This window comes from Acinetobacter sp. CY79, from assembly GCF_059515845.1.
Genome location: NZ_JCAKMY010000010.1, coordinates 57,672 through 108,876 on the forward strand (window position 1 = coordinate 57,672; position 51,205 = coordinate 108,876).

General features: G+C 40.0%; 50 protein-coding genes and 1 pseudogene (1 of these 51 running past the window's edge). 20 read left to right on the forward strand and 31 right to left on the reverse strand.

The annotated features are described in order from the left end of the window. The 3 genes from AC5YCE_RS05465 to AC5YCE_RS05475 form a co-directional block, all read right to left on the reverse strand. A protein-coding gene (locus AC5YCE_RS05465; RefSeq protein ID WP_496171339.1) for a 2-oxo acid dehydrogenase subunit E2 crosses the window boundary here: on the reverse strand, window positions 1-75 show its 5' portion. 1,896 nt of this gene lie to the left of the window's left edge; only the first 75 of its 1,971 coding nucleotides appear in the window; the start codon lies at window positions 73-75; its stop codon lies off the left edge, out of view. A 2-nt stretch (window positions 76-77) separates the two neighbouring features. After that, the gene (gene aceE, locus AC5YCE_RS05470; protein ID WP_496125441.1) at window positions 78-2,780 is read right to left on the reverse strand and encodes a pyruvate dehydrogenase (acetyl-transferring), homodimeric type; all 2,703 of its coding nucleotides are present in this window, start codon (window positions 2,778-2,780) and stop codon (window positions 78-80) included. A 287-nt stretch (window positions 2,781-3,067) separates the two neighbouring features. Next, the gene (locus AC5YCE_RS05475) at window positions 3,068-3,760 is read right to left on the reverse strand and encodes a M23 family metallopeptidase (RefSeq protein ID WP_496171340.1); all 693 of its coding nucleotides are present in this window, start codon (window positions 3,758-3,760) and stop codon (window positions 3,068-3,070) included. Window positions 3,761-3,867: 107 nt separating this feature from the next. Between AC5YCE_RS05475 and AC5YCE_RS05480 the strand changes: the two genes are divergently transcribed. Further along, window positions 3,868-4,308, forward strand: a complete 441-nt coding sequence (locus AC5YCE_RS05480; RefSeq protein WP_496171341.1) for a DUF721 domain-containing protein — start codon at window positions 3,868-3,870, stop codon at window positions 4,306-4,308. Window positions 4,309-4,406: 98 nt separating this feature from the next. Here the strand turns inward: AC5YCE_RS05480 and lpxC are convergent, their stop codons facing one another. The 7 genes from lpxC to murG form a co-directional block, all read right to left on the reverse strand. Continuing rightward, on the reverse strand, window positions 4,407-5,309 hold the full coding sequence (gene lpxC / locus AC5YCE_RS05485; RefSeq protein ID WP_496125488.1) for a UDP-3-O-acyl-N-acetylglucosamine deacetylase: 903 nt from the start codon (window positions 5,307-5,309) through the stop codon (window positions 4,407-4,409). Between the two features lie 123 nt (window positions 5,310-5,432). Then, window positions 5,433-6,623: a cell division protein FtsZ gene (ftsZ, locus tag AC5YCE_RS05490; RefSeq protein WP_496125444.1), complete on the reverse strand. Its 1,191-nt coding sequence runs from the start codon at window positions 6,621-6,623 to the stop codon at window positions 5,433-5,435. 163 nt (window positions 6,624-6,786) lie between these two features. Further along, on the reverse strand, window positions 6,787-8,052 hold the full coding sequence (gene ftsA, locus AC5YCE_RS05495; RefSeq protein ID WP_496171342.1) for a cell division protein FtsA: 1,266 nt from the start codon (window positions 8,050-8,052) through the stop codon (window positions 6,787-6,789). Window positions 8,053-8,111: 59 nt separating this feature from the next. Beyond that, window positions 8,112-8,966, reverse strand: a complete 855-nt coding sequence (locus AC5YCE_RS05500; protein ID WP_496125446.1) for a cell division protein FtsQ/DivIB — start codon at window positions 8,964-8,966, stop codon at window positions 8,112-8,114. A 2-nt stretch (window positions 8,967-8,968) separates the two neighbouring features. Next, window positions 8,969-9,898 (reverse strand): D-alanine--D-alanine ligase, encoded by a 930-nt coding sequence (locus AC5YCE_RS05505; protein WP_496171343.1) that lies wholly within the window; start codon window positions 9,896-9,898, stop codon window positions 8,969-8,971. 84 nt (window positions 9,899-9,982) lie between these two features. After that, the gene (gene murC / locus AC5YCE_RS05510) at window positions 9,983-11,431 is read right to left on the reverse strand and encodes a UDP-N-acetylmuramate--L-alanine ligase (RefSeq protein ID WP_496125448.1); all 1,449 of its coding nucleotides are present in this window, start codon (window positions 11,429-11,431) and stop codon (window positions 9,983-9,985) included. 15 nt (window positions 11,432-11,446) lie between these two features. After that, on the reverse strand, window positions 11,447-12,544 hold the full coding sequence (gene murG / locus AC5YCE_RS05515; RefSeq protein WP_496171344.1) for an undecaprenyldiphospho-muramoylpentapeptide beta-N-acetylglucosaminyltransferase: 1,098 nt from the start codon (window positions 12,542-12,544) through the stop codon (window positions 11,447-11,449). 423 nt (window positions 12,545-12,967) lie between these two features. Here murG and AC5YCE_RS05520 point away from each other — a divergent pair, with 423 nt between their 5' ends. Further along, window positions 12,968-14,164: an MFS transporter gene (locus AC5YCE_RS05520; RefSeq protein WP_496171345.1), complete on the forward strand. Its 1,197-nt coding sequence runs from the start codon at window positions 12,968-12,970 to the stop codon at window positions 14,162-14,164. A gap of 68 nt (window positions 14,165-14,232) precedes the next feature. Here AC5YCE_RS05520 and gshB read toward each other — a convergent pair whose 3' ends face one another. After that, window positions 14,233-15,174, reverse strand: coding sequence for a glutathione synthase (gene gshB / locus AC5YCE_RS05525; protein ID WP_496171346.1), 942 nt, complete (start codon window positions 15,172-15,174; stop codon window positions 14,233-14,235). Window positions 15,175-15,693: 519 nt separating this feature from the next. On the opposite strand from gshB, the gene AC5YCE_RS05530 reads away from it, so the two are divergent. Further along, window positions 15,694-16,305, forward strand: a complete 612-nt coding sequence (locus tag AC5YCE_RS05530; RefSeq protein ID WP_496171347.1) for an NAD(P)-dependent oxidoreductase — start codon at window positions 15,694-15,696, stop codon at window positions 16,303-16,305. A gap of 410 nt (window positions 16,306-16,715) precedes the next feature. Then, window positions 16,716-17,234: an SMI1/KNR4 family protein gene (locus AC5YCE_RS05535; protein WP_496125453.1), complete on the forward strand. Its 519-nt coding sequence runs from the start codon at window positions 16,716-16,718 to the stop codon at window positions 17,232-17,234. A 160-nt stretch (window positions 17,235-17,394) separates the two neighbouring features. Here AC5YCE_RS05535 and AC5YCE_RS05540 read toward each other — a convergent pair whose 3' ends face one another. Together AC5YCE_RS05540 and pyrE are read right to left on the reverse strand one after the other, a co-directional pair. After that, window positions 17,395-17,910 (reverse strand): hypothetical protein, encoded by a 516-nt coding sequence (locus AC5YCE_RS05540; RefSeq protein ID WP_496125454.1) that lies wholly within the window; start codon window positions 17,908-17,910, stop codon window positions 17,395-17,397. Window positions 17,911-18,203: 293 nt separating this feature from the next. After that, window positions 18,204-18,854, reverse strand: coding sequence for an orotate phosphoribosyltransferase (pyrE, locus tag AC5YCE_RS05545; protein WP_496125455.1), 651 nt, complete (start codon window positions 18,852-18,854; stop codon window positions 18,204-18,206). A gap of 40 nt (window positions 18,855-18,894) precedes the next feature. On the opposite strand from pyrE, the gene AC5YCE_RS05550 reads away from it, so the two are divergent. After that, window positions 18,895-19,713: an exodeoxyribonuclease III gene (locus AC5YCE_RS05550; protein ID WP_496125456.1), complete on the forward strand. Its 819-nt coding sequence runs from the start codon at window positions 18,895-18,897 to the stop codon at window positions 19,711-19,713. Between the two features lie 541 nt (window positions 19,714-20,254). Then, window positions 20,255-20,605 (forward strand): Spx/MgsR family RNA polymerase-binding regulatory protein, encoded by a 351-nt coding sequence (locus AC5YCE_RS05555; protein WP_496125457.1) that lies wholly within the window; start codon window positions 20,255-20,257, stop codon window positions 20,603-20,605. A gap of 104 nt (window positions 20,606-20,709) precedes the next feature. On the opposite strand, the gene AC5YCE_RS05560 is transcribed toward AC5YCE_RS05555, so the two are convergent. Then, window positions 20,710-21,147: a DUF2147 domain-containing protein gene (locus tag AC5YCE_RS05560; protein ID WP_496171348.1), complete on the reverse strand. Its 438-nt coding sequence runs from the start codon at window positions 21,145-21,147 to the stop codon at window positions 20,710-20,712. 143 nt (window positions 21,148-21,290) lie between these two features. On the opposite strand from AC5YCE_RS05560, the gene AC5YCE_RS05565 reads away from it, so the two are divergent. Continuing rightward, a complete protein-coding gene (locus AC5YCE_RS05565) occupies window positions 21,291-22,205 on the forward strand; it encodes an alpha/beta hydrolase (RefSeq protein WP_496171349.1) in 915 nt (304 codons plus the stop codon). A gap of 451 nt (window positions 22,206-22,656) precedes the next feature. Then, the gene (locus AC5YCE_RS05570) at window positions 22,657-23,190 is read left to right on the forward strand and encodes a GGDEF domain-containing protein (protein WP_496125489.1); all 534 of its coding nucleotides are present in this window, start codon (window positions 22,657-22,659) and stop codon (window positions 23,188-23,190) included. A gap of 127 nt (window positions 23,191-23,317) precedes the next feature. Here AC5YCE_RS05570 and AC5YCE_RS05575 read toward each other — a convergent pair whose 3' ends face one another. The 4 genes from AC5YCE_RS05575 to AC5YCE_RS05590 all read right to left on the reverse strand — a co-directional run bounded on the left by AC5YCE_RS05575 (window position 23,318) and on the right by AC5YCE_RS05590 (window position 25,947). After that, window positions 23,318-23,992, reverse strand: a complete 675-nt coding sequence (locus AC5YCE_RS05575; RefSeq protein ID WP_496171350.1) for a glutathione S-transferase family protein — start codon at window positions 23,990-23,992, stop codon at window positions 23,318-23,320. Window positions 23,993-24,085: 93 nt separating this feature from the next. Further along, the gene (locus tag AC5YCE_RS05580; protein ID WP_496125461.1) at window positions 24,086-24,853 is read right to left on the reverse strand and encodes a transporter; all 768 of its coding nucleotides are present in this window, start codon (window positions 24,851-24,853) and stop codon (window positions 24,086-24,088) included. Between the two features lie 12 nt (window positions 24,854-24,865). Continuing rightward, window positions 24,866-25,408, reverse strand: a complete 543-nt coding sequence (locus tag AC5YCE_RS05585; protein WP_496171351.1) for an ankyrin repeat domain-containing protein — start codon at window positions 25,406-25,408, stop codon at window positions 24,866-24,868. A gap of 167 nt (window positions 25,409-25,575) precedes the next feature. Continuing rightward, complete coding sequence (locus tag AC5YCE_RS05590) at window positions 25,576-25,947, reverse strand: HPF/RaiA family ribosome-associated protein (protein ID WP_496125463.1); 372 nt, start codon at window positions 25,945-25,947, stop codon at window positions 25,576-25,578. Window positions 25,948-26,188: 241 nt separating this feature from the next. On the opposite strand from AC5YCE_RS05590, the gene puuE reads away from it, so the two are divergent. The 6 genes from puuE (at window position 26,189) to AC5YCE_RS05620 (ending at window position 30,992) form a co-directional block, all read left to right on the forward strand. Beyond that, entirely contained in the window at window positions 26,189-27,151 is a 963-nt protein-coding gene (puuE, locus tag AC5YCE_RS05595; protein ID WP_496171352.1) for an allantoinase PuuE, read from the forward strand. 135 nt (window positions 27,152-27,286) lie between these two features. Then, on the forward strand, window positions 27,287-27,790 hold the full coding sequence (uraD, locus tag AC5YCE_RS05600; protein ID WP_496171353.1) for a 2-oxo-4-hydroxy-4-carboxy-5-ureidoimidazoline decarboxylase: 504 nt from the start codon (window positions 27,287-27,289) through the stop codon (window positions 27,788-27,790). Next, entirely contained in the window at window positions 27,787-28,107 is a 321-nt protein-coding gene (gene uraH, locus AC5YCE_RS05605) for a hydroxyisourate hydrolase (protein WP_496171354.1), read from the forward strand. The genes uraD and uraH overlap by 4 nt, the downstream gene beginning before the upstream one ends. Window positions 28,108-28,153: 46 nt before the next feature. Further along, window positions 28,154-29,524, forward strand: coding sequence for a nucleobase:cation symporter-2 family protein (locus AC5YCE_RS05610; protein WP_496171355.1), 1,371 nt, complete (start codon window positions 28,154-28,156; stop codon window positions 29,522-29,524). A gap of 119 nt (window positions 29,525-29,643) precedes the next feature. Next, window positions 29,644-30,378 (forward strand): outer membrane protein OmpK, encoded by a 735-nt coding sequence (locus tag AC5YCE_RS05615; protein ID WP_496171356.1) that lies wholly within the window; start codon window positions 29,644-29,646, stop codon window positions 30,376-30,378. Between the two features lie 98 nt (window positions 30,379-30,476). Beyond that, complete coding sequence (locus AC5YCE_RS05620) at window positions 30,477-30,992, forward strand: GNAT family N-acetyltransferase (RefSeq protein ID WP_496171357.1); 516 nt, start codon at window positions 30,477-30,479, stop codon at window positions 30,990-30,992. Between the two features lie 101 nt (window positions 30,993-31,093). Here AC5YCE_RS05620 and hpxO read toward each other — a convergent pair whose 3' ends face one another. Beyond that, a complete protein-coding gene (gene hpxO, locus AC5YCE_RS05625; RefSeq protein WP_496125470.1) occupies window positions 31,094-32,251 on the reverse strand; it encodes an FAD-dependent urate hydroxylase HpxO in 1,158 nt (385 codons plus the stop codon). A gap of 211 nt (window positions 32,252-32,462) precedes the next feature. Here hpxO and alc point away from each other — a divergent pair, with 211 nt between their 5' ends. Both alc and AC5YCE_RS05635 read left to right on the forward strand, forming a co-directional pair. Continuing rightward, window positions 32,463-33,467: an allantoicase gene (gene alc, locus AC5YCE_RS05630; protein WP_496171358.1), complete on the forward strand. Its 1,005-nt coding sequence runs from the start codon at window positions 32,463-32,465 to the stop codon at window positions 33,465-33,467. A 242-nt stretch (window positions 33,468-33,709) separates the two neighbouring features. Next, window positions 33,710-34,198 carry an ureidoglycolate lyase gene (locus AC5YCE_RS05635; protein WP_496171359.1) on the forward strand — a complete coding sequence of 163 codons (489 nt, stop codon included), beginning with the start codon at window positions 33,710-33,712 and terminating at the stop codon, window positions 34,196-34,198. Between the two features lie 202 nt (window positions 34,199-34,400). Here the strand turns inward: AC5YCE_RS05635 and AC5YCE_RS05640 are convergent, their stop codons facing one another. From AC5YCE_RS05640 to AC5YCE_RS05680, 9 genes are all read right to left on the reverse strand, one after another. After that, window positions 34,401-34,913, reverse strand: a complete 513-nt coding sequence (locus tag AC5YCE_RS05640; protein WP_496171360.1) for a hypothetical protein — start codon at window positions 34,911-34,913, stop codon at window positions 34,401-34,403. A 114-nt stretch (window positions 34,914-35,027) separates the two neighbouring features. Beyond that, window positions 35,028-35,726, reverse strand: coding sequence for an urea ABC transporter ATP-binding subunit UrtE (gene urtE / locus AC5YCE_RS05645; protein WP_496171361.1), 699 nt, complete (start codon window positions 35,724-35,726; stop codon window positions 35,028-35,030). 9 nt (window positions 35,727-35,735) lie between these two features. Next, entirely contained in the window at window positions 35,736-36,563 is an 828-nt protein-coding gene (gene urtD, locus AC5YCE_RS05650; RefSeq protein WP_496171362.1) for an urea ABC transporter ATP-binding protein UrtD, read from the reverse strand. After that, window positions 36,564-37,634, reverse strand: a complete 1,071-nt coding sequence (gene urtC, locus AC5YCE_RS05655; RefSeq protein WP_496125476.1) for an urea ABC transporter permease subunit UrtC — start codon at window positions 37,632-37,634, stop codon at window positions 36,564-36,566. It lies immediately after the preceding gene. Between the two features lie 4 nt (window positions 37,635-37,638). Beyond that, window positions 37,639-39,300 (reverse strand): urea ABC transporter permease subunit UrtB, encoded by a 1,662-nt coding sequence (gene urtB, locus AC5YCE_RS05660; protein WP_496171363.1) that lies wholly within the window; start codon window positions 39,298-39,300, stop codon window positions 37,639-37,641. A gap of 85 nt (window positions 39,301-39,385) precedes the next feature. Next, complete coding sequence (gene urtA / locus AC5YCE_RS05665) at window positions 39,386-40,669, reverse strand: urea ABC transporter substrate-binding protein (protein ID WP_496171364.1); 1,284 nt, start codon at window positions 40,667-40,669, stop codon at window positions 39,386-39,388. A 337-nt stretch (window positions 40,670-41,006) separates the two neighbouring features. Then, window positions 41,007-41,561: a DUF6714 family protein gene (locus AC5YCE_RS05670; protein WP_496171365.1), complete on the reverse strand. Its 555-nt coding sequence runs from the start codon at window positions 41,559-41,561 to the stop codon at window positions 41,007-41,009. Continuing rightward, window positions 41,561-43,441 carry a DNA topoisomerase IV subunit B gene (gene parE, locus AC5YCE_RS05675; protein ID WP_496171366.1) on the reverse strand — a complete coding sequence of 627 codons (1,881 nt, stop codon included), beginning with the start codon at window positions 43,439-43,441 and terminating at the stop codon, window positions 41,561-41,563. The genes AC5YCE_RS05670 and parE overlap by 1 nt, the downstream gene beginning before the upstream one ends. Window positions 43,442-43,455: 14 nt before the next feature. Beyond that, window positions 43,456-44,040, reverse strand: a complete 585-nt coding sequence (locus AC5YCE_RS05680; RefSeq protein ID WP_496171367.1) for a YqiA/YcfP family alpha/beta fold hydrolase — start codon at window positions 44,038-44,040, stop codon at window positions 43,456-43,458. Between the two features lie 246 nt (window positions 44,041-44,286). On the opposite strand from AC5YCE_RS05680, the gene AC5YCE_RS05685 reads away from it, so the two are divergent. Next, complete coding sequence (locus AC5YCE_RS05685) at window positions 44,287-45,618, forward strand: PGAP1-like alpha/beta domain-containing protein (RefSeq protein WP_496171368.1); 1,332 nt, start codon at window positions 44,287-44,289, stop codon at window positions 45,616-45,618. A gap of 58 nt (window positions 45,619-45,676) precedes the next feature. Here AC5YCE_RS05685 and AC5YCE_RS05690 read toward each other — a convergent pair whose 3' ends face one another. Both AC5YCE_RS05690 and gshA read right to left on the reverse strand, forming a co-directional pair. After that, complete coding sequence (locus AC5YCE_RS05690) at window positions 45,677-46,174, reverse strand: disulfide bond formation protein B (protein WP_496171369.1); 498 nt, start codon at window positions 46,172-46,174, stop codon at window positions 45,677-45,679. Between the two features lie 18 nt (window positions 46,175-46,192). Beyond that, window positions 46,193-47,770, reverse strand: coding sequence for a glutamate--cysteine ligase (gene gshA / locus AC5YCE_RS05695; RefSeq protein WP_496171370.1), 1,578 nt, complete (start codon window positions 47,768-47,770; stop codon window positions 46,193-46,195). Between the two features lie 211 nt (window positions 47,771-47,981). Between gshA and AC5YCE_RS05700 the strand changes: the two genes are divergently transcribed. The 3 genes from AC5YCE_RS05700 (at window position 47,982) to AC5YCE_RS05710 (ending at window position 50,593) form a co-directional block, all read left to right on the forward strand. Beyond that, complete coding sequence (locus AC5YCE_RS05700) at window positions 47,982-48,521, forward strand: DUF924 family protein (RefSeq protein WP_496125484.1); 540 nt, start codon at window positions 47,982-47,984, stop codon at window positions 48,519-48,521. 149 nt (window positions 48,522-48,670) lie between these two features. Further along, window positions 48,671-49,231 (forward strand): CC0125/CC1285 family lipoprotein, encoded by a 561-nt coding sequence (locus tag AC5YCE_RS05705; RefSeq protein WP_496125491.1) that lies wholly within the window; start codon window positions 48,671-48,673, stop codon window positions 49,229-49,231. A 54-nt stretch (window positions 49,232-49,285) separates the two neighbouring features. Continuing rightward, on the forward strand, window positions 49,286-50,593 hold the full coding sequence (locus AC5YCE_RS05710; RefSeq protein WP_496171371.1) for a DUF445 domain-containing protein: 1,308 nt from the start codon (window positions 49,286-49,288) through the stop codon (window positions 50,591-50,593). A gap of 205 nt (window positions 50,594-50,798) precedes the next feature. Here AC5YCE_RS05710 and AC5YCE_RS05715 read toward each other — a convergent pair. Then, window positions 50,799-51,205 (reverse strand): annotated as a pseudogene (locus AC5YCE_RS05715) (ISNCY family transposase); the annotation flags it as partial.

The window sequence follows — 51,205 nt, forward strand, 5'->3', positions numbered from 1 at the left end:
GGTGTCACCCACATTCACCAAAATTTCAGCAACAGTGGCTTGATCTACACCAATATCAGGAGTCGTAATTTGCATGCTTATTTCTCCTCTTTGTAGTCAGCTACAGCGTGTACAGACGGCGTGGCTTGAGGCGCCCAAGCGACAGGACGATCTGTATCTAATTCAAATGTAGAGATTGCATCTTTAACTAAGCGCGCATCTACTTCACCTTCATCTGCTAATTTCTTCAATGTCGCAACAACAATATGCGCTGCATCGACGCCGAAGTAGCTACGTAACTTCGCACGTGAATCTGAACGACCATAACCATCGGTACCGAGTGCTACAAATGGACGGTTGTCTGGAAGATATGCACGAATTTGTTCGCTATATGCACGCATATGATCGGTTGCAGAAACCACAATACCCTTCGTCGCACGAAGCTGTTCAGACACCCATGATTCTTGAGCAATTTCAGCCATCGGATGTAAGCGGTTATATTCTTCACATGCCATACCGTCACGTGCAAGTTCGTTAAAACTCGTTACGCTAAATACATTTGAATGGATTTGGTATTCATCACGTAAGATTTGAGCCGCTTTAATCACTTCGCGAAGAATCACACCTGAACCCATCAACTGAACCGTCGCTTTTTCATCTTCTTGTAGCAAATACATACCACGTTTAATGCCTTCTTCAACACCCTCAGGCATTTCAGGATGCTCGTAGTTTTCGTTCATGACCGTTAAGTAATAGAAAATACGCTCTTGATTCACATACATGCGTTGTAAACCGTCATGCACAATGACTGCTAACTCATAACCAAAACATGGATCATAAGACACACAGTTTGGAATGGTATTGGCAAGAATGTGTGAATGACCGTCTTGATGCTGTAAGCCTTCACCATTGAGCGTTGTACGGCCTGCTGTTGCACCCAATAAGAAACCTTGTGCTTGTGCATCGCCCGCAGCCCATGCAATATCGCCAATACGTTGGAAACCAAACATAGAGTAGTACATGTACATCGGAATCATGGGTAAGTTATTGGTTGAATAACTGGTTGCCAATGCTGCCCAAGCACTCATTGCACCTGCTTCATTGATCCCTTCTTGAAGCATGTGACCGTCTTTTGCTTCACGGTAATGCATTAATTGTTCTTGGTCTTCAGGGGTGTAATGCTGACCATTTGCCGCATAAATACCCAGCTGACGGAACATACCCTCTAAACCGAAAGTACGTGCCTCATCTGGAACAATTGGAACAACACGATCTTTAATTGCTTTTTCTTTTAACAATGCAGCGATTAAACGCACCATCACCATCGTGGTCGATTGTTCTTTACCTTGAGAACCTTTTAATACTGCGTCAAATACAGAAAGATCAGGAATCGCAAGCTGTTCACTTTCTTTACGACGTGCAGGTAAATAACCACCCAAAGCTTCACGACGTGCTTTCATATATTTCAATTCAGGCGAGTTTTCGCTTGGACGATAGAAAGGCACATCTACTAGAGCATCATCACTGATCGGCAAGTTAAAACGGTCACGAACATATTTCAACGATTCAATTTGCATCTTTTTGATTTGATGGGTTTTATTGACCGCTTCAATTTCATCCGATAAGCCATAACCTTTGACTGTTTTCGCTAAGATAACAGTCGGCTGACCTTTTGCTGTACATGCTTCTGCATATGCTGCAAATACTTTATATGGGTCATGACCACCACGATTGAGATTATCAATATCTTCATCGCTTAAATCTTTTACAAGCTCTGCTGCTTCCGGGTATTTACCGAAGAACTTTTCGCGAGCATATGCACCGCCTTTCACTTGTAGGCGTTGGTATTCACCATCAAGCGTTTCCTCCATTACCGCTTTGAGTGCACCAGATTCATCTTTTGCAAGTAATGGATCCCAATGACGACCCCAAACCACTTTAATGACACGCCAACCCGCACCACGGAAGAGTGATTCAAGTTCTTGAATAATTTTACCGTTACCACGTACAGGACCATCTAGACGCTGCAAGTTACAGTTGACCACCCAAATCAGGTTGTCTAATTTTTCACGACCTGCAAGTGAAATAGCCCCCGTACTTTCTGGCTCATCCATTTCACCATCACCCAGGAACGCCCATACCTTACGGTTTTCTTCCTTAATCAAACCACGGTTCATGAGGTATTTTTGGATGTGTGCTTGGTAAATCGACATGATTGGACCAAGACCCATGGATACTGTTGGGAACTGCCAGTAATCAGGCATCAAATATGGATGTGGGTAAGATGGCAAGCCAATACCATCTACTTCGCGACGGAAGTTATTTAAGTGCTCTTCAGTCAAACGACCTTCAAGGAAAGAGCGCGCATAAATACCAGGAGCACAGTGCCCTTGGTAATAAATCATATCACCGCCAAAGTTTTCATTATTTGCGCGGAAGAAATGGTTAAAACCGACATCATATAAAGTTGCTGATGATGCAAAGCTGGCCAAATGCCCGCCCAAATCATCACCTGTTTTGTTCGCACGAAGAACCATTGCCAGCGCATTCCAACGGATCAATGCGCGAATACGGCGTTCCATATCTTGGTCGCCGGGCATTGCAGGCTGCTCATCTACCGACACTGTATTTAAGTAAGGCGTATTTAGTCGCTGAATTGGAACATGCTTGGCAATCGCTTGTTGATACAATTTCTCCAACAAAAATGCTGCGCGATCCGTTCCCATATGTTTTAAAACAGAGTCAAACGCTTCCTGCCATTCTTGCGTTTCCTGTGCATCTGTATCGCCATAATACGCCATGTCTCGTCCTTTTCAATCTGCTAACGTTTAGATCTTATATGTATCATGTTTTAAAGGTATTCAGTTATGGTTACAACTGAATACGGATTTGGCTACTATTTAGTTTCGAAATAGTTATTGACCTAAATTAACATACATAACAAAAAAACCGCCAATTATGGCGGTTTTTTATACACAATCTACTTTAAATAGATGTTAGCTTATTTTTAATACTTAAGACACTATTGTCTAATTAAGACGATGATCATCTTAATTGTAATAATCATCTTAATTCTCATATTAGCCAATTATGGCAACATTGCTAAATAAGTAGATGGGTTTTTACGTTGACCATCTTTTACAACTTCATAATGCAAATGCGGACCAGTACAACGACCAGTGCAACCTACATTAGCAATATGTTCACCTGCCTTCACACGGTCACCTACGCGGGCAACCAAACGTGATGCATGTGCATAACGCGTTAAGTAACCATTACCATGGTTAATTTCAACATATTGACCATAACCCGTACCCCAACCAGACTTAGTTACAATACCAGGACCAGTCGCATAAATTGGTGTACCGCTAGGCGCTGACATATCTAGACCAGAGTGATTTTCAGCACGGCCACCCATTACACGACCACCATAATTCGAACTTACACGTTTCAAATCAGGCAGTGGGTGCGTCACCAACCAAGAGTATGGAGAGTTTGAAGAATAGTTTTTTGAGTTATTTGATGCATATTTTCCAGCAAGGGATGCATTATTGAGTTCAATTGGTTTTTGTTTACGGATTTGAACGTCTAAAGAAGTATTTGCAGGAATATCAAGATCATCAGGATGACTATAAGAACCTTGAGATAAAGTTTTTGTTAACTCTCCTAAACGATCTGGAGATGAAGCATTATTTACATCAAGTTGAACCAAATCTGCGAAAGCAACTGAAGCTGCCGAAGCTGCTAAAGAAAAAGCCAATAAAATACGTCGCGTATGCATAAAAACCTCATTAAACTGTTCTTACTTAAGTCTCTTACGTGATCACGTCCTTGATATTCACTGAAAAGAGCGCCTAAGATTAGAACAAAACAATGTAGGAACAATGTATGTCAGAACCCAAAAACGTCTTTCAACAAACAAGACAACACATAAAAACAGGAAACTTATCGTTTCTTACAAAGCAAGTTTCTGAATTCCAAAAACTTACAAAATTAATTCAACCTTTATTACCACCCAATGATGTTTGGCAGGTTGTATGTTATCAATACGGAATTTTAACGATTACCGGTGAAAATCAAGCCCTGATTAGTCAAGTCAGTTATCTTCAAAAACAGTATATTTCTCAATTATCACAAATTTCTGAATTTAAAGATTTACAGAAAATTCAGGTTCGTTTAAGACCTAAAGCCAAAACAGAACCTAAAAACACGAAAATCCCCAAACAAATTCCACCAGCAACTCTAGAGATGTTACATCACGCTGCCAGCTTTGTGAGCGACCCTAAGCTTAGCCAAGCTTTACTACGTTTGGCAAGCAATAAAAAGTAACCGACACGTCATACTCAAGCAAACATTTAATTATTTCATGTGAGTTTAATAACGCTATTTATAGTTACAGTATAACATTGAACCACTAAGACAATGACTTATGTCACACTTACATATTGAATAGGGCAAGATTTTGCGTCATCAAATGTTACAATTTCATAGCTACTTGGGTCGCTTTTAACATTGCGCAATAATTGGTTATTAAGTGCATGCCCGGATTTATAACCATCAAATTTGGCAATAATTTGATGTCCAAGCAGATACAAATCACCCACCGCATCTAAAATTTTATGACGAACAAACTCGTCTGCATAGCGTAGTCCTTCTTCATTGACCACACCTGTTTCATCAACACCAATCGCGTTATCTAAGCTTGCACCCAACGCTAAGTTATTGGATTTTAGATAATCTAGATCTTTCATAAAACCAAATGTTCGTGCACCACTCACTTCATAAACGAAAGTTTCGGTTGAAAAATCAATGGTTGCTGACTGATATTCTTTGGCAAATGCTGGATGATCAAAATCAATGGTAAAGTTTAGCTGGAAGCCCTCATGTGGGCTAAAAATGGCACGCTTATCATCGATCAATGCTTCAATCGGTTTAATTATTCTTACAAATTTCTTTGGTGAATCTTGCTCAACCAATTCACCTTGCATGAGCAGGTAAATAAATGGCCCTGCGCTTCCATCCATAATAGGCACTTCAGAAGCTGATACTTCGATAATCAAATTATCAATGCCTAGTCCCGCGATCGCGCTCATCACATGCTCAATCGTGCCAACTTTTGCATTTTCCTGCACTAAATTGGAACACATGAATGCTTCTTGAATCAGCATTGCGTCAGCAGCAATATCTATAGGGGGATTTAAATCGATACGACGAAAAACAATTCCCCCATCAGCAACATGTGGAACAAAGTTAATTAAAACTTTTTGACCACTATGTAGTCCGATACCACTCGCTTTCACGACTCGCTTAAGGGTACGCTGTTTCAACATAGAGCTTCGATCTTCATCCAAATTTCCGCTATAAGTTAGCACATTTAACCATTGATAAAAAACAAAAAGGTAGCGCTTTTGCACTACCTTTTTTCGATTCAGTTGATTCGTTTTAGGAATAAACTATTTACGCTGTTGATTCTTCAAGTAATCTTGGATGCTCATTGGCGCAGAACGTGGTGCAGCTGCTGGCGTAGCAACAGGCTCTTCAGCATGTTGACGCTTGCTAATCGCTGGAACATCATCTTCATCAACGACTGTATTTTGTGCAGACTGTTGTTGAAAATGGCTTGTGGTTGAACTCACGCTTGGACGGCGTTTTGGTTCTGCTTCATTTGCATTTCGCGTTAAACCTGTAGCGATCACAGTGACACGAATTTCATCACGCGCATCTTGATCGAATACAGTACCAAAGAATACTTCACCTTCATCTAAATCAACGATTTGATTCACAACGTCTGTGATAATTTCAGTTTCACGTAATGTAATATCTGCACCGCCAGTGATATTAATCAATACACCTTTGGCATTCATGATATTCACGTTATCCAATAATGGACTACGGATCGCAAGACGAGCAGCTTCTTCAGCACGATCTGTACCACTACTCTTCCCTTCACCCATCATGGCATAACCACGAGTACTCATCGCAGTTTTCAAATCGGCGAAGTCAAGGTTAATATGACCCGGACGAACAACCAAATCAAAGATACTACGTACAGCACTGAGTAACACATCATCGGCTTTGCGGTAAGCATCCTGCATTGAAATATCACCATAAACACTGAGTAAGCGTTGGTTTGGAATGATAATCAATGAATCAACATGCGCCTCAAGCGCCTCGATGCCTTTTTCAGCTGAGCGTTGACGACGACGACCTTCAAAGTTAAATGGTGTAGTGACCACACCAACGGTCAAAATACCCATTTCCTGAGCAATTTCAGCCACTACAGGTGCTGCACCCGTACCTGTACCACCACCCATACCCGCGGTGACGAATACCATGTCCGCACCTTCGAGGTGTTGACGAATCAATTCACGACTTTCTTCAGCAGCAATTTGACCCACATCTGGGTTTGCACCAGCGCCTAATCCACGTGTGCTTTGTTGACCCAATTGGATTTTAAATGGTGCATTCATACGGTCTAGCGCTTGCTTGTCCGTATTTGCACATACAAATTTCACACCTTGGATGTCTGATTGCACCATGTGTTGTACAGCATTACCACCGCCGCCACCAACACCAAACACAGTAAAACGGGCTTGACCGTTGTTATCGGTTTGTTCATCTTCTAAAAATTCAAATGAAGCCATGACCTTAAATATTCCTAAATTAATATGGCAGCCACTTAAGCCCGTATACTGCCTTGATCTTCAATAATAAAAATTGTTTTTAGGATGCTTTGCATCGCGAGTATTGTCAAGCAGATGACGCAACACTTACAACTTGCGAACAAGACACCTTAAAAAAATAAACTTAAAAAATGCCTTTTAATTTGTTATTGAGGGCATTCCAACCATTCATGACTCGATCTAAAAAAGGGCGCTTGCCCACTTCTTCAGGTTCTTCCACTGATTCTTGCAATTCACTTTGACTAAACAATAACAAGCCAGTCGCCGTTGCATACATAGATCTACGTAATGCTGGTAAATGCTGATCTTCAGCATAGACTTGTAAAGGCGGATTACCTAGATGTGCAGACACACCAAGTATACGTCTAGACAAAGTCACCATACCTTCAATTTGACAGACATCACCACTTAATACCACACCATGATACAAACTTTGTAATGCACCGCGGCTTTCAAGTTCGGCACGCACCATACCTAGAATTTCTTCGTAACGTGCAATAATGATTTCTGACAACTCAATACGGCTAATTGACTGTGGACCATCAATTGCCTGAAACTCAATCATATGATCAGGTTTAACTTGATGAATATCTACACAACCATAAAGCAGCTTTAAACGTTCAGCTTCTTCTGTCGTTGTTTGCAACACTGCAGCAATATCACGTGTAACATTTTCGCCACCGCGTTGAATGGTGTGTGCAAGAACTAAATGCCCTTCTATATAAACCGCAATATTGGTCGTTCCTGCACCAATATCAAGTAAGCATACACCATATTCTTTTTCATCTTTTAATAATGAACCTTCCGCGGTTGCAAGACAAGAGACGACCATTTTTTCAACAAAAATATTCGCTCCTTTCATCGCACGATCAAGGTTTTGCATCGTACTAATGGGCAACATCATCAATTGATAATGCGCAGTCATACTGTTTGCAGATAAGTTAATGGGATTATGTACCCATTCAGTCGCATCATCCAATTCAAAACCTAGAGGCACAGCACTCGCCAAATAATGGTCTGAGGTCATATGACTAGCTTTTGCAAGCTCTAAGGCGCGTACAACTTCTGTAGTGGTAATGGTACGTTCTGGATTCGCAATAGGAGTCCTTCCCGACGCATAGAAACTTTGTAATTCTGTACTCGGAATGGAGACCCACGCTGAATGCACACGACATTCCGCCATATCTTCCGCTTCTTGTACGGCATTTTTAATTGCAGTGATGACTTTTTCTAGGCTGACAATTTTACCTTTATTCATGCCTTTATTGCGCGCACTAGCCATACCAATCACCTGAATATTATCAGGCGCATGTACTTTGGCTATAAGAACTGAAACTTTATGTGTCCCAATGTCTATCGCAACAACTGAGGGAACAGCTTCACTCATCATTCACTACCATCTTCTTCGTTGTTTAGGTACGGCTTAATGCCACTTTATAAAGCCACGTATTATGGCTGTCCAACACTTGTATTCGCAATGTTTATGTCATTAATGGTTACAACAAACTGACCATTTACTATTTTAGGTGGTATTGAATTTTTCCATTGAATGGCAAGACCATTTCTATAGCGTAAATCAATCGCCGAAACACGTGACCAAACAGGTTTTAAATCTGTCTGTACCAATTGGCTGAGTCGCTGCAACTTACTCATGGTTTGATCCTGATCCACGATAATACGTAAACCTGAATCAAACTGCATAAACCATGTTCTACGATCTGTTAAATATAATTCTTTTAATCTCAAATTTGCTGGATGAAACAACTGATTAATCTCATTGTAACGACGCATCATTTCTTGAGATTGATCTAACGGTCCATGTAGTAGTGGCAAAGTTGAATGATTACGAGCGAAAGCTTCAGTAAATACTTCCCCCTCATCACTGAGTAACCGCCCCGTTCCCCAGCGTGCAATCGGATGCCGAGGCATCACACGCACACGAATCCCATTCGGCCAAGCCCGTGAAACAACGACGCGATCCACCCATGAAATCTCAAGACTACGATCACGGATCTGTTCTAAATCCGATGTAAAGTAATTATCTTTAATCACAGGTGCAAGGTGCTGCGTCATTTGCTGTTTTTCAACATCTGAACTTGTACCGACCACCTCTAAAGTCGCTACTTTTGCATCGGTAATGACTTTATAAGCTGCATATATCCCAGCAAAAAGCGCACAAAATGCCACAATCAAAAGTAACCACCCCCCCGCATGAATCAACTTTTCTTTGCGAGTTGGCGGTTTCTCATGTATCGATGTAATTGCAGCACGTTTACGGCGCATTGATGCTGGAAGTTGAGCCATGTCTAGTGTGTTTCTTTCGATAAAGTTTGCTCTAAAATCGCAACACAAAGTGCATCGAAATCATATCCTACAGCATTGGCTGCTTTTGGCACCAATGAATGGCTGGTCATCCCCGGTACTGTATTCACTTCCAATAACCAGAAATTCCCTTGCTCATCTTGCATGGCATCAATACGCCCCCAACCACTTGCACCTACAGACTGAAAAGCACGTAAGCAAAGCTCTTGAAGTTGTTTTTCTTCCTCAGCAGATAAACCACATGGAATGCCATATTCAACATCATTACGCATATATTTAGCATCGTAATCATAAAAGGCAACATCAGCAGGTGGTTGCAAGCGAATCACAGGTAAAGGCTGACCATTTAAAAATGAAATCGTATATTCACGGCCTGTGATCCATTTTTCTGCCATAACAACAGCATCATGTTGTATGGCTTTAGCAATAGCATTCGCTAAATCTTCAGCTTTTTCAACTTTGCTCATCCCTACGCTTGAACCTTCATGAACAGGCTTAATAATCAAAGGTAGACCCAAAGTTGCAACCACTTCAGCCAAATCAGTTTCCTGACTGACAATACGATAAGGTGCCGTTGGAAGCTCTGAACCTTGCCAAATTTGCTTGGTTTTGACTTTGTCCATGCCAATTGCAGAACCTTGAACGCCCGTTCCCGTGTAAGGAATATTTAACCACTCCAGAACACCTTGAATTTGGCCATCCTCACCACCACGACCATGCAATACAATAAATGCACGATCATAATTGACCAACTCAGTGACACTACGTTCTTTCGGATCAAATCCTTCAGCGTTTACACCACTACGCACTAATGCTTCTAGTACAGCTTTACCACTATCTAATGAAACCTCACGCTCTGCAGACTTACCACCGAGCAACACAGCAACTTTGCCGAATTTAGAAGCATTTGACACGTTTATATCCTTAAACTTTTAACATTGGTCAATTAAATTTGGTCTATCAAAAATAATCACACGCTATGATTCTTTAAACATAGATTACTTTAAATAAAGCTGATTTTGAGCCAGTTCAATTGAAATTGCTCCCACGTTACCCGCACCTTGTGTTAATAACAAGTCATTCGCTTGTAACACTTTTTGTATCACAGGCTCGAGATTCCCTTCTACAGGATCAATTAAGATTGGCTCGACTTCACCGCGTAGACGGATACTCCGTGCAAGTGCACGACTGTCTGCACCTACAATTGGCTTTTCACCCGCAGAATAAACTTCAAGCAAAAGCAACTGATCTACTTGCGACAGTACATCGACGAAATCATCGAAACAATCACGGGTACGGCTATAACGGTGCGGTTGGAACAGCATCACTAAACGACGATCAGGATGGCTCGCACGCGCGGCCTTAATCGTTGCTTCAACTTCTTTCGGGTGATGACCATAATCATCAACCAACTTGACCGTGCCTTCACCGAGTTCAAATTCACCTTGAACTTGGAAACGACGACCTACACCACTAAAGCTTTCTAAAGCACGTGCAATCGCAGCATCTGACACACCTTCATCGGTTGCAATCCCAATCGCAGCCAAAGCATTCAAGATATTATGCAAACCTGGCATGTTAATGGTTAGACGCAGTGGCTCTTTGTTCTTACGTAATACGGTGAAGTGAGATTGCATGCCTTCTTGAACGACATCAATTGCACGGATGTCATTATCTTCGTCAAAACCATAAGTTAAAACTGGACGACCAATGCGTGGCATGATTTCACGAATATTGGCATCATCACCACATACAACAGCCAAACCATAAAATGGAAGCTTTTGTAGGAACTGAATAAAGGTATCTTTTAGGGTGTCGAAGCTACCACCATAGGTATCCATATGATCTGCATCGATATTGGTGACAATCGCAGCCATCGGCTCTAAATATAAAAACGATGCATCTGACTCATCTGCTTCCGCTACGATATAACGACTTGCACCCAGCGCAGCATTCACACCCGAACGATTCAAAAGACCACCGATCACATAAGTTGGATCCATGTTTTCTTCAGCTAACATACAAGTCACTAAACTTGTTGTCGTGGTTTTACCATGTGTCCCTGCAACGGCGATCCCGTGACGATAACGCATCAACTCACCCAGCATTTCTGCACGGCGAACCACAGGAATACGATTTTCAATCGCTTCTTTAATTTCTAGGTTTTCAGTATCAATCGCTGTCGACACCACTAAAACATTGGCATTTTTAATATTTTCAGCAGCGTGGCCGATGTAAACTTTAATTCCATTTTCTTCAAGTTGCGCTGTCGTTTTAGAAGCCTTAATGTCAGAACCTGAAACTTTGTAGCCTTGGTTTTTCAACACTTCGGCAATACCACACATACCAGCCCCGCCAATCCCCACAAAGTGGATATGCTTAATACGGCGCATTTCTGGAATTTTAATCAAGTTTTTTGCTTTATCAGCAGGTGTTGATGGAGACATAATTTACTCTAAAACTTACAAATCTTGAATTAAACCAACCACACGCTGTGTTGCGTCAGGTTGGGCATGTTGACGTGCTTTTACTGCCATTTCCATGAGTAATTGACGGTTCATTAGTGGCGTCAAAACGTCTTTCAATGTATCGGTCGTCATGGTGGACTGCGGACAAATTTTTGCAGCCCCAATTTTTTCTAAAAACTTTGCATTTGCAGTTTGGTGATCATCGACTGCACTTGGTAAAGGCACAAATACAGCAGCAACACCTGCGGTTGCAACCTCAGTCACCGTTAAAGCCCCTGCTCTACAGATAATCAGGTCGGCATCGCTATACGCTTTAGCCATATCCTCAATAAAAGGCTGAACTTCAACAGCTAAAGATGCAGGTGCATTCTCATAACGACTACGTGTCGTTTCAGCATGGTTTTGACCACTTTGATGAAACACTTGCATCGGAATGTTCAGTTGCTTTAACGCTTCTGGAATACGCTCATTGAGCGCTTGCGCACCAAGTGAACCACCCACAATCAAAATACGAATTGGCTCACCCGCCTTTTCTCGCTCCAGATAACGCCAAGACGGATTGAGTATTTCCGCAATTTCTTGACGAACGGGGTTACCTGTCGTCACAATTTTCTCACCAGCTGGGAACGTATCAGGAAATGCCTGACAAACAACCTTAGAAACACGTGCCAATTGAGTATTGGTAAAACCCGCCACAGCATTTTGCTCATGGATAATTACTGGAATACCCAAAATCTTAGCTGCCAACCCTCCTGGCCCTGCAACATATCCCCCAAAGCCCGCAACAGCATCGACTTTGAGCTGTTTCATATAACGCATGGCACTTAAAGTTGCCTTCATAATTTTAAAAGGGGCTTCTAATTTACGAACTAAGCCATTACCCCGAACACCCTGAATATCGATTTGATAGATCGGAATATCATGTTGTTTAAGTAAACGATTTTCCATTCCAGTTGGCGTCGCGAGCCAAGACACCTGACAACCCTCTTGTTGTAATTTCTTTGCAACAGCAAGGGCTGGGAATACATGTCCGCCAGTGCCTGCAGCCATCATCATGACATGCTTTGGTGCGCTTCGTTGAGGTTTGGTCACAGTTCTTTCTTCAATTCTTAAATAAGGATAATAAAATTCGATTTTGTGCAATCGATTGTAATCACAATTGCATAGCCATGAAAGATTATTTACTTTTTTTCAACAGGCATTCGATTGGTTTTTTCTACTATTTTTAAAGTTTAAACTAGATTTATTATTAAGGTTGTTATTTTTCTTAGACTTAAGTGAAATATTAAGCTTATTTTAAATCTAAACAAAACTCCAAAATGCTTAACCCAAGTTTATCCATACTTATATTTTAAGATCTTTTATCCACTAGAAATACATTATGGTTCATATATTTTTTAAATGAGTTCATGCTTAAAGACTATATATCGACCTTAGAAACTATGGTATTTTTTTATTTTTTACTTATTAGAATTCAGTCAATTAATTCAAATTTTGATCGCGCAACGGATGCTCATGCCAAAATTATCATTACGGGATTTATGGATTATTTTAGCAGGCTATTTAGCCGCTATTCACATCGGAAAACTTTCTGTTGTTCTACCTATTCTACAAAAAGATCTTCATTTAACGCTAACTCAAGCAGGGTTTTCAATCTCGATTATACAAGGTGCAGGTATGCTATTTGCCCTTGCGATTGGTGCCTTTTCTGAAAAACTGGGTTTGAAGCGCTGTTTGATCGGTGGTTTAATTATTTTAGGGACAAGTAGTATTGCTGGGCTTTGGATCGACAATATTGCACTGCTTTATTTGTTTCGCTTCACCGAGGGCATTGGATTTTTAACCATTTCGCTTTGCGCACCTGCAATTTTAAAACGGATGAGTCAACCCGAAACCATCAATTTTAAAATGGGGCTGTGGAGCTCATATATGGGGCTTGGCGTCAGTATAGCGGTATTTACCATCCCGTTCATTTTAGAGTATCTGAGCTGGCAATATATCTGGGTCATTTTAGGTTTACTTTGTTTTGTCATTGCGCTCGCGATTCACCTCTTTTTAAATATCGAGACGAGCTCTTCAACTTCAAAAACAGCCGTTGCAGATACTCAGAATAGTCTGGGTCAAATTATTCGTGCAACGCTGACACACCCACCTATGATTTGCTTAGCTTTAGTCTTTGCATGTTATGCCAGCCAATGGACATCCGTGACCAGTTTTTTACCCAGCCTTTATGTTGAACATGGTCTGAACTTAAAAACCACAGGTTTACTGGTATCACTGGTGGTGCTTGCCAATTTAGTTGGAACATTTGGTGCTGGCATGCTGTTGCAAAAAGGTTGGTCAACGCAAAAATTACTGACGATTGGATTTGTTGGTATGTTTTTCACCAGTATTTTGACTTTTACCACCAATAGCTGGCTAACCTTCGAAATTCAATTCTTAAACGCTGTGTTGTTTTCCATGATTGGGGGTGTTATTCCAACCACCATCTTTTCTATGACCCTTCATTATGCACCTTTTGCCAGTGCTGCAGCAGCCAGTATGGGCTTGGTCATTCAATGTTCGGCTCTGGTGCAGTTCTTTGTCCCGCCTTTAAGTGCTGCTTTTGTTTCAGCAACGCATACATGGGCAAGCATGAGTATCGTGACTTCCATTTTATGCTGTATTGCACTCTCGATTATGTTTATATTTTTTAAACGCTATGCCAAATAGTAAAGAGCCTCAAATGAGGCTCTTTTTTTACTTATATTAAGCCATTAAGCCATTAAGCCATTAAGCCATTAAGCCAATCCTGCTTCCAATACCTTAAATAAGTCATCTGCAATTGAGGTGCCAAATTGGTCATCAATTTCACGGATACAGGTTGGACTGGTCACATTAATTTCAGTCACATAATCACCAATGACATCCAGCCCAACAAAGATCAGACCTTTTTCACGTAAGAATGGTCCGACTTTTGCGGCAATCGCTTTGTCATTTTCAGTCAGTGGTCGTGCTTCACCTAAACCACCTGCGGCTAAGTTGCCACGGACTTCACCATTTTGAGGGATACGCGCTAGACAATAGGGAACTGGTTCGCCATTCACCATCAAAATCCGTTTATCACCATCCACAATTTCAGGAATATAACGCTGCGCCATAATCGGTTGTTGACCTAATTCGGTGAGCATCTCTAAGGTTGAACCAATATTCGCACCATCCGCTGTAAGACGGAAAATCCCTGTTCCGCCCATCCCATCCAGTGGTTTGACAATCACATCACCATGTTGCTTAAGAAATTCACGAATCAAGCTTTGCTGAGAAGTGACCAAGGTGGGGACTTGAAGCTTGGGAAACTGTGTCGCAAATAATTTTTCATTACAATCACGTAGGCTTTGTGGCTTATTAATAATCCAAGCACCTTCGCGTTCTGCTTGCTCTAAAATATAGGTGGTATAGACAAAGTTCATATCAAATGGGGGGTCTTTACGCATCAACACCACATCATAATCCGCAATCGATTCTTTTTGTTTTTCACCCAATTCATAGTAGTGATTGTAGTCTTCAAACACTTGAAGAGGTGCAATCAAGCCAAAAGCTTTGCCTTGATCAATATATAAATCTTGTTGTAATGCATAACCAAGTTCATGACCACGTCGAGCGGCAGCCCAAAGCATGGCCATGGTTGAGTCTTTTTTGAGGTTTACATTTTCGATGGGATCCATCACAACAAGTACGCGCATGTCTCTGTGCTCTTTTAGAAACTAAATTTGTGAATGAGTATAGCCGAGATTAATGCTTTGTTTATTCTGTTTTGTTTATTCCATTTTTGCATGTGTATGTATGAATTGGTGCACTAGCCCAAGATTTGATTTGTGGGATTTGAGCGATATCTTCACTGCTAAACTTAAAGATGGAGCAATAACATGTTGTAAACGCCTATGAAGAAAACTGATTGAGTTAATGCAGTCGCTTTGCCAATCGCTATACCCATATTGGCAATCATTAATCTACTTATATTCAAAGGGTTAATTTCAAGTCTTGACTTACAAAACCCTTACGCGAGTAAAAAATCAACTACATGCACAAATATATAAGCACCAATACAGCTATAAATATCAAACATTCATTGAGATTGATTTGCCCTATATTATGAATTACAAAAGATTTGTTTTGCATAGACGAGATGAAGAATTATGTAAATTACCATAATTTATTTATTACTATCAATATCTTAACTTACAAATAATAAAGAGGCTTTTATGAAAATTGCTTTAATTGGTGCAACTGGTATGGCAGGTTCACGCATTTTAGAAGAATTGGTGTCTCGTGGACATTATGTCAAAGCCATCGCACGTCATACACATAAAGTTGCTGACACAGAACGTGTATTAAGTATTGATCTTGATCTAAATGACCATGAAGCATTGGTAAATGAGCTTAAAGGTCAAGATGCTGTCGTGAGTGCAGTCCGTTTCCAAGGCTTAAATGGTGATGGTCTCATTAATGCAATTCGCGATTCAAAAGTCAAACGCTTTATCATAGTGGGTGGCGCGGGTAGCTTAAATGTACCCAACAAAAATATCCGTGTGATCGATAGTGAAGATTTTCCAGAAGAATATAAGGTTGAAGCTGAAGCTGCTGCAACCTTCCTCGATAACTTAAAGCAAGTCGATGATTTAGACTGGACTTATATTTCGCCTTCTGCTGAGTTTGGTCCAGGCAAGCGCACAGGTGAATTCCGTACAGGTAAAGATGAGCTATTGGTCGGTGAGGAAGGCAGTAAAATTTCGACCGAAGACTTTGCCATTGCACTGAGTGATGAGCTCGAGCAAAAAAATCATATTCGTGAACGATTCACTGTGGGTTACTAATACAGTTAATTATCAGCACTAAAAAAGGAAGCATTGGCTTCCTTTTTTATCCATGTATGAAAAGTTTGCTTTAAAAATTAATCCGCTTGATTTGGATCACAACATAATAGATGCAATCAAACCTGACATTTTGACCTGTGCTTGATTCTTTTAGCGTAATTTCAGCCATTATTCGAATTTTGGTCTACCTACATACAAATCGGTATGTTCCAAAGCCTTTCTAAATAATTTTGCATAAACTTATTCTCAAGTATCCAATCTATATATCTTCTTCTAAATTTTTGTAATGCTGACTGATATAAAAATATAGACACAGTTCACAAAATATCTCAATATACTAAACGGTAAAAATTAAAAGAAACTTCAAATTTTTATTAGTTAAAAAACTAAATCAAAACGGATAACAAATAATGCAACAACTTTGGAATCGCTTAGAAACCTTTTTACAAGAAAATCATCCTGAAATATTTAAAGACCTTGCACCACCTGCAACAGATGCAGAAATAACTGATCTAGAAGATAAAATTGGGGTAAAACTCCCTGATGATTTTGTCGCATGTTTAAAAATTCATAATGGTCAATTTGGTCGTGCAGATGGCTTATTTGATCAATCAGAATTTTTATCGACTTCACGTATTTTTCAAGAATGGTCAGTTTTAAAAGGTATTCTAGATACTGAAGATTTTTTCGATTCTGATGAAGAAGCTGGGTCTAGTGATGGAGTAAAAATCATCTGGTGGAGCGCTAGATGGATTCCATTTATCAGCTATGGTAATGGTGACAATTGGAGCATCGATTTAGACCCTGCGGAAGATGGTACTGTAGGGCAAGTCATTACTTTTTGGCATGAAACCTTTGAACGTGAAAAAGAAGCGAATAGCTTTAAAGAATGGTTTTCTAATTTTATCGATCAACAGATTGATGGCTAAGATTAATATCCATTTCAGAGCGTACAAATAGTTTTATATCTGCTCCAAAATACCTCCTTCCGTAAAGTGATCGTTTGTATAGAAATGAACTTGCGGAAGGATTTTAATTTATTTAGAAATATAGCCAATTAGAAATATTTTTAAATAGGTATGTTTTAATTCAATTATTTTCATTTTCAAAAATATAGTTCGATGCGAGTACTGGATCACGACATAGATCCAATCGAACCTGACAATTTTTATCTGTGCTTAATTCATTTAGCGTAATTTTAGCCATGATTCGAATTGGTCTACCCACATAAAAATCAGTATCTTTCAAAGCCTTTGTAAATAGCCTTGCATAATTGATTTCAAGATAACCAATCTGTATATCTGCAATACTTACTTGCACTTGATGAGGCTGGTTATGGTGGTTTTCCATGCGTTGAATCAAGGCATCTCGATACAGAATGGGTTCTACTGATTTCAACATCAGCGTATTGATCAATTTTAATTGGTTAAATGCACTTATCGGAATTTGAATGGGATACTGTTGATCAGAACGAAAGTCATAAGGATGTGTTTGGAAAAACTTAGCTCGATCAAACTGATATCGATCCCAACGATGCTGGTCGATATGTCTAACGACAATAAAGCCGATAATCATTGTGACAAGCATGATGGTGAATATAAGCATGTTGTTCCAAATCAACAAAAGTTTTTGTTATTGAACCTTTACACATACATTCCATTTATTAAAATGATGCATAAAGTTTAAACATGTATATACCACAGATTATCTTATTGAATTTTAAATATTTATTAAATATTGGTTTAAATATAGCTTCAAAAACCATTAAATCACAGAGAGTCTATTCATTAAAAAACAAGAGAAAACAATACGCTCTACCGTCACAATTGAATTAAGCAAAAATAAAGCCCTATCTTAAATGATAGAGCTTCATTAAAAATCAATACTTTGTATTAATTTCAGATACCATATTTCACACGGTAAGCTTCCATTTTCGCTAAGGCTTCTTTCTCGCCTTTCACATCTAAGAAGTCCATTAAATCTTTCATCGTAATTAATGCATGAACAGGAATTTCGAGTTCTTTTTGCACTTCTTGAATAGCAGATAAACTCCCCTGACCTTTTTCTTGACGATCAAGTGCAACCAATACACCCGCAATTTGTGCACCTGCATTTTTAAGAATCGTCACGACTTCACGAATCGCTGTACCTGCGGTGATCACATCATCAATAATCCAGACTTTTTTACCCTCAACAGATGCACCAACCAACACACCGCCTTCACCGTGATCCTTCGCTTCTTTACGGTTAAAACCCCAAGGTACACTCACACCATGGTTTTGTGACATTGCGACAGCAGTTGCAGCAACAAAAGGAATACCTTTGTACGCTGGGCCAAAGATCACATCTACATTTTCACATTCAGTTAATTTAGCCGCATAGCCAGAAGCCAATAATGTTAAGGCTTCGCCATCATTGAGTAAGCCTGCATTAAAAAAATAAGGACTCACACGACCTGATTTTAAAGTAAACTCACCAAATTTAAGCACACCACGTGATAATGCAAGTTCGATAAAAGCTTGAGGGTTAAACTGAGCTGGCGACGTCATGAGGTGCTCCAAAATTCATAAAGAGAGGTTATGACTGCGCATGATACCAAAGAGTAGCTATCCAAGTGATCAAAAAATTCTAAGAGTGGTCTCAATTAACGTCAATGGTCTACGTTCTTCAGTCACCAAAGGCTTATTAGAGTGGATGGAACAATCAGACGCTGACGTGATTTGTATGCAAGAAAGTCGAATCACCCATGCGCAGTGGACTGATAAATTCCGTCCTGAAGGTTGGTATACCCATCTTTTCCCAGCAGAACGTCCAGGTTATGCAGGTACTGCCATTTATAGTCGAATGCCTTTCTTGTCGATCAAAGATGGTTTAGGTTTTGAATTGGCAGATTCTCAAGGTCGTTTTATTTCTGCAGAGTTCGATCTCGGCTTAGGTAAATCTGCACATATTTGCTCGCTTTACTTGCCTTCTGGTTCTTCAGGTGAAGATGCTCAAGCGCGTAAAGATCATTTCCTCGAAGAATATTCAAAAATCTTAAAGCAATGGCGTGATGAAGATAAATCCGTCATTGTCTGCGGCGATTACAATATCGTACACAAACGTATCGATATTAAAAACTGGTCAGGCAACCAAAAAGCATCGGGTTGTTTACCACATGAACGTGCTTGGCTTGATCACATTTACGATGAACTCGGCTATGTCGATACTTTCCGTGAAGTTCGTAAGGAAGCCGAAGTGTATTCTTGGTGGTCAAACCGCGGTCAAGCCCGTGCAAAAAATGTCGGTTGGCGTATTGACTATCAAGCATGCTCACCAGACTGGAAAGACCGTACTGTCAATGCTTGGGTTTATAAAGACAATTGGTATAGCGATCATGCACCCGTCATTATCGATTATAAACTTTAAAGTAATTTACACGAATATTAAAGCGAATTAGTGAACAATCGTTCACTCAATATAAGCTTTTGACGCACATTGCTTGCAGCATTAGCTTATTTTTATTTATCTGTTACCACGGCATTATAGTCGCACGGCACAGGGACATGTCAGGATGACAAATAAGGATTGGAAGCCGTAGGATGAAAAGAAAATAAAGCGATTTATTTTCCAAGGATGATCGACATTGGACGTTGAATTGAGACCCGCATAATCAGGATGATATGATGCGGGTTTTCTCTTATCTAGCCATCCATTTTTTTAAATAGCTTTGTTTAATTCAGTATCCTTCTATAACGCTTCTTTCTGTTCGCCACTCAAGAGTTGATATCTCTATCCAATATTTATTCTTTTCAATATCGAGTTTTTTTATTATTGTTTTTTGTCTAATGCTTTTAAGTTTAAGCCTTTATCTTTTCAATTTAATGACAGTCAAATATTAATTCTATTCATCTTGCCAGTTTTTTTGCTAACCTTGATCTATCTATTAAGCCTTCAATTTGGATCTAAAATGTTAAAAGTTTATGGCATTAAAAATTGTAATTCGATGAAAAAAGCCTTTGATCTACTCGATGAGCTGGGTTTAGCGTATGAATTTCATGATTATAAAAAACAAGGGATTGATGCAGATACCGTTAAAGTTTGGCTGAATGAGCTTGGGGCGGACATCGTCCTCAATAAAAAAGGCACGACTTGGCGTAAACTGAGTGCAGAAGAGCAACAAAAGGCTTTAGATAGTCAAGAAGGCTTAATTGAAGCCCTCACTACACATAATAGCTTAATCAAACGACCTGTTATTTCAGCAGAATCAGACTATGTGGTTGGGTTTAATGAAGATGCGATTCGTGCTTTGAAAAAGTAATTCGCTATTCGTACAGTATGAACATGATTTGAAAATCATAAATAAAAACCGAGCATCAGCTCGGTTTTTTATCATTCATTTTGAATATTGAAGCTAAGGTTAAATTAGTTCACACGTACCCAAGTCTGATTACGACCCAATGCAGCAACGCCAATAAAGCCACGAAGTTCTAACTTTTTACCGCCATCGGCAATTTTACCTTTCAGCTTATAAGTCTTATCCGATTTTGGATCTAGAATGGTACCGCCGTCGTAGCTTGTACCACCGACATTTTTAAGGTTACGGACAATGGTTACACCTTTTAGTGACTTGTTTTTAAATTTACCCGTGCACTTGGTACATGTATTCTCTTCACCAGCAGCCAATATGCTTTGAATACTTGCGCTTAACTTACCATCTGACTGTTCAGTGAATTTGACCACGGCACGAGGTTGTTTCGTTTCATCGTCAATGGTTTTCCATGTTGTTCCATGCAAAGGGTCTGCGGCATTCGCAAATACAGCAGTTGTGATTAATCCTAAAGCAAGTGCAATTTTTTTCATTGTTTTCATTTCCCTTGTCTTATTGACATGAATATTATTAAAAACTGATAACAAATAAGCAATTTGTGTGTGTGACTATTTGGTGTAACCTTGTATATCACCTGTATTAAAAACAAGCAATAACTATACAATATGGAAAAAAAATGAAGATTAATCCTCTTTTGAAACAATATATTACAGAGTCAATCTTAAAGACCAGCTTCCGTTTTCCAAGTCGATTTAATTTACCACCCACGGCCCTTCGTATTGCACTTGAACAGCTTACTCGCGTGATTCCACAGCCCAAAAATGTTGAGTTCCGTCAGCTTCGTATTGCAGGTATTCGTGCTGAAGAAATTTTACCTCAACCAGAAACCACCCAAATGATTTTTCATATTCATGGGGGGGCGTTTATGGTCGGTTCAATTAAAACTCATCGGGCCTTTTTAAGTGAAGTTGCGCTTCGCACACAAATGCAAGTGCTTCACATTGATTATCCTCTCTCTCCTGAACAGCGTTACCCAGATGTAGGTGATGCGATTTATGATATCTATCAAACATTGCTTGACCAAGGTATTCAACCCAAAGACATTATCTTGTCTGGTGATTCGTGTGGTGCAAATTTAGCATTGGCTTTAGTACTCCGCTTAAAACAAGAAAATCCTAAAACCGTACCGAGTGGTTTGATTCTGATGTCACCTTTCCTCGATTTGACACTCACCAGTGAATCTTTACGTTATAATCAAAAGCACGATGCTTTACTGTCTATCGAAGCGCTAAAAAGCGGTATTAAATACTATGTGCCTTCTCGATTTGATCCATCTATCCCAGAAATTTCACCTATTTTTGGTGATTTTAAGGGCTTACCTCCAACCTTAGTACAAATCGGTTCAAAAGAAATTTTGCTAGATGACGCAGCTCGTTTTGAAGACAAAGCCAAAGAAGCCAAAGTGGATGTCCATTACAAGCTTTACACCGGTATGTGGCATAACTTCCAAATGTTTAGCCCGTGGTTTAATGAAGCCAAACAATCACTGGCTGATATTGCTGAATTCGCACACAAATTAGATCAAACTTAACTTCAAAAAGTTAAAGCCTTACATCACATAAAATCAGTAAATATTTTAATGAATTAAACTCATTATCTTAAAAACTAGAAAATAAATGTAAGGTTTTCATATTCAATAATTAAGCTGATGATATATAACAACGAATATGTATTTACGATCAAATGTATTTGATAGGATTCAGCTGAATACTTCAAATAATCTTTTTTTCTTACGATTAGACCGCTTATCATCATTCAAAAAATTATAGTGAATTAAGACACATTTAATTATTTTTCATAAACTTAAGTCAATATTTTAACTTGGGTTTAAATTGATCTACTTGAATTTAATTGTTATATTTTTTCTAGAGTAATTCAAATCATTTTATTTGCAGAATAGGCCAGTTCTTATGAGAAAAGTCATATATTCGGAAAGACGCCGTCGCATTAATGCATTTTTCAAAAATTTATATAAAAAATCGATGTTTTACCAATGGACTACAAAAAGTCAAGTTATTAATGCGAGCAATGTTGATCCTCTTACAGGTCTTTATAACGCGTTTGGAATGAATACTTTTTTAAAAGAACTCCATCCACAGGCTGGATTAAACTATGCCATTATTTTATTAAATCTCGATAACTTTGAACACATTCAACATAAGTTTGGAACGAAAATAGCTGAACGTTCTTTAATTAAGACTGCACGACTTCTCAGCAATAATGTACGTGATACTGACTTAATTGGTCGCTATGGTGATCATGAATTCATTTTAATTTTAAGTGACATCAATTTGGATAAAGCCAATTCGGTTGCACAGCGTTGTTTGCAATTAATTCAAAACAATCCTATCCAGTCTAATGGCTTATCTATCACCTTACAGGCGAGTTGTGGTGTATCTGCATCTAAAGCAGATGTAGTCAGTGACACAGTTCTGCAATATGCTGATCGTGCTTTATTCTTGGCAAAGAGCAGTGGATTTAATCAATTGAGAGATGAAAGAGCAATTTTTTCTTAATGATTTTTCAATGAGTTTAAGCTTCAGTATTTGATACAGCATATTTCATCTAAATTGCATATTATCTGTATAGCGCATCATGAGCTGATTGTTACCCGTTGCTTTATCTTCTAATAATTCAGTAATCTTATCTTGCTCGATAAGGTTCTTGATTTTGTACAAATAAGTGCTCTTGTTTTGCAAGTGCAATCCATTTCTGTACCGCGGGTACATTTAAAATCGTCTGTATATACGTTTGAGCCGGTGCTGAAATAGGAAGCTGATAACTGATAAAACGCATGACAACAGGTGCATAGAAAGCATCAGCAATTGTAAAAGAATCACCACAAAGAAAGCTATGTTCCGAAGCCCGACTTGCCCAAATGGCTTCGATACGTTCGACTTCGGATCTCAGCTTTTCATGTTCCGCCCAATGCTTTGCCCCCACATCGGCTAAATTCGCCTCAATATTCATCCCACATAATGTTCTTAGATTTGGAAAACCACTGTGCATCTCAGCACAAACAGAACGAGCCTTTGTACGCAAACCGAGATTTTTTGGCCATAGTCCTTTCTCTGGATATAGCTCGGCTAAATACTCACAAATCGCCAGTGAATCCCAAATACTCAGATTCTCATTTATCAAAGTCGGTACTTTAGCCGTTGGACTCACTTTAGAAATGATTTCCTTAAACGCTTGATCCGCATGGAAATCATCAAAAGGAACTAAAACCTCTTGAAAAGGTATTTTAAAATATTCCAAAACCAACCATGGACGCATTGACCATGACGAATAGTTTCGGTTACCAATATAAAGCTCCATAAGCGATCTCCTTTATAAATAAATCACCCATAAAAAAAGGTAGCCGATCGCTACCTTTTTGCATCAGTGACTTAACTCAATCTGTAGGGCATTTTAGAAAAGATAAGACACACCAAATCCTGCATTGTAGCTACGATCTTGACCCTCTAAATCGACACTTACACCCATATCAAATTGAGCGCGATCATTTAAGCCATAAATTAAACCCGTACCTAAAGCGTATTCGTTATCCACACTTTCTTTTTTACGGTAAACCAGTTCTGAATATCCTGACCAATTTCCTGCGATTTTATATTTCAATGTCGGTACAGCTGTGATCGACCAATCACTGTCTTGTACTTCATAAAACATACTGATACTGGTTTTGACTAAATCGTTATATTTGTAGTCAACCGCTGAAGCCAGCGTATAAATGTCTTCTTCTTCAGAAAAACCTTTATTTCCTGTCGCAATTAACGCCTGAGCCAAAACAGCCAAAGATAATTTTTCATCTTGCAAATCGATATGATGCTTAATCCCGACAGTCACATCTCCCAAACCATCATCTTCAACTGAATGACCTTGGTATTTGGTTTTGCTCCAAGCGGGTCCAGACCAGCCCAATTGCAATTCAGTGTTTTGCCCAAGCCCAGTGCGTAACTCCATATCCGCATTCAAAGTGACATCACGTCGTTTTGAACCATCAATTGTCGTTTCAGTATACGTTGCAGAAGGTAAAGCTTGTTCCCATGCTAATTTCCCAACTGGGGTAATACCCGTACCAAAGCCTGTACCTGGACGTTCAAAGGAGAAGTCTGCTGCCATTGCGCTAACACTTAAAGTCGTAAGTGCAAGTACACTCAGTTGTTTGAATCTTGTCATGGGAACACTCAATTAATTTAATTCTTTGGTCATTTTAGCACCACGGTTACGTAGTAGCTCTAAAGTTTCTTTTTCTTCAGGTAAAGCCTGAGTCCAATCAATGGTATCAAAATCACAGTCAAAAAATAAATCACTAATCGATGTAAGAATGGTTTTACCTTCATCATCTTTGGTATTTGGGTCAACATTTTGATCCAATAACTTTGCTACGGCTGGAACACAAGCCGCACTTGCTGCATCCCAAAGTGGACCATAACACTCTTCAGCATCCCACAAATGGAAGTTCGCTTTTGCTTGAATGAGCACCTCTAAAATATCTAAGTGAATCTGTAAGTCTTTTTGCTTCTGTTCAGCAGATAAAGCTGCACCAGCCTCATATGCTTCGCTCACATTTTCCCACCATTTAAATAGACCATCTGACCACACTGAAACAGCTGGGCCTTTTTCAGCATCAATAAAATTTGGATCAAGACCATCAGCCAACAGGCGTTGAATCTGTGCCAAATCAAGTTCTTCTAAGGCCTGTAAAAACACTTGTTGTTGTGCTGTGAGCATGTCTTCTCTCGTATAAATTTAAATAAATATGTTGAATGAACATTATGCCGAATTATTGTGAACTTTTTTGATTTAAATGACCGTTGAAATTTTTTTATATTTTTTAATCAAGACGCGTAATTTTACTAAACCATTAAAAAAGCCCCATTCAGGGGCTTTTTTTGCAATTATGCTGGATCGACATCTAGATCGGTATCCGCATCTGCTAACTCCAACGCGGCAGCGCGTGGGTTTTCTTTCTTCTCGAACACATGTTCAAGGCTTCGTTTAAGTCGGTCAATTGCACCATGAATTGCGGTATCAATATTGTGACCTTTATGATGAACCACCACAGGTTTAAGACCTGCTGGTCGAGCTTCAATCATACATTTGATATCATCGTCGCCACCTTTTAAGCCATTTTCGTCACTAAAGTGCACTGAGAAATGGGTTATTTTTTCTGAATGGCGTTGGAATTCTGCATTTAGTTCTGCACGAACATACTCAATTAATCTTTCACTGTTTTGAATATTTTTATCTGTACGGATTTCTATGTTCATAAAATATCATCCTCTTCTTTATCTAAAACTTTATGGTGCAAAACTTATTATCTTGGCACGTTTGTAGCATTTAATTTAAAGCATAAAAACATCATCACTGTCGTTTGGAATAAAGCCTCCTGAACCTAAGATGAACACTTTTAAAAGTCTGCAGAACAGTGTCCTTATACTTCGAATATCGGGCCTAACACAGAATTATGCAAGCAGTATTTCAAAAATTTTAGCAAAAGGATAACCCATTGTGACAAGCACTTACTTACGTGGACAAGAATTGGTTGATGCTATTCAAAGTTCGTCCTATTCGCGTGATTTAATTGGCTATCACGGACAAGTTCCCCCTGCTCAATGGCCGAAGCAAGCCAAGATAGCTGTGCAATTTGTATTGAATTATGAAGAAGGTGGTGAGAATCATATCGAACATGGTGATACGGGCTCTGAACAATTTCTTTCTGAAATCGTCGGAGCGACCAGTTTTAAGGCAAAACATATGTCGATGGATTCCATGTATGAATATGGCTCTCGTGCAGGATTTTGGCGCATTCATGGGGAATTTAAAAAGCGGGATTTGCCTATGACGATTTTTGGTGTCGGTATGGCACTCGCTCGTAATCCCTATGTGGTTCAAGCCATTAAGGAAGCTCAGTATGACGTAGTCTCACATGGACAGCGTTGGCTGCATTATCAACATGTCGATATCAATACTGAACGCCAACATATGGATCAAGCCATCAGTGTCTTAGAAGCACTTTTTGGTAGTACACCTATCGGTTGGTATACAGGTCGTGACAGTCCCAATACCCGCCAGTTATTGGCTGAGTTTCCACAAATTCAATATGACTGTGACTACTATGGCGACGATCTACCTTTTTGGACTGAACTTAAAAACGCTCAAGGTCAAACTCGTCCACACCTGATTATTCCCTACACCCTAGATACCAATGATATGAAATTCAGTTCCGCTGGTGGTTTTAATCATGCAGATCAGTTTTATCAATACCTCAAAGATAGTTTTGACACGTTATATGCTGAAGGTGATGTCGCTCCTAAAATGATGTCTGTTGGTATGCATTGCCGTTTATTGGGTCGACCAGGTCGCTTTAAAGCACTACAAAAGTTTTTGGACTATGCGCAATCACATGAGAAAGTTTGGATTTGCCGTCGTGGCGATATTGCACAGCATTGGCACCAGCATTTTGCACCATGAATTAACATTCACGCGAATAGGATTTTGTTTGAGAGCACGTTGATGCGCTACATTTGGACGATTATTCCATAAAAAATTATTTGGCATTGATATTGCAAATTAAGTTCTAAGTTTCTTTTATATTTAGGCTTTATTGTGTTGATTTCAGATTTTAATCAAGGCAGTTCAAGTGAAATTTCAACACTGCTCAATCATTGCGTTCCTATCCCTCGTTGGTCAATAGACATCCTGCAACATCGTCCATTTTCAACAGCAGATAAGCTCTTTGAAATGGCTAGAAAATCTGCTCAAACATGGACTTGGGATGAGATTTTAGCGGCACTCCATACGCACCCTAGGATTGGTGAAAAAAATGCTCAAACTGCGCTAAGTGAACAAGAGCAATTCTTTTCTGACCGTGAACAATCAGCACTCAGTTCAGATCAGGAAACGTTAAATGCGATCCATCAAGGCAACCTTGTCTATGAAAAAAAATATGGTTTCATTTTTTTAATTAAAGCATTTGGTCTCAATAGCCAACAAATTCTAACTGCTCTAAATAATCGCCTGAACAACGATTTAGATACCGAAAAAAGTATCGTCCATCAACAACTTTTAGAAATCGCTTTATTGAGATTAACACAGGAGGTTGAAGCATGATCAGTACCCATATTCTTGATACTGGCTTAGGAAAACCTGCCTCAAATGTGTTGGTCAAACTGTTCGATGAGCAAGGGCGATTGATTGCTGAAACCACCACAAACCAAGATGGCAGGATCTCTGATTTTGGGATAGCGATATTGAATACAGGTCAATACAGCCTCGAATTTTCTACTGCCGATTATTTTGAAAAATTAAGTACCGATACTTTTTTCCCTAAAGCGGTCATTCATTTTTCAATTACAAATACAGAGCAGCACCATCACATTCCCCTTCTGATTAGCCCATTTGCTTACTCGACATACCGAGGGAGCTAGTCAACGAATCGATGGAAATAAAAATTTAAAGAATGAGGGATATAAAATGTCAAAGAATCAGACCAATAACGAAAATGTAGTTGCACCCGAAGATGAATATTTGGGTGCCAGTAAAAGTGCAGCCTATGGTTTACAGCATGTACTGACCATGTATGGTGGGATTATTGCGCCGCCGTTAATTGTCGGTACTGCTGCAGGTTTAAGTGGAATTGAAATCGGTTTACTCATCGCAGCTGCACTCTTCGTTGGTGGGTTAGCCACCATATTACAAACCATGGGTGTTAAACACATAGGCGCAAAACTCCCTCTTGTACAAGGGGTTTCCTTTGCTGGTGTAGCAACGATGATTGCGATCATTACAACAGGTGGTGGATTACAAGCAGTTTACGGCGCTGTCATTGTTGCATCACTCATTGGTTTCTTGCTGGCACCCCATTTTTCTAAAATCATTCGATTTTTCCCACCCTTGGTGACTGGCTGTGTCATTACCATTATTGGTCTGTCTTTGTTACCTGTCGCAGTTCGGTGGATGATGGGTGGAAATAAAAATGCTGAAAATTGGGGCAGCTTTGAAAATATTAGTTTGGCGCTCGCTACACTTGCGATTGTGATCATGTTCAATCTTTCGTCCAATCCTGCCATCCGACGACTCTCTATTCTTTTAGCCATCGTGTTCGGTACAGTTCTGGCATTCTTCTTTGGCTTCGGTCATTTCAGTCAAGTCAGTGAGGGTTCATGGTTCCAAGTGCCTCACTTATTTGCTTTTGGAGTGCCAACCTTTGAAGTAACTGCGATTTTATCTATGCTCATTGTCACCTTGGTTATCATGACGGAAACCACGGCAGATATTATTGCTGTCGGAGAAATCGTAGGAACAAAAGTCGATGCTGATCGAATTTCAAATGGCTTACGTGCCGATATGCTATCAAGCGCTGTTGCTCCCGTATTCGGATCCTTCATGCAGAGTGCTTTTGCACAAAATGTAGGTTTGGTTGCGATTACAGGCGTTAAAAGCCGTTATGTGGTTGCTGCAGGTGGCATGATTTTGGTGGTATTAGGTTTACTTCCGATTATGGGACGTTTTATTGCAGCGATTCCTGTTCCTGTATTGGGTGGCGCTGGCTTAGTTCTATTCGGTACCGTTGCAGCCAGTGGCATTCGTACTTTGGCAAAAATTGATTATAACGAGCAAAAGAATTTAATCATCGTTGCAACAGCTATTGCAGCAGGAATGATCCCCATTATTGATCATTCATTTTATGCAGACTTTCCCAAATGGGTTCAAACTTTGTTCCATTCGGGCATTAGTTCAACCTGTTTAGTCGCGATTGTTTTAAATATTTTGTTCAATCATCTACGTTTGTTCAAACCTAAAAATATTCTAGCAACTAAACAAGTCATTGATTCGCACCATTAAAATTATGCTCTTAAAATTGAAAATTCACCTCGGTGAATTTTTTTTAACCATTTATCAAATATGGCTTTATTTTTGCTTAATTATGAGTATTCTGTACGGGCTTTCTCTGGGGATTTTCAATGAAACTTAAACAAATTGTTGCATCATGTGCAATCGCGTCTACTGCGGCTTTAACTCAAGCAAGTCCAATCGTATGGCAAGATTTCAGTCTGACTGGTCTTTATGGCGAAAACTATGAAGTAGGTACTGAAGATCGTACAACCTTGACTGCAGAGTACGCAGCTAAACTTAAATACTCTGATGTATTCTTCTTTGTTGACCAACAATGGGATGGCAATGAGGATGATTCAACTTACTTTGAGTTCGCACCACGTTTAAGCTTAGGTGAAGTTTCTGGTCAAGATTTCTCATTTGGTCCGATTAAAGACGTTCTCGTTGCTACAACTTGGGAACACAATGCTGGACACGGTCAAAACACTGAATTTAACAACTTCTTATATGGTGTTGGTTTTGCATTAGACATTCCTTACACTCAATATGCCAATGTAAATTTCTACAAAGCTTCAAATGACAACACTCAAGATGATTATCAAATGACGATCACTTATGCTGTTCCATTTAAACTTGGTAATGAAGATTTCTTGGTGGATGCTTTCTTAGACTGGTCAACAGCTGAAGATGATCATGCAAGTGAATTGAACTGGACGTCTCAGTACAAATGGAATGTAGGGAAACACATTTCTCCAGATACTAAACTATATGTCGGTGTCGAACATTCAGTTTGGAACAACAAATATGGCTTAAAAGGTCAAGATCAAAACGATGTCAGCGCATTGGTTAAATATCATTTCTAATTTATAGAATAATTTAAAATTTAAGCAAGACTTCGGTCTTGCTTTTTTATGTGCTGAAGTTCAGCATGCGGTGAAGATGATTAAATACGCTTAATCCAATGACATTTTCCATTCGTTTTGCAACAACAGATGATCTTCCTCAAATCCAAGATATCTATAATCATCAAATTCTAAATGGTGTTGCCACATGGAATGCCACACCTCGTGATTTAGATGATTACCAAAATTGGTTTCTTCAACTTCAAGCACAAGGTTATCCTCTATTTGTTATGCAAGAAGATCTGAGTGCTAAAGTTGCAGGATTCGCTGAATACAGTGCTTTTCGTCATTTTTCTGGTTATAAACATACCGTTGAACACTCTGTTTATGTTGCCCCTGAATTCTTTAAAAAGGGCTTAGGACAGCGCTTACTACAACATTTAATTACTCATGCCAAAGCGCATCAAATCAAGGTAATGGTTGCAGCGATTGATCATGCAAATCTTGCCTCTATTCACCTGCATTTGAAACTCGGATTTAAGCAAACAGGCTATATGCCCCAAGTCGGTCAAAAGTTTGGTGAATGGCGTGATTTAGTGTTGATGCAACTCAATTTTGATGAAGATTGGCTTTAAAATGTTATCCGTTTTGAAAGGTAAAAAAGAAGGGCTTTCACCCTTTGCTGATCAAATTTTAGTTCATGGTTATTATTTTTATGTTTTTTTAATTCATCGGATTAATCCAAAGGATTCCCTACAATATTACTCATAATCCCGTTCATAATATGTGGACCTTGTTCCTGTCTTAAATCGGCATACCATTCTTGAGTGACTGATTCATCTTTCATATGGGTGACATCACAGCGTTTACGTGCACGTAACACCATTTCACCTGTACGTTCATTACGTTTATTTTGATAGCGCTTGAGAGAATCTTGAAGCCCTAAGGTGTTGATCTGCAAGGCACGAGCTAAATAGATCGCATCCTCCATGGCTTGGCACCCGCCTTGTCCAATATCCGGTGTCGTACTGTGTGCTGCATCTCCAACAATCACAACACGACCTTTATAAAAATCTGCGAACGGCTCAATGTCGTGAATCTCTACGCGGTTGGTTTTTTGCGGGTCAATCTGTTCGATGAGATGCTGAACTTGTGGACACCAACCATCAAAATAGCCTTTCAGCAAATTTTGATATTGGCTACGGTCATTGTCCAAACCAACAGCTAATGGCACATCAAAGAAGAAGTAAAAACGATTGTTCGCAACCGGCATCAATGAAGCACGTTTTCCTTCAGCAACAAAAGTCGTCCACTGATCCGCAGGTGCAAGTTGATCCGAAATTTCGACTAAGCCGTTCCAATTCACATAGCCTGCATAGCGACGTTCAACTTGCTCGCCCAATACATGTGCACGGGTCATAGAATGTGTACCATCAGCCCCAACTAAAAGCTCTGTTTTAATTTCAGAACCATCGGCAAAGCTGACTTGAACGTAATCAACTTGATCTTTAAGGCCCACCATTTTCTTACCGAGTTTAATATTTTCACGTCCAAACTCATCCATCAACATATTTTGCAGTTCCGCACGTGATACTGGGTAGGGACGCTGTCCAACTTCCTCAATCAAAGGATATAAACTGAACTGAGTCATCACATCGCCCGTCAGACCATCGACATAAGCAAGGTGATCCATTTGCCCACCGAGCTTTGCAACTTGCTCCGTTAAACCCAAATAGTTCAAGCACTTCACGCCATTTGACCACAGTGATATTGCTGCACCCACCGCTAGAATTTGCTCAGTTTGTTCATAGATGGTGACAGTGTGTCCAAACTTTTTCAGTGCAATACCTGTGGTTAACCCTCCCATCCCTGCACCAATAATCGCAATCTCCATCTACCTTCTCCTCAATTGAATTCTTCTCAGGCTTAAGTAGCGAAAAACGTGCCATTTCCACTGATTCGCTTCTATTTTTTGTTTGAGTTGGCACAGGCTGTGCATTTTATTTAGGCCTAATGCATTGTTTTAGGTGGTTTTCATACACGTAAGAACCCAAGCAATGAAAAATGAATCATGAAAAATACCGCGTATAAAATGGAAGATCCATATGGCAACATTATTTGCACCAATTTTTGAAATCCCTGCACAATTACAGCAACTTACCAATTTGGCAGATGCCCGTATTGGTGCAAAGATCGTTGCATGTTCAGATGAGTTTTTCGCTGAAGCAAAACGTATGTTGCAATTTGATCCGCCCATTTTTATCGAAAATAAGTTTGATGATCATGGTAAATGGATGGATGGGTGGGAAACCCGTCGTAAACGCCATGCGGGTTATGATTGGGCAATTGTTAAATTGGGCGTGGCAGGTAAAATCAAAGCCTTCGATATTGATACGACATTTTTCAGTGGCAACTACCCTGCTTCCGCTTCAGTTGAAGCATGTTATGCACCAAATGATGACTTAAGCACTGCCGAATGGCATCAAATTTTACCAAACAGTATATTGGGTCCAAGTCAGCATCATCTTTTTGATGTTGAACATGATCAAACCTTTAGTCATATTCGATTGAATATTTTTCCTGACGGCGGAGTTGCACGTTTGCGCGTCTATGGTGATGTTCAAGCCAATATTCAAGATAAGTCTCTAACTCTAGATGTGTTGGCGCTAGAAAATGGTGGTCGCGTGATTGCTTATAGTGACGCGCATTTTGGACATCCACGGAATTTGATTAATCCGGGTCGTGGCATCAATATGGGAGATGGCTGGGAAACCAAACGTCGTCGTGCGCCGGGTTTTGACTGGTGTATTCTGGCGCTGGGTCAGGTCGCTTTAATTGAAAAAATCGAGATTGATACCGCGCACTTCAAAGGTAACTACCCTGCTGAAGTGTCTATACAAGCGATTTATATAGAAGATGCAACCGACCCTCAACTCATTCCACAAAGTATGTTCTGGCCGTTTTTGTTACAGGCTCAGCCCATGCAAATGGATCATATTCATGGCTTCATCAATGAAGTGTTGCAGCATGAAAAAATCTCTCACATCCGCGTCAATATGATTCCAGATGGTGGGATTAGTCGGATTCGCTTGTGGGGAAAGATTGTTTAAAAATTCAAGCCTAAAGGTAGCGCGCCATTTTTTCATTCAATTTTAAAAATAGATTAACCTGCGGTTCGCCTTACTTTTGTTTAGGCAAAAGTAAGCAAAACCATTCTCATCAGCAGAATTCGTCAAAACACTTTACTGAAGTCTTAGTTCGCAAAAACATGACGTATCCAATAGTTCCTGCCTCGAACAGTTGCTGATGACTCAGCCGAGCATCATTTAATTTTTAGCACTTAGGAATAATAATGATTCAAATCCAACCTCTCACCCAGAATAATTTTGCACCGTTTGGTGAGGTGATTGCTTGTGAAAGCAATGATTTTTTTCATATCAATGATGCGCATACCGAGCGTTATCATGCTTTGGCTCAGACTCAAATAATTGGGGAAGCCCACACTGGCATTAGTATTTTCAGAAATATTAAAAGTACCACGATACCCTTTGAAATTTCGATGCTTGAGCGTCACCCTTTTGGTTCTCAAGCCTTTATTCCGATGCAAGGACAGAAGTTTTTGGTTGTGGTTGCCCCAAGTTTAAATGCAAATGAACCTGATCTCTCTCAACTGAAAGCATTTATGACAGATGGTTCGCAAGGCGTGAATTATCGGGCAGGAACGTGGCATCATCCTTTACTGACCTTAGAATCCCCAAGCGATTTTGCTGTGGTGGATCGGATTGGCAGTGGTGATAATTGTGATGTTTTTAGTTTTTCTGAAAAATACCGCATAGTTTGAGGTTAAGCCTCATTCAATTAGGCATTTTCAGCTTGAATACCAAAATAATTTTATTTTTTATGAAGATTTTACGATTACCGTAGGGTTTAGATTTAACCCGACTATTAGGCATATGATTAGCGTAAATCAATCTGAATCAGAAACTATTTGTGATTTTGGACATAATGTTTGGACAGGTGCATGATTATTTAAAAATTGAGTATTAAGGCTTAAAATGAAAATAAGTTATGATTTCCTTACCCCAAAAAAACTCCTCCGCTCTTTTACTTATATTTTCTGATTTTTCAAACTCTAAATTGATCTCACTAACCACTTCATAGTTTGAATTTATATTAGAAAAATAAAAAATAAGATCATCTTCATTAAATAAAAGCTTACTTCCGACAAAATATCCAACTATAAGGTCTTCAAATTTAGCTAAAGTTATTTTTTTGTTTTTAAATTTACAATACGAAAACCCAATAAATAAAGTATCTATTAAACGATGATCTAATAAATTTTCATCAGCAAGGCTTTTTCTTATTGAATCATCTATAGCCTTCAAATTTCTCCCTAAAGATATACTAAACAACCATTCTGGTGGTGAGTTCAAAATAACAATTAATCTATCTGCCCACTTAACCAAACACTCAAAATCAATAGATTGTGATTCAATCATGGCACAAGCAATATATCTTGGATTTAAATATTCATTAAATTCTACATCCACCGCCATCACCTCAGAATTCTATTCATTTTCTAAGATTAGCACTTTAATGCTATGCAAATTCATATTTCAAACTATCTTATATGAATCACATAACATTATGAAAATAAGAGAAAATAAAATCTAAATCGCCACCAACTCTCGAATCCCTTTCTCTGGCATTTCACTGCCTACCCCTTGCGCTACGACTTGCCCACGCGACATCACCGTATATCCATCGGCCAGTTCTTCGGCAAAGTCATAAAATTGCTCAACAAGCACGATCGCCATATCACCACCATCGGCAAGCTTACGAATCACTTTACCAATATCTTTAATAATGGAAGGCTGAATCCCCTCAGTTGGTTCATCTAAGATCAACACTTTGGGTTCGGATGCCAAGGCACGTGCGATCGCTAATTGTTGTTGCTGACCCCCAGACAAATCCCCACCACGGCGATGCTTCATCTCATAAAGCACAGGAAAAATGTCATACAAATGCTCAGGCACTTTTCTGGTTTTCGCCCCTGAAAATTTCGCCATCCCAATCAAGATATTTTCCTCTACCGTCAAAGTCGAAAAAATATCTCGCCCCTGAGGAACATAAGCCAAACCTTCTCGAACCCGTTGTTCAGGGCTGAGCTTAGAGATATTTTTACCGTTTAACAGGATCTGCCCTGACTTGATCGGTAAGATTCCCATCAGGCATTTAAGCAAAGTGGTTTTACCTACGCCATTACGCCCAAGTACCACAGTACATTCCCCAAGCGGTGCAGACAAAGATACATCTCTTAAAATATGACTGCCGCCATAGAACTGATTGACGTTTTTGACTTCTAACATGGTCTCTCCTTAACGTCCTAAATACTTTTCAATCACGTCTTCATTGGCTTGTACTTCTGCCAATGTCCCTTCTGCCAATATGGCACCTTGTGCGAGCACCGTGACTTTTTCACTGATGGTGTCGATAAAACTCATGTCATGTTCAACCACGATCAAAGTGTGATTTTTTTTGAGTTCTAGACACAGTTCAGCGGTTCGTTCGGTTTCTGCATCGGTCATGCCTGCCACAGGTTCATCCAGCAAAATCAGTTTAGGACGTTGCATGAGTAGCATGCCAATTTCAAGCCACTGTTTTTGACCATGTGACAGTAAGCCCGCAGGTTTATTCACAAATTCGGCTAAGCGGATTTGCGCTAAAGATTCCTCTAACGCGTTCTGTGCATCAGGTTCCAAGCGACTAAAAAAACTCTTTTTAACCTGTTTATTTTTCGGCGCTGCAAGCAACAGATTTTCCATGACGGTGAAATTTTCAAACACAGTCGGTTTTTGAAATTTACGTCCAATGCCTGCTTCCGCAATTTGTTCAGTGCTCATCTTGGCTAAATCATAATTTTGACCAAAAAATGCTGTCCCTTCGGTTGGACGTGTTTTGCCAGTAATCACATCCATCAGTGTGGTTTTACCTGCACCATTGGGCCCAATGATGCAGCGCAGCTCCCCTTCTTTGATGTAGAGCGACAAGTCATTCAGCGCACGAAAGGCGTCAAACCAAACACTGACTTTTTCCAAATACAGTGCAATGCCATGGGTGAAATCAGGTCCTGCTTCTTTAGGGCGACTGTATCCTTCACCCATCTGACCGCCATGCTGTTGTGAGTTCAAGACTAAATCTGACATTTAGTTTTTCTCCTTTTTAAAGCGATCAAATAAACCAATCACCCCTTTTGGCAGGAAAATGGTCACCACAATAAACAAAGCCCCTAAAATCAATAACCACACTTCAGGGTAGGCCACAGTAAAATAGGTCTTCACGCCATTGATCAGTCCTGCACCCAAAATCGGTCCAATCAAAGTACCTCGACCGCCTGCTGCAACCCAAACTGCCATTTCAATCGAATTCACTGGGTTCATTTCACTGGGATTAATAATCCCTGCTTGCGGGACATAGAGCGCCCCTGCAATTCCTGCAATCACAGCAGACAACACCCAAGCTGAAAGCTTGTACCACAGTGTGCGATAACCTAAATATTGCAAACGGTTTTCACTGTCACGAATAGCGCCAAGCACACGCCCATAAGGTTTATTCATCAAATGCCGTAGCCCAATGAAACACAACAACAGTGCCAAAGCCGTGATAAAGCACAGACTGGCACGCATCGGTGCAGAGGTAATATCCATGCCTAAAATGGTTTTAAAACCGGTAAAGCCGTTATTGCCCCCAAAGCCTGTTTCATTACGAAAAAACAACAGTGCCGCAGCAAAGGTCATGGCTTGGGTAATAATGGAGAAATACACGCCTTTGATTTTTGAACGAAATGCAAAGTAACCAAAAATAAATGCAACGATTCCAGGCACCAAAATTACCAGTGCCATGGCCCATAAAATATAGTCGGTGCCGACCCAATACCAAGGTAATTCCGTCCAACTTAAAAAGCGCATAAAGTCAGGCAAGCCCTCACCTGCTGATTCACGCATCAAGTACATCCCGAAGGCATAACCGCCCAAAGCAAAGTACAAGCCATGCCCCAGACTTAAAATACCGGCATAGCCCCAAACCAAATCCAGTGCTAGAGCAACCAGTGCGAGACACATGATCTTGCCAATTAAAGTCACCCAATACGCAGATAAATGCAGACTCGAATCACTTGGCAATAAATGAAACCACGGCAAAATTAGCATAATGACGAAACATGCCGCAATGGCAACCGCGCTGTAGGGCTTATCGGATAATAATGAGGTGATTTTCATAGTCTTACTCCACAAAACGGCCTTTGATGGCAAACAAACCTTGTGGGCGTTTTTGAATAAACAAAATCACAAGAACCAACAGAATAATTTTGGCAAGGACTGCACCCATGCCAATTTCAAGCACAGTGCCACTGATCCCTAAACCGAGTGCTGCAAAGACGGCGCCCCACACTTGACCCACACCACCGACCACGACCACAAGGAAGGCATCGATAATGTAGTTTTGACCCAAATCAGGCCCCACGTTACCGACCTGTGCCAAGGCACAGCCTGCAAGACCAGCCAGTCCTGAGCCTAAGCCAAAGGCCATCATGTCAATACGACTCGAACGTATACCCACAGCACGTGCCATTTGACGGTTTTGCGTGACTGCACGAACGAACAGACCGAATCGGGTTTTATTCAGTAAATAAACCAGTAGAAGCAGAACAGCAATGGTGAACCCAATAATCGCAATTCGGTTATAGGGCAACATTAAACTTGGCGTAATCGAGATGCCCCCCGACAACCACGAAATATTAGACACTTCAACATTTTGAGCCCCAAAAATCATGCGTACCAACTGCATCAGAATTAAGCTGACCCCAAAGGTTGCCAATAAGGTTTCCAACTGACGACCATACAGCGGACGAATAATGGTGCGTTCAATCAACATACCAATCAAAGCACTGACCAGAAAGGCAGCAGGAATGGCAATAATTAAATACCAATCGACATAAGCGGCTAAATGGGTTTTAAACAGGCTTTGAATGACGTAAGTGGTATAGGCACCAATCATGATTAACTCGCCATGCGCCATATTAATCACACCAAGTAACCCATAGGTAATGGCTAAACCCAGCGCAGCAAGCAGTAAAATACTGGCTGTACTCAAACCTGAAAAAACATAACCCGTCCATTCACTGGCTTGGAGTTTGGTTTTAATGCTCCCTTTTGCATCGATTAAGGCTGCTTTTAATTCGGGGTTCAGATTGGGCTGACTCAGCTCCTGTTCGATCATGGCTAAAACATCGGGACGATTCGATTGTTTAAGTACGTTGACAGCTCGAATTTTGTCTAAAACATTAGGACTGTTGTAATCGAGTCGTGCCATGAGCTGTGCTAAACGCGCTTTCACCTTGTTATTGTTTTCACTCAAATACAGTTCTTTCAACATAGCTGAGTCAATTTCAGTTAAATTATTTTCCAAAATATCAATCGCATCTAAACGCTGAGACGACTCTTTCGACTGAAGCTTGAGCTTCGCTTGACCAAAGTTCAGTGCTTTTCGCAGGGTATTGACCAAAGTCACTTGCGATAAATCTGCTGGCCAAGTTTCAATTTTTTCAAGCTGTGGATAGCCCAATAAGTTTTCATTATTTTTTAAAATATAAGTTTGACCTGAACCATCGCTATAGAGTTCATTTTGATCAATATAACTGACCAGTTGATCCAGTTCTGCAATGCTGGCAGGCCATTGATTTAGCATCGCGCGTCGCTGTGAAAAATCTGCTTTAACAAATTGTTGGATCACATCGCCATTGGTTGAAACAGAGATGCTTGCCACATCTTGAGTTAAAGCAGATTGTTCAGTCGTGCTAAACGTATTTTGTGCGGAAACAGATTGAAGCAGAAATATTTGAATAAAAATAAAGAGAAAGTTTGCGAACTTTATTTGAATTTTCATATCGAACCTCCCGATAGAGAGTATTTTTCCGAAAACGGAATTAAAAGACAAAAAGCCTATCGCGGATGCAATAAGCTCAATAACGTTATTTCGGAATGTATGGGCTCCATGGCTCCGCTTTAATCACATTTGGCGTTTTATACACCACGTCAAACTGACCATCAGCACGGATTTCACCAATCATGACCGGTTTATGTAAATGATGATTGCTTTCATCCATTTTCAAGGTATAACCCGATGGCGCAGTAAAGCTTTGACCTGCCATCGCGTCACGAACTTTATCCACGTCAGTCGAACCTGCTTTTTCGACCGCCTGTTTCCACATATGGATGCCGACATAAGTAGCCTCCATCGGATCATTGGTTACGACTTTGTTTGCATTTGGCAGTTTGTACTCAACCGCAAATTTTTTGTATTTTTCAATAAATTTTTGGTTCGTTGGATTTTTAACAGACATGAAATAATTCCATGCCGCTAAATGTCCAACCAATGGCTTGGTATCAATACCGCGTAATTCTTCTTCACCGACAGAAAATGCCATGACTGGAATATCAGATGCTTTAATGCCCTGATTACCCAGTTCACGGTAGAACGGCACATTCGAGTCACCATTGATGGTGGAGATTACTGCGGTCTTTTTACCTGCTGAGAATTTCTTAATATTGCCGACAATAGTTTGATAGTTGCTGTGACTAAATGGTGTGTACTCTTCCATAATGTCAGCTTCAGCAATGCCTTTTGACTTTAAGAATGCGCGTAAGATTTTATTGGTCGTTCTCGGATAAACATAGTCTGTCCCCAACAGCACAAAACGTTCCGCTTTACCGCCTTCTTCACTCATGAGGTATTCAACCGCAGGAATCGCCTGCTGGTTCGGTGCTGCACCAGTATAGAAAATATTTTTAGACTGCTCCTGCCCTTCATATTGCACTGGGTAGAACATCAAACCATTGAGCTCTTCAACCACAGGAAGCACTGATTTACGCGACACCGATGTCCATGCCCCAAAAATAACGGCGACTTTATCTTGTGTGAGTAACTGACGCGCACGCTCTGCAAATAAAGGCCAATCCGATGCAGGATCAACCACGACAGGTTCAAGTTTTTTGCCCAAAACACCGCCACTCGCATTGATTTCATTGATCGTCATCAACGCCGTGTCTTTCAATGATGTTTCTGAAATCGCCATGGTTCCAGACAATGAATGTAGAATCCCGACTTTAATCGTCTCTCCAGATGTCACTGGTGCTGATGCATCTACTGATGAAGTCTCCGTTTTTTCAGTCGACTTCGAACACCCTGTTAAAGCAATGCTCCCCAACATTGCAGTTGCGAGTAATGTTTTTGAAAATATTTTTTGTTGAAACATCTGATTTACTCCAAAGCGAGTGATGCATAAACATGCATGAATTTGGTTTTGAATCAGGTGAGACAATTCAATTTCTATGCCAAAGCGGAAAACTACAATCAAACAAAGAAATCTAAAAATATATTTTAATGAGAGAAATCAATATTGTAATAATAGAAAAATAATAGACTTAAACTTATTTTCAAGCGACGCTGATGTGTAAAAATGAATACAACCTTGTATACAACATTGCATTCATCATTTCCGTTTTCGCTCTTTTGTAATCACTTTATTTAAAGTGATGCACAAATTAAGCGCAATTTAGATGTAAAAAAACCCACGTCCGTGGGCTTAACATTTAACTCGACCAGTAACCATCTTTTAATTCTTTCAGAATCATATCTCGATAAAACTCCGAATCTCTATCGTGAGCTATCCATCTTAAATACGCTCTGACAGCTTCGTACTGTTGCTGATTCAACATTGCAAATTTCTGTATTTGATCATAGGATCCACACAAATAAAAAGCCAGATCAAAATGCCACTCACCACGCAGATCTGCGAGTAAAAAAGCAGGTAGATGAAAACGGATTCCTTCAGCATCAAAAAAGCTTAAACTGCTATAGCAGTCATTTAAATCCTGAATCGGAATTTTAGACCAATCTAATTGTTCATCATGCTGACGCAAAGCAATACATTCGGCTGAGCTCTTATAATCATCTATACCTTGAGCTTGCCATAAGCCAATACCTTCACCAAGCGTGATATTGGCAAATGCGCATTCAATTTGCACCTGAATCTCCTCCATCATCTGCCATAAAAACAGCGTTTCTTCAGCATCGGCAATCATCAAAGGATCAACGCTTTTCCGCTTCATCTCTTCTATGTCATCTGGTGAAGGATAAATCTGCATTAAACGACGATATCCGCCAAATTACCCTTCTGTTCCAACCATTCTTTACGATCACCTGAACGTTTCTTCGCAAGTAATTTATCGAGTAAACCCGCTGTAAAATGGCTATCATCCAAATCCAATTGCACCAAACGACGCGTATTTGGATCAAGCGTTGTTTCACGCAGTTGACTGGCGTTCATCTCACCCAGACCTTTAAATCGGGTAATTTGTGGAGATTTGCTTTTGACTTTTTTCAAAATTCCTTCAAGTTCGGCATCATCTAACGCATAGTGCACATCTTTATTGTCATCGATACGATATAGTGGCGGCATCGCTACATACAAATGACCGGCTTCCACCAACGTTGGAAAATGCTTCACGAACAGTGCGCACAATAAGGTCGCAATATGTAAACCATCTGAATCGGCATCGGCCAAGATACAAATCTTGCCGTAGCGTAATTCTGAAAGATCATCAGAACCGGGATCGACCCCGATCGCAATCGCAATGTTATGTACTTCCTGAGAAGCCAAGACCTCATCTGATGAGACTTCCCAAGTATTTAAGATCTTACCGCGAATTGGCATGATCGCTTGGAAGTTCTTGTCACGGGCTTGTTTGGCTGAACCACCGGCTGAATCTCCTTCCACAATAAACAGCTCAGATTGATCTAGATCATGTCCGACACAGTCGGATAATTTACCGGGTAAAGTCGGACCTGCCACAATCTTCTTACGTTCAATTTTTTTCGAAGCTTTTAAACGACGACCTGCTTTGGCAATCACCAGTTCCGCGAGTTGCATCGCAATTTCAGAGTTTTGGTTCAGCCACAATGCAAAGGCATCTTTGGCAATATTGAGTACCACACCAGACGCTTCACGGCTCGAAAGTCGTTCTTTGGTTTGTCCTGAAAACTGTGGCTCTTGGAACTTGAGTGAAAGAATGTAGTTCACCCCATCCCAAACATCTTCAGCGGCGAGTTTTAAATTACGGGGTAATAAATTTCGCAATTCACAAAACTCACGCATCGCATCGGTGACACCTGAACGTAAACCGTTCACATGCGTACCGCCTTGTGCAGTGGGAATGAGGTTCACATAACTTTCTTGGATCTGTTCACCACCTTCAGCATTCCAACAAATCGCAAATTCAGCACTCGCACGTTCTGCATGACCCGTTGCAACAAAAGCAGGACTAGGAAGAATCTCACGGTCTTCCAATTCATCCATCAAATAATCGACTAAACCATTTTCAAACTGCCACACGATTTTTTCATCGTTGATTTGATCGATATAGCTAATCTGCAAACCCGCAGCCAATACAGCTTTGGCTTTTAGATTATGCTTGAGTGCTTTTAAAGCAAATTTGGGTGAATCAAAATATTTAGCCTCAGGCCAAAAATGTACTGAAGTACCTGAAGCACGTTTCGGTGCTTTGCCCTCGAATACTTCGAGTTCTGAAACAGGTACACCTTGTTCAAATGCCATTTTGTACAGGTTACCCTGACGCTGCACTTCAACTTCAACACGGGTCGATAGTGCATTTACCACTGAAATCCCGACCCCATGCAGACCACCTGAAAATTGGTAGTTATCGGTACTAAATTTACCCCCTGCATGGAGTTTAGTCAGGATAATCTCAATCCCACTTTGACCATATTCAGGGTGAATATCGACAGGCATCCCGCGACCGTTATCTTCCACAGATAATGAGCCATCTTTATATACCGTGACGGTTATTTTATTGGCGTGTCCAGCCAGTGCCTCATCGACTGAGTTATCAATAACTTCTTGCGCCAAATGGTTTGGACGCGTGGTATCGGTGTACATGCCGGGACGGCGACGAACCGGATCTAAACCAGATAGAACTTCAAGTGATTGAGCCGTATATTGAGACACGTTGTACTGTTTCCTTATTGTATGCAGTCCGATAAAAACTGATAGACCATCGGTATTTTGTATGCGAAATTATCCATCGCATGATTGCCCTTGCTCTCTGTGATCACCAATGAGCTAAATTGAGCGCGACTATAATAACGCTGAGCTTCACGATAATCCAAAACTTCATCACCTTGTTGCAGTAAAACTAAAATTTTGTCTGCATCTTGCACAAACGGCACAGCCATCTGTTGTAATTGATCAAGTTGTGCATGATCCAAAGTCCATTCAGGGGTCACTGCAAATGGCAGTAAGCCTTCACCAAATAAATTTCGAAAGAGTTGCCATGGTCGCATAGCCGGATTAATTAAAACAGCAGGTATGCTGTATTTGGCGACCAGTTGTGTCGCATAAAAACCACCTAAGCTACTCCCGACCAAGACAACTTCATCCAAAGACTCAATCAAATTCGATACATTCTGCATAACCTGATCAGGTGGTTGATTAAGATCAGGCAAATGTACATTCACCTGTGAATGACTCAAAAAATAGTGTTTTAACTGTTGTCCTTTAATCGATAAAGCACTACTTTTGAAGCCATGGAGGTAGATAATATTCATTGCCATTGGATTGATTTTTAAAATGAATTTATTTAATTTTCAATGTGACCAGATTCACAAATTTGTTAGGTTTTTGTACATTATCGACTTTTGTCAGACAAAAAAAACCGTGCAACTGATCAATCATCGTTATTTTAAAAAAATGTTCGGGAAGAACCACATAAGATAACTAGAATGGATTTTATACAATGATTACGGCTTAAAAGAAAGTATTAAGCATGATCATCTTGGAAAAGGACCAAACACATGCCGAGTTTAACTCCGCTCCACGAAACCTATTGTAAATGGGACAGATCTCCTCCTAGCCAAGCTGACGTATTGGAAGGTTTGGCACAACTGGTGAGTACACCGCTACATCAAGCTGTTCAAAATCTAATTCAATCCTTACAACGTGAAATGTTGCTCAGTATTTTCGGTCTCAGTAAGAAAAAATCACAAGAATTCCAAAAAAAATCTTATGTCAAAAAGTTTTATGATTTTTCATACAGCACACTCCTGAATTACGGTAGTTATTTTCTAGCGCCTACGCTACGTAAAATCATCGATCAATTTCCAAGGTTACATGACAAACCTTTAACGCCAAAAATGATTTTTTTGGTGAGTGCACTCAATGGTGTTATTGGAGATTATCTACTTAAGAATCAAAACCCTCTGGCTTTATCTTCTAATCTTTATGACCATTATGGCGAATTACAACAAGGTGATTTGTCTGGACGTATTGTGATTTTTAGTCATGGGTTATGTATGAACCATTTGGACTGGACCAATCGCAACTACGGCGGCATTGGAGAGAAATTATTAGCGCAACGCGATAACAACACGATGTTGTATTTGCATTACAACACGGGGCGACGGATCTCTACCAATGGTCGTGCTTTAGCCAATCTGCTTGAAGATTTGGTCAAACAAAATCCAAGAATTACCAGTATTGATTTGATTGGGCACAGTATGGGTGGCTTAGTCTCACGCAGTGCTTTATTTTACGGTAAGCAAAACTTGCATCAATGGTTTCATATGGCTGAAAACTTGGTGTGTTTAGGCTCGCCACATCACGGCGCAGTATTAGAACGGATTGGTTTTGCTATCCAAGAAAAAGTAGGTCAATTTCCGATTGTGAATTTGGCAGGTCATTTCGTTAATATTCGCAGTAATGGTATTTTGGATTTACGTCATGGCAGCGTTCGTGATGATGATTGGGAACATAATGATGCGCGTATCGGCATGATTGATGATAATCGCAAACCAGCTCCACTTCCCTCTCATATCAATACGTTTTTGGTCGCAGGAACAATTGAGAATGAAACCCGTAAAAATCGTACGCGAAAAGTCATTGGTGACTATTTGGTGAGTGTGAAAAGTGCCTTGGGCGAACATCCGAATCCACGTTTTCAACTCAAATTACCTGAGTCGCATAAGGCTGTTTTTTATGGTTTAAACCATATGGAAATCCAATATCATTCCAGTGTGGCAGAACAAATTGCGCGTTGGTTCTACCCGCATCATGATGATATTGCAGAAGCACAGATTCAAAAATATTTGATCAAACTCGAAAGTATGGAAGGGATTGTTCAGACTTAACAAGCGTCCCCAATCCAGTAGCATTAAAAAAAACCAGCAATACGCTGGCTTTTTTAAATTAAGGATATTTTCTAAAGATCTGCCAGATACTGACAACTGCAAGCCCACTAAAAAACACCAGTGACCACACAGGCAAGGATTGACCCAAGAAAGTCCAATCCACCACTGCACATTCACCAGAGCCTTTCAGCACCTGATCAAAAACAGATTTTAAAGGCAATGTTTCTAGCCAATAATCTAAACCTGGGCCACAACTTGGGACTTGATCAGGCGGTAAGTTCTGCAACCACACATGACGCGCAGCAACCCCTGCTGACCATAAAATAGAAATGGTTCCAAGCAATGCATAGCCACGTTTTAATCCATTGTGTTTTGGATAATGAACAAAGGCGATCAAAGAAATCACACCCAAGCCAATCAATCCAACGCGTTGAAATACACACAGCGGGCACGGACTAAAGCCCCGAAAATGCTCAAGGTACAACGCAAATGCCATCCCAATGACACTGGCTAAAAATAACAATCCACTGATAACACGGTAATTATTCCATTGCATGGAATACCCTCTTTTCAATTATCTGAACGCAGTTAAATACTCATCAAAAGATTGAGTACATTCTTGTTCAAGTTGCTGTTGTTTTTGTAATGAGCTTTGTGCAAGCCCGTCAAAATATTCTATGGTCTCAGGCTTCAACACATGCGTTTCATAGCTTTGGGCATGTTGATTCGCCATCTCACTACCAAAATTCCAAGTACCTTTATGACTCAAAGTATCTTGAATCACTTTAGCCGACAATGTTTCATCCACTTTATGAATACGTTGCTGCATGGTTTCCAAGGCTTGGGTATAAATTCGGCTTGAATAAGTTTGGTTGAGTAATCGCGCCAAAGATTGCATCTGAGCAAGATGCTGACCGATCCATTTTAAAATCGGAACTTGCTTCTTATGTTCAAGAATCACGGCATTGGGTGCACGTCCACGATTGACCACTTCCGCTTGGTTTTTCTCGATATCTTCTAATTCTGGATCATACAATTCAGGACTGTCTTGCATCAGACAATATAGTGCCAATACTTCAAGGAAGCCTGCGGTGTCTTCATCAATACCAATCGCACTATACGGGTTCACATCGACAGCACGAAGTTCAACATAACCCACGCCACGATTTGCCAAGGCTTGCGAAGGCGTCTCTCCTGCAAGAGGCACTTGTTTAGGACGAACTAAACTATAGTATTCATTTTCAATTTGGAGCACATGATCATTAATTTGCGTAGGCTCACCCATTTTGTCTTGCAGACCCAAATGTGAAAATGGGCTATACGGCGTATTCACTGCTTGTTGTAAACCCACTAAATAATCGGGCAAGTTGTTATAGTGAATCCCCAGCTCTTTTTGTGCCGAGTTTTGATAGCCAAAGTTGCCCATGCGTAAAGCCGTCGCATACGGTAAATGTAATGTCCCTTTGACCAATGGCAATAAATGATGCTCACGTCCAGTCATAAAACAGCGACAGACCGCAGGACTAGCGCCAATCAGATACATCACTAAAGGCGTTAAACGGATAAAGTTACGAATCAAACCGAAGTAACGATGACTACGATAATCTTGCAAATTTAAGGATTTCAGATCAGGATTCCATTCATGTTTTTGTAATTCTTCAAACAACTGATCTGGAAATGACACATTGTAATGCACACCTGAAATGGTCTGCATTCGACGTCCATAACGTACGCCTAAACCTTTACGATATAAGGTTTTAAAGCGTCCTACATTAGACGTACCATATTCTGCAAGACGGATACTTTCTTCGTCATCATCTAACATGCACGGCATAGACAATGGCCATAACTTCTCACCATCTTCTAAATGGCGATGTGCTACAGCATGTATATCTTTTAAATAATTTAAAGCCTGTGGAATCGTCTCTTGTGGCGGTGTAATAAACTCCATCAACGCTTCAGAATAATCTGTGGTGATATGGGGATGAGTTAATGCTGAGCCAAGCGCTTTAGGATGATCTTTTTGCGACAAAAAACCATTACTTTGCATGCGCAAACTTTCACGCTCTATTCCGCGTAACATTCCCTTAAATAATGTCGAATCCACCCAATTTGGTAATGAAGATTGAAAAATTGATTCGGGTTGACTCATTTACGGACTCGCTTATCTTTAAGACGGCTTTAAACAAAATGTTTGATTTATATCAAGTATAGCGTGAATTATCGATCAGTATGACATTGCGATCCACAATTCAACCCAACTCACTTTATAATTTGTTTATTGTTTATCACAAAGTTTAACTTTATGACGTTAGAAATTTGTGATTTTATGCATGTAATGCCTTTAAAGAACTGTAAATAATATGAATTATAAACAAGTCCTAGATTTTTGGTTCGATCCTGAAAATAAAGAATTTTGGTTTAGTAAAAGTGAAGACTTTGACTTAGAGATTGAAGAAAAATTTGGTCATACCTTACAACAAGCCATGCGCTGTGAACTTTGGACATGGCGTGAAACTGCTGACGGGCGCTTGGCTGAAATTATTGTGCTTGATCAATTTTCTCGTAATCTATTCCGTGATCACCCTGCTGCGTTTGCACAAGATCCTTTGGCACTTTCACTTGCTCAAGAAGCCATTCGTTTAGATTTAGATATAGAGCTTACACCTGAACAGCGATCATTCTTATATATGCCTTTTATGCACAGTGAATCCAAAATTATTCATGAGCAAGCACTTCAACTATTTGAAGCACTAGGTAATCCAATCAATCTCGATTTTGAGAAAAAGCATAAAGTGATTATTGATCGTTTCGGGCGTTATCCACATCGAAATGAAATTTTGGAACGTGAATCAACCGCTGAGGAAATCGAATTTTTAACTCAACCCAACAGTAGCTTTTAAATATTTTGCTTATGGATAGACCTAAGCTAAAGCTCGCGATTATGTGTTGTCCTAATGATTTAATTGCTATGATTTAGACAGAGCCTATTCATTTGCACCCTACTGCTGATTTCGGGAGTCATTCAATGCATCATCCAATAATGAATAAAATAAAATTATCACTTCTTGGTGTTTCAATTGGAGCTGTAATGGTGCTTTCAGGTTGTGTGACGACACCTTCACAGCCTCGTACCTTCGATCAATTGGGTCAATTCAGTACCACACCTTTGAATGAGCAGACTTTTCGGGTCAGTTTCCAAGGACATTCCAATATGAGCTTTGGGAGCGCGGAAGAAATTGCCCTGTTAAAATCAGCTCAAACAACAGTCTTAAAAGGCTTTCAGTATTTTAAAGTTATGGATGATCCAAGTAATCGCAACCAACAGCCTCCTCGTCAAGCCGTGGTTTATCCAGTGCCGATGATGTCGCCTTGGGGTTATGGCTATCGACGTCACCCGGGGTTTTATGATCCGTATTACGACATACCTCAAGTGGTCAATGTTGACCCTGTTCAAGTCTCTTATACGATTCAATGCTTTAAAGATAAAAAATCTGCCCCGACAGATGCTTTTGATGCAGGTCTCATTTTACAAAGCTTAGGGCAAAAATATGGCGTCAGTACCACAGGTCAGGTTTTACAACCACAGCCTGTGATTGCACCGACCAAATGATGAGATTCATTTAAAATATTGCAGTATTCATTGTCAAAATTGATTGGAGTTTAGATGAGTCAAACCGAAGAACATACTTCACCGAGTTTAAATCGCAGTAAACGCTACGCCATGATTGCTTTGATTATTGCAGTCTGTGCGTGGATTGCACTCATGATTGCTGCAAAGCTCATGCCTGAGTATGTTTGGTTGATTCATATTTTAATGTTGTCTGCTGAAGCGGGTGTGGTCGGTGGTTTAGCCGATTGGTATGCGATTACGGTACTGTTTCGAAATCCTTTTGGTCGTATTCCAATACCTAAATTCTTAAAAGATCACACTGAAATTATCCCGCGTAATAAAGCCCGTATTGCTGAATCGATGGGTCGTTTTGTTCAGGAGAACTTTCTATCTCCTCAGGTGGTTGAAAAAAGTTTAAGCAGTACCGACATCAGTCTCGCTGTGGGAAAATGGCTCGCCAATCCACAAAATAATGCTCAAGTCACGCAAGTGATTCAACAAACTGTGCCTAAAATTTTTGAATTTGTGGGGCAAGAGCAAGTGGGTCGCTTTATTCAAAATAACAGTGTGCAATGGGTCAAAAGCACGCAGATCAATCAACTTGCCAGTGAGATGATCCGTGCAGTCCTCGAAAACGATTTCCATCAAGATGTACTACAACGCGGTTTAGATGTGGCGCATGAATGGATGACCACGCATCCTGAACAGACCCATGAACTGACCCGTACCCTTTTTAAAGAATTAGGCGTTTGGAAACTGGCCAAAGGTGCAAGTTGGATTGGTATTGATGTGCAACAACGTACCATTGATTCGCTGATCCAACGTGTTGAATCAATGCTGGCTGACCCTGAACACCCTTGGCGTCAAAAAATTGAAGAGATCGGTCAGCATTTAATGCTTGAGTTGGCAAACCCTGAAAGTACAGCCAGTACACGATTAAATGAAACCAAAGATGCACTTTTAGATAGCCCTCAAGTCTTAAACTTTATCAGCGGTGCTGTGGTGATTCTCTGCAATGCAGTCCGTGATGATTTATTGAAACCTGATTCGGGTATTGCAGAAAATCTTCGTGTTGCGATTCAACGTTTGGGTGAAAATATCATCTCTAACTCAGCCATTCGCGAGCTTTTAAATGAGAAAATCAGTGGTATTGCGATTAATCTGAGTGATCAATACAGCGAAAAAGTGATTCTATTCATTAGTGAGCGTATCCATGAGTGGGATTCGCGTGAAATGATCGACAAGATTGAAAATGAGGTCGGTGGTGACCTGCATATGATTCGTGTGAATGGTGTGGTGGTTGGTGCATTTATTGGTTTGGTTTTAGGGATAATTCGGGCGGTGATTGAGTATGCGTTTTAAATGCATTGATTAGATTTACTATTAAATATGCTGAAATATCTAAACATCATTCGGCGTGGAACATGATAATTCATGTAAAAAGCCCAATCGGTGATGAATGGGCTTTTTTAATATACATAAGATATTGAAATTAAAAAACTTTTACTATGGGTGTTATTCACCAATTAAAATGTCTATGCGATAAACCATTTAAAATGTCCTGTTTTTAACGACAAGAGTCAAGCACAGGATTCAACTTTCTTTGTTCAATACCGGCTTTCTGAGCTTTACGACTTGGCATACTTTTGTTTGTTCTTGAACGTTTATTCTGTTTTTCCAATGCTTCATGCTGCTGTTGAATATGCGCTAGAACTGAACCTAAACGTTTATTTTCAACAATCTCATTTTGCTGTAGCCCAGCCAATTTATTGAAGATGCTGTAGTTGAGCTTTCGTCCTTGATGCATGAGGGCCACAGTCCCATCCGGATACTCTAGAAATGAAATATATTGCCCAACTAATTTCTGGTTTAATTCAGTCGGTTCAAGCATATAAATACATTTGTCATAGGTCAGGGTTAGATTCTTGGTGACCTTACGCGGTTCCTGCCAGGTAAAAATATCATCCAGTTCAA

Coding starts and splice junctions, on each gene's coding strand:
- aceE (WP_496125441.1), bottom strand. CDS start 2,780: ATGGCGTATTATGGCGATACAGATGCACAGGAAACGCAAGAATGGCAG.
- AC5YCE_RS05475 (WP_496171340.1), bottom strand. CDS start 3,760: ATGCATACGCGACGTATTTTATTGGCTTTTTCTTTAGCAGCTTCGGCA.
- AC5YCE_RS05480 (WP_496171341.1), top strand. CDS start 3,868: ATGTCAGAACCCAAAAACGTCTTTCAACAAACAAGACAACACATAAAA.
- lpxC (WP_496125488.1), bottom strand. CDS start 5,309: ATGTTGAAACAGCGTACCCTTAAGCGAGTCGTGAAAGCGAGTGGTATC.
- ftsZ (WP_496125444.1), bottom strand. CDS start 6,623: ATGGCTTCATTTGAATTTTTAGAAGATGAACAAACCGATAACAACGGT.
- ftsA (WP_496171342.1), bottom strand. CDS start 8,052: ATGATGAGTGAAGCTGTTCCCTCAGTTGTTGCGATAGACATTGGGACA.
- AC5YCE_RS05500 (WP_496125446.1), bottom strand. CDS start 8,966: ATGGCTCAACTTCCAGCATCAATGCGCCGTAAACGTGCTGCAATTACA.
- murC (WP_496125448.1), bottom strand. CDS start 11,431: ATGTCTCCATCAACACCTGCTGATAAAGCAAAAAACTTGATTAAAATT.
- AC5YCE_RS05520 (WP_496171345.1), top strand. CDS start 12,968: ATGCCAAAATTATCATTACGGGATTTATGGATTATTTTAGCAGGCTAT.
- gshB (WP_496171346.1), bottom strand. CDS start 15,174: ATGCGCGTACTTGTTGTGATGGATCCCATCGAAAATGTAAACCTCAAA.
- AC5YCE_RS05530 (WP_496171347.1), top strand. CDS start 15,694: ATGAAAATTGCTTTAATTGGTGCAACTGGTATGGCAGGTTCACGCATT.
- AC5YCE_RS05535 (WP_496125453.1), top strand. CDS start 16,716: ATGCAACAACTTTGGAATCGCTTAGAAACCTTTTTACAAGAAAATCAT.
- AC5YCE_RS05540 (WP_496125454.1), bottom strand. CDS start 17,910: ATGCTTATATTCACCATCATGCTTGTCACAATGATTATCGGCTTTATT.
- pyrE (WP_496125455.1), bottom strand. CDS start 18,854: ATGACGTCGCCAGCTCAGTTTAACCCTCAAGCTTTTATCGAACTTGCA.
- AC5YCE_RS05550 (WP_496125456.1), top strand. CDS start 18,895: ATGATACCAAAGAGTAGCTATCCAAGTGATCAAAAAATTCTAAGAGTG.
- AC5YCE_RS05555 (WP_496125457.1), top strand. CDS start 20,255: ATGTTAAAAGTTTATGGCATTAAAAATTGTAATTCGATGAAAAAAGCC.
- AC5YCE_RS05560 (WP_496171348.1), bottom strand. CDS start 21,147: ATGAAAAAAATTGCACTTGCTTTAGGATTAATCACAACTGCTGTATTT.
- AC5YCE_RS05565 (WP_496171349.1), top strand. CDS start 21,291: ATGAAGATTAATCCTCTTTTGAAACAATATATTACAGAGTCAATCTTA.
- AC5YCE_RS05570 (WP_496125489.1), top strand. CDS start 22,657: ATGTTTTACCAATGGACTACAAAAAGTCAAGTTATTAATGCGAGCAAT.
- AC5YCE_RS05575 (WP_496171350.1), bottom strand. CDS start 23,992: ATGGAGCTTTATATTGGTAACCGAAACTATTCGTCATGGTCAATGCGT.
- AC5YCE_RS05580 (WP_496125461.1), bottom strand. CDS start 24,853: ATGACAAGATTCAAACAACTGAGTGTACTTGCACTTACGACTTTAAGT.
- AC5YCE_RS05585 (WP_496171351.1), bottom strand. CDS start 25,408: ATGCTCACAGCACAACAACAAGTGTTTTTACAGGCCTTAGAAGAACTT.
- AC5YCE_RS05590 (WP_496125463.1), bottom strand. CDS start 25,947: ATGAACATAGAAATCCGTACAGATAAAAATATTCAAAACAGTGAAAGA.
- uraH (WP_496171354.1), top strand. CDS start 27,787: ATGATCAGTACCCATATTCTTGATACTGGCTTAGGAAAACCTGCCTCA.
- AC5YCE_RS05610 (WP_496171355.1), top strand. CDS start 28,154: ATGTCAAAGAATCAGACCAATAACGAAAATGTAGTTGCACCCGAAGAT.
- AC5YCE_RS05615 (WP_496171356.1), top strand. CDS start 29,644: ATGAAACTTAAACAAATTGTTGCATCATGTGCAATCGCGTCTACTGCG.
- AC5YCE_RS05620 (WP_496171357.1), top strand. CDS start 30,477: ATGACATTTTCCATTCGTTTTGCAACAACAGATGATCTTCCTCAAATC.
- hpxO (WP_496125470.1), bottom strand. CDS start 32,251: ATGGAGATTGCGATTATTGGTGCAGGGATGGGAGGGTTAACCACAGGT.
- alc (WP_496171358.1), top strand. CDS start 32,463: ATGGCAACATTATTTGCACCAATTTTTGAAATCCCTGCACAATTACAG.
- AC5YCE_RS05635 (WP_496171359.1), top strand. CDS start 33,710: ATGATTCAAATCCAACCTCTCACCCAGAATAATTTTGCACCGTTTGGT.
- AC5YCE_RS05640 (WP_496171360.1), bottom strand. CDS start 34,913: ATGGCGGTGGATGTAGAATTTAATGAATATTTAAATCCAAGATATATT.
- urtE (WP_496171361.1), bottom strand. CDS start 35,726: ATGTTAGAAGTCAAAAACGTCAATCAGTTCTATGGCGGCAGTCATATT.
- urtD (WP_496171362.1), bottom strand. CDS start 36,563: ATGTCAGATTTAGTCTTGAACTCACAACAGCATGGCGGTCAGATGGGT.
- urtC (WP_496125476.1), bottom strand. CDS start 37,634: ATGAAAATCACCTCATTATTATCCGATAAGCCCTACAGCGCGGTTGCC.
- urtB (WP_496171363.1), bottom strand. CDS start 39,300: ATGAAAATTCAAATAAAGTTCGCAAACTTTCTCTTTATTTTTATTCAA.
- urtA (WP_496171364.1), bottom strand. CDS start 40,669: ATGTTTCAACAAAAAATATTTTCAAAAACATTACTCGCAACTGCAATG.
- AC5YCE_RS05670 (WP_496171365.1), bottom strand. CDS start 41,561: ATGCAGATTTATCCTTCACCAGATGACATAGAAGAGATGAAGCGGAAA.
- AC5YCE_RS05680 (WP_496171367.1), bottom strand. CDS start 44,040: ATGAATATTATCTACCTCCATGGCTTCAAAAGTAGTGCTTTATCGATT.
- AC5YCE_RS05685 (WP_496171368.1), top strand. CDS start 44,287: ATGCCGAGTTTAACTCCGCTCCACGAAACCTATTGTAAATGGGACAGA.
- AC5YCE_RS05690 (WP_496171369.1), bottom strand. CDS start 46,174: ATGCAATGGAATAATTACCGTGTTATCAGTGGATTGTTATTTTTAGCC.
- gshA (WP_496171370.1), bottom strand. CDS start 47,770: ATGAGTCAACCCGAATCAATTTTTCAATCTTCATTACCAAATTGGGTG.
- AC5YCE_RS05700 (WP_496125484.1), top strand. CDS start 47,982: ATGAATTATAAACAAGTCCTAGATTTTTGGTTCGATCCTGAAAATAAA.
- AC5YCE_RS05710 (WP_496171371.1), top strand. CDS start 49,286: ATGAGTCAAACCGAAGAACATACTTCACCGAGTTTAAATCGCAGTAAA.